Origin of the sequence: Bacteroides caecimuris, assembly GCF_001688725.2 — a bacterium.
GTDB lineage: Bacteria > Bacteroidota > Bacteroidia > Bacteroidales > Bacteroidaceae > Bacteroides > Bacteroides caecimuris.
In genome coordinates, this window is sequence record NZ_CP015401.2 from 4768114 (window position 1) to 4825784 (window position 57671).

The window sequence follows — 57671 nt, forward strand, 5'->3', positions numbered from 1 at the left end:
TTGCCGGAAGAAGATGCGGTGAAAGGTGATAAAGAAGAAATAACATTGATCCCTATGGGTGCAGCACGGTTGAGAATCTCTGCGTTCCCGAACACAAAAGAATAAATTAACAACTAGAAAACTTAGAATAAATGAAACGTATTGTTTTTTTAGACTACATCCGTGTGTTTGCATGCTTTCTCGTCATCCTTGTTCATGCCAGCGAGAATTTCTACGGTGCTCCCGGATCCACCGATATGGCAGGACCGCAGTCTTTTCTTGCAAATGAAACAGATAGGCTATGGGTATCAGTGTACGATGGTTTTTCACGTATGGCAGTACCCCTGTTCATGATAGTCTCCGCCTTCCTGCTTGCACCGATGAAGGAAGAGCAGTCTATGTGGCAATTCTATCGCCAGCGCTGTCTTCGCATCCTTCCGCCGTTTTTCATATTCATGATACTGTACAGCACTCTACCTATGTTGTGGGGACAGATAGACGGAGAAACATCTATGAAGGACTTGTCGCGGATATTCCTGAATTTCCCGACGCTAGCCGGGCACTTGTGGTTTATGTATCCTCTGATAAGCCTTTACTTGTTTATCCCTATGATATCCCCCTGGTTGAGAAAAGCCACAGCTAAAGAAGAACGTTTCTTTATAGGCCTGTTCGTGTTGTCAACCTGTATGCCTTATCTCAATCGTTGGTGCGGTGAAGTGTGGGGACAATGTTTCTGGAATGAATACCACATGTTGTGGTACTTCTCCGGTTATCTGGGCTATCTTGTTCTGGCACATTACATTCGTGTACACCTTACTTGGAACCGTTCCAAACGTTTCACTGTAGGAATCATTTTAATGGTGATCGGTGCTGTATGGACTATTTATTCATTCTATGTGCAGGCTATACCCGGCGTACTCCATTCCACACCTGTAATAGAAATAGGATGGGCTTTCTGTACCATCAACTGTGTGCTTCTCACAACGGGTACATTCCTTATGTTTACATGTATCGAACGTCCGCAAGCTCCCAAGTTGGTGACGGAAACATCGAAACTTAGCTATGGTATGTACCTTATGCACATATTCTGGCTCGGACTGTGGGTGACTGTGTTCAAAAACACGTTGGCACTTCCCACTGTTGCCGCTATACCCTGTATCGCAGTGGTTACGTTTATCTGTTGTTTGGTAACAACTAAAATCATTTCGTTTATACCGGGCAGCAAATGGATAGTAGGATAACTGTCCGGAAATAGTAAGAATCTGAATAGATAATCATGTTTTTTCTGATTTTCTATTCAGATTCTTATTATTTGTTTTCACACTACTGTTATCGCATTCCTTATTTTCTTTTTTTCAGAAGTCGGCTTCTTATTGTCCTTTTCTCTATTTTTTATCGTATCTTTGACGAAGCAGGGAAAACGCACGATCGTTAATTATCTAATAACCAGCATTTATCTTTTCTTCTCAAAACTTATTTGATGGCAAAACTCTTTTATATCTAATAAATAAAGTCTTCCTACTTTCTTTTCCTCCTATAGACGTGTCACAACTTCCCATTGTCATGTTACCTATTGGTTTCATCCTTTTTTTTATCTTCGTGGTTCTTCAATTGATATATTGATTATTTATATTGTATACCTTCTAGTATTTCATTATCTTCACGCCTAAATAATAAATAGTAATGGATAAGATTGCAAAAGATTTTTTAATAAATGACGAATTGGCGCGTCATATGGCCAGTATGTCTGAAGCTATTGATACAATCGACCCACGTGAAAAGAATAAAGTCACTTATTCGGGCAAATTGATAATGCTTGTCACTTTATCAGGTATTTTTTGTGATTGTCAGAGTTGGAATGATATAGCAGACTTCGCCCGTTATAAGAAAGATTTTCTTAGAAGATTCATACCGGACTTAGAAACTACCCCGTCACATGATACATTACGCCGATTTTTTTGTATCATAAAAACGGAAAAATTAGAGAGTTGTTACAGAGAATGGGCCCGTAATATGAGGGGGGATTCACCATCCATAGAAGATTGTGACTGGTCGAAAGTTCAAATTAATGAGGGAAATGACCTTTATACGAATAGACATATAGCTATTGACGGAAAAACGATCCGTGGTGCCATCAATGCTGATAAACTGGTACAAGAGTCAGCGGGTAAAATAACAAAGGAGCAGGCATCAGTAGCCAAACTTCATGTTGTCAGTGCCTTTCTTTCTGATATGAGTCTGTCATTAGGGCAGGAACGGGTCTCAATAAAAGAGAATGAAATAGTAGCAATACCCAAATTACTGGACGACATTGATATACGACAAGGAGATGTAGTTACCATCGATGCACTTGGTACCCAAAAGAAAATTGTAGAAAAAATAGTAGAGAAACAAGCCGATTATCTTTTAGAGGTGAAAGACAACCATTTAAAACTAAGGGAAAATATCGAAAACGATGCAGAGTACTTGCTAATTTCCGGAAGAAAAAATGATTTTATCAAAAGAGCTGAAGAAACCACAGAAGGTCATGGATTTATGGTGACAAGGACCTGCATATCCTGCTCTGAGCCCAGTAGATTAGGGTTCTGTTATCGCGATTGGAAGAATCTTAGGACTTATGGAATGATAAAGACCGAGAAAATAAATATAGCCACAGGAGAAATACAAAATGAGAAACATTGTTTCATCTCTTCATTAGTGAACAATCCAGAGCTTATTCTTAAATATAAGAGAAAGCATTGGGCGGTAGAAAATGGATTGCATTGGCAATTGGATGTTACATTTAATGAAGATGATGGAAGAAAAATGATGAATTCGGCACAAAACTTTTCCACTTTAACGAAAATGGCATTGACCATTTTGAAGAATTATCAGGATGAAGACAAGAAGACTTCGGTCAATAGGAAAAGGAAGAAGGCAGGATGGAGTGATGAGTACTTAACTAATTTGATAGATACCTTTATTAAAGCCTTTTAAATCGTGCGTTTTCCCTGTTTGACGAAGAGTTATTGTTGATTCACTTTCGTTGTTCAATCAAATGACAAGAGTGATTTAATTGGATAACGATTGTGGTTTAAATGAACCACGCCGGTGGTTTGATGATAACCTTAAAATTTTTGCATGAAATATATTCACTATCAAAACATTAACTGCTAATGGCTATACTTTACGATTGGTATGAGAATCCCGGTGAGTCCGACGATTCGGAAGAGAAAGGTTTGCATCCCCGCATTTTTTTGAATGGTAAGGTGGGAACGGATAAACTGTGCCGTATGATTCACGGGCGCAGTTCGCTTTCCGTAGGTGATGTAAAAAATGCGTTCGAGATGCTTGCCCAAATTTGTGGTGAAGAACTGCGCGAGGGCCGTGAGGTGCATATTGAGGGACTTGGCTATTTTGCTCCCATCTTGCGGAGTACGCAAAAAGTGACTCGCAGCACTAAGAACAAATCATCGAAAATGGAGTTGAAAACAATCGGTTTCCGTCCCGATGCCCGTTTGCGGGGAGAACTTAGAGGCGCTAAAGTCAGCCGGAGCAAATATGCACGCCATTCGGAATCCTTGTCGGCAGTGGAGATAGATAGGCGGCTGAAGGAATATTTCGCCAATCATGACGTAATGCTTCGTTACGATTTTCAGGAAGTATGTTGCATGACACGGACTACGGCTAACCGTCATCTCCGGCGATTGCTGGAAGAAGGCAAATTAAAAAATATCGGCAAGCGTATGCAGCCGATTTATGTGGCTGCGGCAGGCTATTACGGGGTGTCTTGCGATGTGCTCCGGCGGTAAGCGGAAACGATTTGAGTAAGCGTCGGTTTGAAGTGTGTCGGTGAAAGTGGTGAAAGCGTGATAGAAGGGCTTTTGCATGGTCGCTTTCACCCGCTTTCCTGCTCTGGGCGGAGGTTTCGGGAAGAAGGTGAAAGCGGTGAAGGCTGTAGTCTTATAGATGATTTACTTTCATTTTTCTGATTGAATAGTAAGGCTTTTGGGGCTATCTGCTAAATTGATAATATCTCTGCTTAGAGGGGGATTATTTAATAGCATCGAACTTCAGTGTCCCGTTGACGTAGATAATTTTCAAAGTACGGTTGCCCTTTATTCCCATATCAATGAAACTGACCTTGTATAAACCATTTCCCAATGCAACTACTGATGTTACTTTAGATATGTCGTTTGGTCCGTCTTGAAGAGTACCAGTTCGGAAGTTCCATATCGCATATCCTTCGCCGTCAAACTCGTACTTGTCTTTCAGTTGCTTTTGCAATTTGGCAGTACAATGTTTTTTTACTGCCGGAACATAATTCTTTGTTCCAAAAACGTAGTTTGCGTAGAAATCTTTGATGAACTGAATGGTTTTGGTATTGTCCTCGAGACAACAAGCTTGAATTTGTATGGATTGTAGGGCAAATCCTAGATGAATGATATATAAAAATAAAATCTTTTTCATATTCATATATTTATGTATTTTGAAAATCTTAATTTAGATTGCGACGCAATTGCAATAGCGTCTTAATATTGACGGACAAAGATACAAAAAGAAACGTAGACTGAAAAAATACTATCAGATTCTTTATATTTGTATTTCTTTTCTTATATTTGTGATTCAAGAGCATAAGATGTGGAAAATGATGAAACAGTCTATTTATTCTTTTAAACAATTACTGTCAGGAGGCTTGCTTTGTTGCGCGATTCTGTTGGCAGCCTATATGTTTCAGGCATTTTTCCCTGAAATGTATGTTGATGCGTTTTCATCTTCCATACATCTTTCAATGTGGCTGACACTCTTTGTGAGAGCATTATTGTGGACATTCCGTGAGAGGGAGGCACATGGTATACCTTCCGAAATAACGGACTGGCAGTGTATCGCTGCTTTTCTTTTAATTACAGCAGATCAGATATATATCGTTATGCCAAAAGAAATACATCAGGAGGTGGCACCGGCATTGTCTACCTATACAATTCCTACTTTAGTGGTGGTTGGCATATTGATAGCCGGTATAATTAAGTATTCGATTTTATTATATCAAAAATTGCAGAATGAACGACAACAATCTATTATTCAATCTCAAAAGTTGCAGCAATTGCTGACTTCTCCTTTATCTGTCCAGAGAAGTATTTCTTTAGTTCGTAAATTGATAGAGAATAAATCTATAGCTCAATTGTCTGTCCAAGACTATCTATCATTGGTAGAAGGGTGTAGAACGATAGATCCTGGCTTTTTTGGTTGGTTGAAGTCTCAAAACTTTCAGCTTCCTCCACGAGATATTGTATTATGCATATTGATTCGAATGTATAAAACCAAAGAAGAGATACTATCTGTTTTATGTATAAGCGACGGATCTTATCGCACTATGCGATCACGTGTCCGAAAGCGTTTAGGGATTGTAGATAAAGAATTGGAGGCTTTTTTACGGGATATTGATTAATTGTTTTTTATCTTTATGTATTTAATATTTCTATTAGTTTGACGAAAGACTTAATTGTTGCAAGCATTCCTGACATCGCTGCACAATAAAACCATACTCGTTTATTAGAATATGATTTTTCTGGCATACATTTGATTGCGCCTATTGTTAGTATGATCCATGAAAGAAAATCGAAGAAACGGATGAGAAACAGTTGAATAATGGGATCAATGTTATCTATAAAAAGATCTAGATAACACATGCTGATACAAACAGCACATGTACTGCAATAAAGTATAATATAGCGAATCATTGTCATGGATTATTTATACAATTCTCATAATCTTTATTTGCTATTCTTATATTTGCTTTATATATTGCTGTTTCTTTCAAGCAACATGGTGAGAGAGGCCCCGTACCTTTACAGTTTGTAGCTATAGCATTTTCATATTCCGTTTGTGCTTGTTTGTATGCTGCTTGTCTCAATTCTTCACATTTGCTATTACCATTTCCTTCTTTGCGTGTTTTTAAAATCTTTCTTTTCGTAAACTCATGACTTTTGGCATACAGACTGAATAATGACAACCGTTCCTCTTCACTCAATCTTAAGAATACCGTACGCTCACGCAAGCCTTTATTAGCCTCATCCATTTGTCGGAGTTCTTCTTCCAGATTCGCTTTTTTGATGAAATCTTCCACATACTCATCATTATTCAGATCTTCCATGAGTTTGTCATATTCTTCATCATTTAGTTTGGATGTATAAGCACTAAACTTGTCTGCTAATTGTTCGCTACATCTTTTAAATTCATAAAACTCATCTGAATTGGCAACGGAATCTATCAATATATTTCCTGTATTCCAAGTTTGAAAGAACAAGCTGCGTGTTTGGGCAATTGAGTTTATTTCTGTTGCTGTCTCATTTGCATAGTTGTATTTGTATTCATCGGTGCTACAACTATAAATAAGGAATGTGGTCAATAATATTCCAAACAGTGTAATTACATATATACTACTCCGTTTTTTGTTTTTGCTTTTCATAGCTTGTTTATAATTTGAATTAGAATAAGCAAAGAAAGGAATTTTATAGCAATTAGATGGAACATTCTGTGCAAAAAATGAAATAATCTGTTCAAATAGCTGTTTGATGGCTATGGCAATTCATATATCAATGTTACAATTTAGGTATAAAATGACTTTTTTTAGGCTCTAAAAGTGCGCCAAATGCCTGTCTGACAGGGGTAGGGGTGTAACACCCCCTTGAATTGCATTTGTTATGCTCGTATCTTTGTGAAAAATAATATTATGAAAACAATAACAAAGCTGATTCCTGTTATTTTCCTTTCTGTTATTATGGGAGGTTCTCTTTTTTATTCTTGTTCACAAGAGAAGAAAGAGGAGATTGCTGTTGTACTTCCGTTGGATGCAGCTTTGTCGCAGGCTGGAGAAAATCGTGTTGAACTTGAGAAGGCATTACATCGTTATCAATCCAATCCATCGGATAGCTTGAAATATAGGGCAGCTTGTTTCCTGATAGAGAATATGCCATTTTATACCTATTATAAAGGTAAGCTGCTGGAACAATACCTCACCTTCTTTACTCTCTTGCAGGAAGCACGGAGTAAAAAGATATATCCACAAGCAATGGTGGATTCTGTCAGAAGGATGTATGGACCGTTTTCTTTAGATTCTTTGCAGTATTGCAAAGACGTTTTGACAGTCGATTCTGCTTATTTATGTAGTAACATCGACTGGGCATTTAAAGTTTGGCAGGACCAGCCTTGGGGGAAGAATGTCTCTTTTGCCGATTTTTGCGAGTATATTCTTCCTTATCGTATTGGTGATGAAACATTAAGCTATTGGCGTGAGGATATTTATCGAAAGTATAATCCTTTGCTTGATTCGCTGCGTGCTTCCACGGTTCTTGATATAGAAGATCCGCTTGTTGCTGCCCGTTGTTTGTGTGATTCTCTTCGTAAACGTAGCCGCTTCTTTACAACTACGATTCCGCAAGGACTACCTCATGTAGGACCGGAAATTGCACAAAGCGTTTCGGGCAGTTGCCGTGAACTTTCCGATTATGTTGTTTATGTTTGTCGTGCGTTGGGAATCCCTTGTGCCATAGATTTTATGCCCCTTCATGGAGGTGGGAATGATGGGCACCAATGGGTGTCGTTCGCAGATAAATATGGTACGCTTTATTTTCAGGAGTATCCGGATAAGATAAAAGAAGTCCGTAAGGATAAGATGTGTGAAGCTTCGAAAATAAAGGTTTATCGGAATACGTTCAGTCTTAATCGTGTTATGCAGGCAGAAATGCAACGCTTGGATACGGCTGTTGTGCCTTTCTTCCGAGATCCGCATATCGTTGATGTGACAGCCGATTATGCAAAGACATACAAGAAGAGGCTGGAGATTCCCACATCTATGCTTTATTCGGGAAAGCCCCGTTCGCGTATCGCTTATCTTTGTGGTAGTAGCCGCATGGATTGGGAACCTGTGGCATGGGCGGAATTTGATGGTAAACATCTTGCTTTCAGCGATGTCCAGATAGAACCCGTCATGCGGATAGCAACTTACGAACGGGGAAGGCTTCGTTTTTGGACTGATCCTTTTGAAATGACTGTTTCCGGTGAATTTCATGTTTTTGCTCCGTCAGATAGTGTTCAGGATGTAACGCTGTTTGCTAAATATCCTTTGTGGCAAGATGAGAAGTATCAGAAACGTATGATAGGAGGTGTTTTTGAAGGAAGCAATGATCCGGATTTTCGTCAGACGGAGGTGCTTTTCCTGATAGAAAAGCAACCCGAACGGTTACGGACAATGGCGTATTCCCGTTCTTTGACGCCTTTTCGGTATGTCCGCTATATAGGACCGGAAAAGGGGCATTGCAATGTGGCGGAAATAGAGTTTTATGAAGCGGGTGGACTGTTGCCATTAAGCGGCAGAGTTATAGGTACTCCCGGTTGCTATCAACAGGATGGCTCGCACGAATATACGAATGCATTTGACGGTAATACTGAAACGTCTTTTGATTACACGGAACCCTATGGCGGCTGGACTGGGCTAGACTTAGGCACGCCAAAGGTGATAGATAAGATAATTTATACGCCTGCCAATCGGGATAATTATGTTCGTTCGTTGGATGAATATGAGTTATCTTATTGTACAAGGAGAGGGTGGAGGACGTTAGGACAGCAAACGGCGATGTTGGATTCGCTGGTTTACAAGAGGGTTCCTAAAGGGGCGTTGCTGTTGTTGCAGAATCATACACGAGGGAAGCAGGAACGGATTTTTGTGTATGAGGAGGGAAAGCAGGTGTGGAAGTAGTAAGTTGCTTTACATATTTGTTAATTTTAAAAGTATTTTGTTATGAGAAATGTAAGGAGTTTTTGGAGGATAGTCGTAAAAGTCTTTTGTTTGGTATTGTTGTTTATCTTTTATATTGGATGTGAAGCGGATATTGATATTCAAGAGAATGTTAATGATGCTACAAATGCTAATTTTAGCGTATATCTTGATTTAGATCCTGATATGTTGCGTAGTAGGAACGGAAATGAAGATAGTGCTATGGAAATCTTTTTTCAAGCTAACGCTCGTTTTTATACAAATGTGAAAGTAAAAGATGGTCGACTTCAGTATGTTGGCGATCGAAATATTAATATGTCGAAACGCTTATTTGATTATTTGCAATTAAATTTAAATGAGACAAATATTAGGATAGAGAAAGGTGAAATAGAAATCATAGATTCTAATAAAAATAATGGTTTTGAATTAGTATCAACGAAGATTCCTGTTAAACGTATAAAAATAAAAACGCGTGGTTTTGAAGGACTGGATGATGATTATACAAGAATTGATTTTCAAGACGATGAAGAAGAAATAGGGAATAACGTAATTGATGCTATGCGGCAATATTTTCTTAATGATGTTACCGACATAAGGGATTTGGTAGATTTTAATTCAACAACATGGGGGCAAGGTGGACCTATTCGTAGTGACTATTTTTCATATAATGGTAATGAGGTGCAATGGACAGTTGTGAATGGAACAGCTTCAACTAACTATCAACGAGAAATAAATTCTATTTGTACGGATATATGTATAGAAGAACCAAATTATAATAATTATGAAATACAGATACGTTACTGTGAAGGAGGAACGGCTCTTCGTCTGCGAACATCTGATTATGGAACTTATTTAGAGTTATTGAATGCTGTTGGAGTAAAAGGTTAATGTTTTTATGAAATATAGTTTGGCGATTTTATCTCTATTATACTTTTTTTCAGCTTGTGCTTCTCTCAAGCAGAAGGAAAATATTGACTCAGTGGAATCAGAAATGATTATTTTTCTTCAGGAAACGTTGAAAACTAATTACGGAAATAAAAATGCACTCTGCTTATTTGTGCAGGCTTTGGAACGCTATCATTTTAATTATTTATTGGATGTAGACAAGGATAGGTTAAAACGAATAAATGAAAAGCTTTACACGGGTGGCATCCTTTATTCCTATTTCCTTGACGAAGCTATCCTAAATGATTCTTGTATGTTGTTTGTTCCAGCTGGTGTTTCTCCGTCAGAATATCGTCGTTCTGATGTTTGTCGGCAGGCATTAAGGAAGTTGCAGGTTAAAGATTCCTGTTCTGTTGTTTTCATTGTCGATTCCGCAAAGTATGTGTACAGTAAAGCTCAAGTGGAGAATATTCTCTTGCCATTGAAGAAGCGAGAAGATGGTTTTACATATTGGCAAAGGGAATTGCAACAAGCGGTTCATCCCGCTTTGAAGGCAATTGCCAAGGTTGAAGATGAAACTGGAGGGAATCCTCCTTCGTCTGTGCTATTTGGGATGATCGCTAATAATACGGAGAATATTTGTGAAGGCTTTAAGGATGATCGGGAGGTGCAAATGTTTCTAACGCTTTATTTTTGGAAGTATTTGTGTCATTTTGCAAATATAGATTTCTATACAGGAATGGATAAAACAAGTGAAGTAATAAAATGTAAATAAGGAGAATATGAAAAAAAGTATCTTTTTATTCTTTCTGGGAATAATATTGTTTGTTTGCCAGACAAAAGCATCTACAATAAACGATGTGTCTGCTGTAGAGACAGAAATGATTAACTTTTTCCGTTCTACATTGCAACGTAACTACGGCAGTTCTGACGGAAAAGCAGTAAAGTTGATGATGGATGCTCTTCTGCATTATAAATTTCATTATATTATTGATGTGGACAAGGAGGCTTTGAAAGCTATTAATGACAAACTTTATCCAGATATGTTTGGGCGCTATTTTGTAGAGACTAATGAGCAGCCGATTGATTCACTTCATACGAATTGGGAACGGTATGATCCTTATCATATCATTTGTAGCTATAAGTTTAAAAAACAACTGAATGAAGAAACTTATTACCAGAAGGAACTGTCACAGGCTACATCTCCTTTATTTAAGGAAGTATGTAATGCGTATGAAGCAACCGGCAGTTTACCTTTTACTGTCGTTTGGGGAAAGATCCGTGACAACAAATATCAATGTTTAGATGCTTTTGAAACAGATAGGGATGTTCAGATGCTTTTCGCTTTCTTCTTTTGGCGTTATTTATGTTATTGCGTGAATATTGATTTTATGACAGGAAAGGATAAGACGAAGTTATATATAGATATGAGAAAATAAGAAGTATAAGTTTAATTTCATCAATAAATTGGTGATAAATCATTTTTATAATATGAACAGACTGAAAATTTATTTGGCAATAGTCTTGGCATTGATATTTATGTCAAGTTGTGGCTCTTCTGCTAAGGTAGCAAAGAATCGCGATGAAATGAAGAGTGATTCAAGAATATGGGATTATCTTGACGTCAGTGATAGAGAACGTGCATTAGTTGATTCTATTGTAGCATTGGATGAATATGCTGTATTCCTTGATTCATACAAAAAGTATCGGACAAAGAAGAATGCTATGCGTGAGGGCGAAGATGTGGAACAAACGAAAGAGTTTGCGGAATATTCGGTAGCGTGTTCTAAAATATTAAGAATCACGGATGAGTTGAAGTTAAGTGTGAATGCATCTGTTGCTGTGTTTAAGAAGATGCGTGAAGTTGCTAATAATAAATAGAATCAATAAAGAATATGATCCGGGAAGATAAAACGCCAGCTAAAAAGATGCTGTCGACCAAGAATAACATTTATATAGGACTGTGTATCTTATATCTAGTGTTGTTAATGATAAACAGGAAATATCCAATAGGAGATATAACACTGCATATCGTTTATCTTTCAACCTGGTCTTTCCTTTTATTGTGGGAAATTGTAGATGTACTAATAAATAGAAAGAAGAATATTAGCTTCATAGTTATAATTTCGATGGTGCTGGTTATGTACATTGCAAATATGTTGAGGTAAAAAATAATGTTGTAAATATATTTTTGAAAAATGTTTTTTGTTGATATAATAATTAAAAAGTTGAGAACAATGAGAGCTATTTTTAATTTAATTGTACTGTTGTTATTTGTTTCATGTAGTCAGGAATATGAAAAAGAACCTGAATTTAAAAGCTTGAAATTGGGTAATCAGCATACCCTGTTAAGTTGTGGAAAAGAACAAACAAACTGGGAAGATGATTTAAATTATTCGTTTAATGGTGCAGGAAAGGACTCTTTACAATGTAGTAGTTTGGAGATGATAGAGTATTCTTTGTTAAAAGATAGTACGATATTAGGGCATCAAGCTATCAAAGAAATAATTGCAGATAGTATGTTTATTCCGATTTACGGAGATTCTATAAATGTTAATAGGTTCAAATTATGGTCGTTTCTGGAACTTAATTCAATGTTCAATGTAAATGCAAAATCTTTGTATATGACGAAAAAGATGGATATTTTGAGAGAGTATCTTAATGAGCAGTTGAAGATAGTAAAAATTAAATGGAGGTATAATAAGAATGAATATTTTGAAACTAAGTGCTTGGTGACAGATGAACAGATGGTTTATGATGATATATTGTCGAATATTCGGTATATAACAATAGAAGTACCGGCCAATAATAAAACTTTCTCAAGAAAAATTGTTAAAACACGTGGTGGTGATCCAGGATATGACAAATATCCAATCTCGTATGATAAAATGTCCTCTACTTATGTTTGTTATGCATCCAATCATACTGTAGGAGCAATTGCATATTACTATGTTCAGGTTTCGGGAACTCGATATCCTGATGGAACAAAATCAATAGATTATGCTCAATATGAGGCACCTCATGATTCGAAACCTGGATTTTATGCGGTAGGTCAAATACAAGCGGAAGTTGAATATGGTAAAAATGGAACATTCTCTTATAATTATGCAGTTGGGGTTGGTACAAAAGAAATTACAATTTCAATGAATGGATCAAGTTTTACTATGTATGGAGAAGATTCTGGTGCTGTTGGTGGTGAGGGCTTTTCTGCAAATGCGTTAGACTAATTTAATATGTATATTATGCGAACCGTTTTATTTCTAGTTAGTATCGTTTTTAATATAGTTGGTATAGCAACTGCTAACGAAGCATTAAACCGTTGTGATACTCTTCCATCTGCGCAAATGGATTTGTTTACTTATGGAAGTCCGTCTATCGTAACAAGTGAGATGAATTTTAGAAATCTGTTTCGGAATTTTCCCATTTATGTAGATAATGCTAATGAAATAAAACTGCTATATTATCACTATATGGAAACGATTAAAAACAAGAAGCAAATAAAAAGCTATGTGAAGAGAAATTTTCCACCATATGTTCCCAATTGGGGAGTAGCTGGAAGTCAAGGAGGAAATTCTGATATTGGTGAATTCTCTACTTGGCGTTTCACAATTGAACAAGACCCTTTTCAAACAATAGATGAAGACATTGTCAGTAAGATGATGCGGGAGGTTAAAATAGGCTATGAAGTATGGGAGGTTGTGTTTAAATTGTGGGATACGACTTATCATTATTATATGTTTGTGAATGCTAAAACGCAGGCAATTGTGAAGTGGGGGAATATTTTTGGAGCCAATATACCACAAAGCCATATTGATTTCATAAACCAAAAATACAAACGAGATGCCAAAAAGCATATTGAGGTTGTTCCGATTTTTCATCATCAATAACGGAAAAACATGATAGAGTATGAATTTGAGTCCGAAACATGCGATGGAACGTGCGTATTGGGTGGCGTATAATAATTAAAATATTTACTAACAAGAATACTCCTTTTAGTTTCAATTAAAAATGAACCGAAAGAATCTATTAAAATATATCGCAACGGCATTATTGGGCAGTGTAGCTGCCTATGTGTCGATTAAATTACCTTTATTACATGCGGAAACAATCTTTTTTTTGACTGTTATTGCAATGCTAATCATATATATGTATGCGAATAAAAAAATACGGTATATGATACAGTTGTCTTTCCTGTGGGGAGTAATATATGCACTTGTAATAATGGTATTTCGAGGTGTATCTCGGAATCATGCCATTCTCATCGGTTTTCCTGCTATTGTGTTGTTTACTTGGGCATTGGCTTATGTCTATCGCAATAAGCTTTCTGCTAAGAATATATTGGCAGTCTCTTTGGTGACTCTTATTTTATTGGAAGGACCGGTACGGATTATAAACTATTCTTCCACACTGGTTTCCTTGCCGTCTTTTATTTTTAATATAACAGGTATACTTATTGGCAATATGTTGTTTATAAAGCGCAATAAGGTAGCAGGTTTTTCCTTTTTAATTGTATTTGGATGTGCGGTATGGATGTTTTGTGAAGGAGGTGCCACGTGGGCAAATAGAATATTTAATGGAACTTTTACAGGTAAAATCTGTACTCCGGACGATAATTATAAATTGTACGATGAGAAAGGAGATGTGCTGTTTTTATCTGAAATGGAGGGCAAAATTGTGTTATTGGATTTTTGGTGTAACGGCTGTGGAGCCTGTTGGCGGAAGTTTCCTGTGATACAGAGCTTATATGATACACATCGAATGAATGGTAACGTTGTTATTGCCGGAGTTTTTGTTGAGAGTAAGAACGGGGAGTATGAGAATAATATGAAGACATTCCATAGGAAATATACTTTCCCGGTATTCAAAGTTTCTAAAGAGGATTCTTTAGTGAAGAAACTGGCAATAAAATCTTTTCCAACAATTGCTGTGATGGATGCAAACGGAGTCTTTCGAGGTTTGGGAAGTACTGAAGTTGTGATGAATATATTTGATGATTTGGTGGAGAGTTTAAAATAGTGGAGAAACAATGAAATCTTGAGTAAGTAACTAAAAAACAATATAGCTTATGATCCGGGAAGATAAAACGCCAACTAAAAAGATGCTGTCGACCAAGAATAACATTTATATAGGACTGTGTATCTTATATCTAGTGTTGTTAATGATAAACAGGAAATATCCAATAGGAGATATAACACTGCATATCGTTTATCTTTCAACCTGGTCTTTCCTTTTATTGTGGGAAATTGTAGATGTACTAATAAATAGAAAGAAGAATATTAGCTTCATAGTTATAATTTCGATGGTGCTGGTTATGTACATTGCAAATATGTTGAGGTAGATAGAAACAAGATGATAAAAGATATAAATTTAATATATGCGAAAATGAAATATACACGGACATTATTAATTATTGTATTTGCTTCTGTTGCCCAGCTATTTTACGGGCAAGAAAGATACACAATCAGCGGTGAGTTTCCAGATCGTTCTTTGGATGGTGAGTATGTGTTTCTATATGAACATTCAGCTCTTGTTGAAGAACCTGAACGTATGAAGCAAGCATTCAAAGATACCATACTGGTAGTTGGTAATACATTCCATTACGAAGGAACGCTCAACCGGAAACCTTTTTTGGCTTCTCTCTCTTGCAGTAAAGGTAGACAGTTTCGTTATAATACCTCTTTCGTTATAGAACCGGGGGATATTCAACTTCGCATTGTTGATTGGGGAAGTGAGGGGAATGTTTCCGGTGCTCCTATTAATAATGATTATAATGCGTACATTATCGAATGTAAAAAGCAAGTAGACAAGATGCTCTATTTGATGAGAACCAAGCGGGAAGAGGAAGCGATGAAAAGTGATGCACGTCTAAATGCGTCGTTTCGAGATGCGTATATACGTTCCACAGAAGGTCGTTTGCTTTTTGGAGAAAAATATGCCCAATATCCCGATGTTATCCGATCTTGGTTGGCTATGTATATAGACCCTATTAATCAAACTGCGGGAGATGAGGCTATTTTATCGCGATTCTTGCATGTTGTCGATTTAATGCCTGAGGCAGAACGCGATATTCTTTTAGCTTGGCGGGAGTATAGAATCGAGTTGCAAGAATATATGGTAAAAGCCAAGGCCTTGAAAGACAGTCTGGATGCTAAAAGACCTCGCTTTATTGAGGTTGTTCCTAGTCATTCATCATCAACAACGGAAAAATTATGATAGGATATGAAATAGCTATTAATGATCAGTCACCTGTGGTTGTCACGTCACCTGATGTGGCATCTGTCATGGTGCATAGCAATTACTCTTTCGGTGATAGTGTGTATGTAGGAGGCTTGGATACTTCGAGAAGAATCGTTTGGGTAGATGAAAAACTGAAAGTGGGAGATAGGATTCGAATAAAGGTTGTTGAAGTGTCAGCGGTATCTCCTACTGTGAAGATGATCTATGATCGGGAAGAATTGAAGGCAAAATACGAACAGCTTAAAGCCGAGCTTGAGGCAAAGGGACTTATATAGAATATTGATATGAAAGGACTTTTAGTAAAAAACAAAGATAAAATTAGCAAGGCTGGCATTCCTCAAAATGGAGTTGGTCTTATTGCTAATATTACTTGGCATAGTGGTGCGTCTTGGAGCGTTGGTGGTTTGCGGGTGTCTGATGAGATGCATTTGGTATGGGACGGAGGACTATTGGAAGTCGGGGATGTGATAGAAGTGGAAGTGGCAGAATTTGATGAGGCTTCGGCGACTGTTTGGGAGGAAAAGCATTGCTGTCCGACACAAACGGCATCGGACGACACAGATAATCCGAAGGAATGGGAACATAAACTGGATCTCTACTACCGATTGAAAAAGGTATTGGAGGATGAGAACTTAATTTAATACTAGGATAAAAATGATAAGACTCCTTTATATTTTGTTTGCCGCAGCGTGTATAGGCAGTATATTTGTATATTCCCACCAATTTACAGACGCATATATTGTGCCTAAATGGTGCTGCGCTTTGTTTGTGCTGTTATGGATGCTGGTGTGTGCTGCATTTTTGGCATTGCAGCGTAAATCCATAGTGACGGATATGACGATATGGGGGAGTATCATTGTTTCCTGTTGTTGGGTGCAGGCTGTTTATGGAATATTGCAATACGTAGGTTTATTTCCTTCTCATGCAACCTTCCGTGTGACCGGTAGTTTTGATAATCCGGCAGGATTTGCCGCTTGCCTTTGTGCCGGATTGCCTTTTGTCGTTTTTCTGATCATACATAAAAATAAGTATATTCGATATGCCGGATGGTTGGCAGGGGGAGTGATGGTGTTGGCGATATTCTTATCTCATTCGCGATCCGGCATGGTAAGTGTTATTGCGGTATGTATCATGTATTTGTGTGGAAGATTCGTTCATGGGAGATTGTGGAGATATTTGCTATCGGCATCTATGATAGGATTGTTAATAATCGGCTCCTATTGGTTGAAAAAAGATTCGGCAGATGGTCGGTTGTTGATTTGGCGGTGTGGCTGGGAAATGGTGAAAGATGCTCCTTGGACGGGACATGGCATCGGAAGTTTCGAGGCTAAATATATGGACTATCAGGCGGATTATTTCAAAGAATATGGTTCGCAAAATCGCTATGCAATGTTAGCGGATAATGTAAAGCAGCCTTTTAATGAATATTTGGGAGTTCTGATTAATTTCGGTATTGTCGGATTGGCTTTGCTTTTAGGTATTGTGGGGGCGCTTGTGTATTGTTATAGGCAAAATCCTACACTGGAAAAGAAAATAGCTCTTTATGCTTTGCTATCAATAGGCGTATTCTCTTTCTTTTCCTATCCGTTTACGTATTCTTTCACGTGGATGGTGACATTTCTTGCCGTTCTCATGTTGGCTGCTGATTATTTGAATCGGATAAAGATAGGCACCACATGGACCAGGAATATACTGTATTCCGTAACGGTGGTGTCTTGCTTTTGGGGACAGATTAGGCTGGGCGAACGTACACAGTCGGAACGCAGTTGGCAGGAGGCTTCGGAGTTAGCTCTTTGTCATTCGTATGATGAGGCGCTTCCGTACTATGTGAGTCTGAAACACCGATTCGAAGATAATCCTTATTTCTTGTATAATTATGCTGCTGTTTTCACGGAAGCCAAAGAATACGAGAAGGCTTTGAAGGCAGCATTGGAGTGTCGCAAGTATTGGGCAGATTATGATCTTGAATTATTATTGGGTGATATTTATAAAGAAAAAAAGGATCATAAACAGGCTGAAGAATACTATATGAGTGCTTCGTATATGTGTCCTAGTCGTTTTCTTCCTCTTTATCAATTGTATGAACTGTATAAATACATAAGTAACACAGAGAAGGCTTCGGAATTGGCAAAGATACTTTTGGAAAAGCCTGCAAAAGTAAATTCGGCGTTGATAAGGAGAATACGATATATGGTGAAAAAAGATGGTTTAATTAATAGTGTACGAAGATGAAAAAGAATTATAAGATCATACTTCTTTTCTGCTTATTGCTAGGCGGAATGCTCTCTGATGCTTCTGCAAAGAGAAAAAACTCCTTCGTAAGAAAGGATGAAATATTTTCTTATTATTCGAAGTTTGTTTCCGAGGTTTGGGACATCTCGTGGAAGAAACCGAAAGGCTTTACGGATTTGATGAAGAGCGAGACGTGGGCGTTCGGCAAGAAAGACCCTTATTCTTTATTTTATCGGCTGACCGTTGAGTCAGTCGATAAGGATTGTCTCATCATGTATCCCGAACTGAAGATGGTGACGTCTTTCCCTGATATTGCATGGACTGAAAAATGTGGAAAACCGGAATTTCTGAGAAATTATGTTATGATGGAGGTCGGTGATTCTTTGATTGAAGAACGACTGACGGTGTTTTCCGGAACTGAGGCTTCGATGAATGCAGATACGGTGTTCGTGTTCCGCACTGCATTGAAGAACGTTTATAAAAGGTATTCATATTGTACAAGCATCTATGCCTACAAGGAAGGTCGACCGCCTATGATATTCCGTTGCTTTTTTACAGAAAAAGGAAGGGCAAAGGAAAAGCTGTATCTTTCAAAGTTCTACAAGTCGGTGAACTACGGAAACAATAAGGAATGGAAAATGGATGCTGATAAAATGCGTGAGGCTTCTTCCCGGATATTCTATTCGTTTACGAACGCAGAACGGAAGGGGCTTTTTAGTGAGTATCAGGTGGAGTGTGAGCGAGACTTTCATATAAAATTGAGTATGCCGGCAGGATTTGAGACTATTGATAAAATGGTCTCATTCAGAGTAAATGAAGGAAGAAACATTGGTGTATTTTATAGTTTGTTGTTGGAATCAAGAGATAAGGACTGCCTGATGCTATATCCGCTTTTTATTGAAAATCAATCTCATGGCATTGCTAAAAATATGACTTATGGTGAAGTAAAGGCTGCATTGAATTTAGCACCGGAAGAGAATGAATGTATGAGAATGAATTTGGTGAATGGCAAGTTTACGCTTGGTAAGAGTAAAGTACCCGACCGTTCAAAGGAAACGGTACAGTTCGACACTGCCCGCTATATGAGAGTGATCGCAGAGGAGAATATGGAGAATTATTGCAATGCCGATACAGTATATGTATATGAAGTTCCGTTATTGAAACCTTATAAAGGAGTTTATACGAAGTGTATCGGGATAAATATGGTGAAAGAGGGGCATCCGTATGGAATGGCAAAAATCCTTCTGATGGAAGGAGACAATGCGAAAGATAAATACATGAAACAGTTTTTCGAAAGTATACGTTACAGTGATAGTATGCTGGATTATAAGGCGAGAATGAAATCGAAAAATTATAAAAAGAAATAACCATGAGAAAGTATATCCTTTATTTGTTAGCTATCCTGTTGGCAGCCTGTTCGAAAAGTGTGCCTTATTCTGACGAAACTATTAAAAACGACTTGCGTGTACCTGCTTATCCGTTGCTGATGCTCCACCCGCATCTGCGTTTATGGTCGACAGCAGATCAGCTGACAGAGAAGAATATGACTTTCACAAACGGAAAGAATCTTCCTTTTGTCGGTTTCCTGCGGGTGGACGGAACGATGTATCGTTTTATGGGTAGTCGTGATCTGCCTATGCAAGCCATTGCACCAATGGCATACGATTATGAAAGCTGGGAAGGAAAGTACACCTCTCTTAGACCGGATGAAGGCTGGGAGCAACCGGATTTTAATGATCAATATTGGCAGGTAAATGAAGGTGCATTCGGTACACGCGACAGACGTGAAACGAGAACGCAGTGGCTTTCAACTGATATATGGGTGCGGAGGGAAATCGTGGATATTGATCCATATTTGCTTGAGAACAAGAAGATTTATTTGCGTTATTCGTGTGACGACCGGATACAGCTGTATCTTAACGGAATACAACTGGTGGATGCGGAGCGGATGGCGATAAACCAAATGATTGAATTGCCCGATGCAGTTTTAAATACAATGCGGAATGGGAAGGCACTTATTGCCGCTCATTGCAAAAATGAGCAGGGCAGTGCGCTGGTCGATTTCGGTTTGTTTGCTGAAGAACCGGGAATGTTGGTAGAAAGCATAGCTCCTGTTGCTTCCGAAAAAGAGTGGGTGGCGAAATATACTGTAGATGATCCGGGAGAAGGTTGGGATACGGTTGCGTTCGATGATACTTCCTGGATGCAGGGATATGGTGCGTTTGGCACGGAAGGCGGGCAAAATGTGAAGACGCCTTGGAATACCAAAAGGCTATGGATCAGGAGGGAAGTCTCATTCGATCCTTCCTTAGTGAAAAGCAGACAACTTTTTGTGCGTTATTCGTATAATGACGGTATGCAACTGCTTATTAATGGAAAGGAGCTTGTTCGTACAGGAACGAAGGCACGCAACGACGTGAAAGTGCAGATCCCGGATTCTATCTTAGAAACAATGAAAGATGGAAAAGCCTTGTTTGCAGCACGTTGCGTGAATTGGGGAGGTACTTCCTTTGCTGATTTCGGGTTGTATGGTGAGCTGAAAGAAGCCGGGCAGAAATCAGTGGATGTGCAGGCTACCCAAACACATTATATTTTTGATTGTGGAGATGTGGAATTGAAACTGACATTTACGGCTCCTTATTTATTGGATGATTTGGAACTGTTAAGTCGTCCGGTTAATTATATTTCTTATCAGGCTAAGGCCTTGGACGGTAAGGAGCATGATGTCGCTATTTATTTTGAAATGGATCCTCATAAAGCCTTTCGTGCCGGACAGTCTACGGAGATGTATGAAAAAGACGGTTGGGTGATGATGAAGACTGGTCGGGAGAATCAGAAGTTGTGGGTAGATAAGCTGAAGGATGCTCCGGCTTGGGGATATTTCTATTTAGGAGCGAAAGAGAATGTTACTTGTGCACAAGGGGATGCGGCAGAGATGAGGGCGCACTTTATGAAAGAAGGTGATTTGAAAGAAATGCGTCGGTCGAATGAAAAACGTTATGCGGCAATAGCACAGAAGCTGGAAATGAATAGTGAGTTTCCTCAACATCTGATTGCGGCTTTCGATGGATTGTATACAATGGCTTATTTCGGTGAGGATCTCCGGCCTTATTGGAATAAGGACGGAGATAAAACGATAGAAAGGTTATATGAGGACGCGGAAAAAGTATATAAAGAAACAATGGCAAGGTGCTATGCTTTTGACAGGCAATTGATGGAGAATGCTTGCCGTGTCGGTGGTAAAGAGTACGCAGAACTGTGTGCTTCGGCATATCGTCAGGCCGTTTCGTCTTTTCAGATGTCTAAGAATTCGAATGATGAGTTGCTCTATTTTACTACGTTGGTGGGTTCGCTGGATATCTATTATGCTGCTTCACCGCTATTTCTTTGTTACAATCCCGATCTGCTGAAAGCAATGTTGAATCCTTTCTTCTATTATAGTGAGAGTGGTAAATGGAATAAGCCTTTCCCGGCTCATGATTTGGGCGGTTATCCGTTTGTAAACGGACAAGCGAAAGGGGGAGATTTGCCGGTTGAACATGCCGGAAATATGCTGATTATGGTGGCTGCTATGGCTAAAGCGGAAAAAGATGCATCTTACGCAAAGGCTCATTGGGAGACTCTCTCCAAATGGGCAGGTTATTTGATGGAGAACGGGGTTGATACCGATAAACAGATGGATACTGACAGCTTTGCCGGCCGCTATTCTCATAATGCTAATTTGTCTGCCAAAGGAATTCTAGGTATTGCATCGTATGCTCTTCTGGCAAAAATGCTAGGTAAACAGGAAGATGCTGAAAAATATTTGGCAGCAGCAAAAAGAATGGCGGAAGAATGGGAGAAGCAGGCTTCTGACGGAGACCATTATCGTTTGGCTTTTGACCAGCCGGATAGCTGGGGGCAAAAGTATAACTTGATTTGGGATAAACTCCTTGACCTCCATGTTTTCCCAGATAGAGTAGTAGAATTGGAGACAGCCTTTTATAGGACTAAATTGAATACTTACGGTTGTCCGTTGCATAGTAAAACTGATTATGCGAAAGCTGATTGGACTGTATGGACGGCTGCATTGCAAAATGACCGACTTATGTTTCGTGAGTTTATTCTTCCGCTTTACAATTATATGAATGAAAACAAATGGCGTGTACCAATGGCGGACACTTATAATGTTGTGAATCAGAAAACAAGAGTCACATCATGGGGAAGACCGGTAACGGGGGCCTATTTCATAAAATTATTGGAAACGGTTATTGAATGATGTTGATTTAATGTGTATATTTGTATAGTAATACAAGAGGAAACATGAAAGCAATATAAATCCCATAAATAAAATCAGATAATTATGAAAAACATTTTCCTTTCCAAAGTAACGATGTGCATAATTGCACTGTTTACTTTAACTTTATCAGCTTCTGCACAAAATACAAATGCGACAGATGAGTACAAAGAAACGTTGAAGAAAATCATGAATTTTTCTGGTACTTCGACTACTACGGATGACTTTTTCCAGAGATTATCATCTATCATGAAATTAAAGGCATCGGAAAAGGATGAAGCTTATTGGGATGAGTTCTCTAAAAAATGGAAAGAGAAAGTAGAAAATAAGGTGTTTGAAATGTATATGCCTGTTTATGAGAAGCATTTAACATTGGAAGAATTAAAAGCTGTTGCTGCATTTTATGAATCTCCCGTAGGTAAAAAATATAAAGAGGCTTCATTGATGGTTATGCGTGAGACAATGCCGTTGTTAGTGACGCAACTCCAGACAGAGATGTTCAAAGAGGTAATGCCGGAGAAAAGTGAACGGGTAAAAAAAGGTGAACAGCGGTTGAAAGAATATGAGCAAAAGCAGAAGCGTGATAAAGAATTATATGCACAAGCCTATATGCTTCCAAGCGATAGTATAGTGATAGTTCCTGAAGAAGTGTATAGGAAAGCGTATAAGAATGGGAGGTCTACAACTCCTTCCTTATATTCGATTGAAAGAAGAGAGGACGACACCAAGGTGACATTCATACAACCTATTTATTGGGACTGGCAATGGTTGTATTATAGTCCGGGCTTTAAGATTGTTGATAAGAAAAGTGGCGATGAATATAATGTGAGAGGATATGATGGTGGAGCTCCGATGGGCAGGCTGTTGGCTGTCAAAGGATTTAATCATAAATATATTTATATCAGCCTTCTATTCCCGAAACTGAAGAAAGGTGTGAAAGAAATAGATATCCTTGAGCTGTCGAACGAAAAGGATAAAGAACAGTTACCTTCCAATGATGATGGAAAGTCTAAATCATATTTTAATGTAAAGGTGAAGGATTATCAGGTCGTCTCTGATAAGAAAAATAAGAAGATCTATTATTAGTTCAAATGATTATTAGAATTTGAAATGATTCTTTGCCATTTAACAATCGACCTTCTTCTTGCTGATAAGTTACTGTCTCTTTCCGTGAAGGATGTGAGGGAGGAAAACTCAACTTTATTGTGTCTTTAGCCATTTATTCTAAGGATAATATTGATTCAAAAAAAGGATAAATATTGGTCAAATGGGATGAAGGGCCGGATTTGGGGTGTTACAATATGAGAGGGAAACTAAAAAAAATCCTTGCCGCTACACCCCTGTAGCGCATATTCCATGTCATAGAGGTGTAACGCCCCCTTGTGCTATAGCGAAACAACCTGTAAATTTGCAGAAAAATAAAACGAGTCATTTATCTCTATTTTTCTGATAATTATGAAAATACTCACAAGGTTGATTTCTGTCTTTTTGTTTGTTGCAATTGGTAGTCTCTTTTTCTTTTCATGTGCTGAAAAAGAAAAATGCACTTCAATGGTTTCATTCCTTGAAACTGCTCTTCAGCAGGCAGGAGAGAACCGTGTGGAACTGGAAAAAGTCTTGTCTCATTATAGCGCTAATCCGGCAGATAGTTTGAAGTATAAAGCCGCTTGTTTTTTGATAGAGAACATGCCTTATTATACCTATTATAAGGGCAAGCAGTTGGACCGGTATCTCACTTACTATACTTTGCTGCAAGAAACACGTGGATTGGGGATTTCTCCTCAGGCAGTGGCCGACTCCGTCCGTCAGATGTATGGGCTTTTGTATGTAGATTCTTTGCAATCCTATAGAGATGTTGAAACTGTTGATTCTGCTTATTTATGTAATAATATTGAGTGGTCATTTAAGGTGTGGCAGGAACAACCATGGGGGAAACATGTTTCGTTTGCAGATTTTTGTGAATATCTTCTTCCTTATCGTATTGGTGACGAAACATTAGCAAGCTGGCGTGAATCTATTTATCAGAAATACAATCCTTTGCTCGATTCTTTACGTGCATCCGGAGTGCTTGATAAAGAAGACCCGATTGTGGCAGCCCGTTGTTTGCTCGATTCAATTCGTAAAGGAGAAGTGGTATTTACTACTGCCGCTCCTGCCAGCCTTCCTCATGTGGGACCGGAAGTTGCTCAACTGAAAGCGGGTAGTTGCCGGGAACTTTCAGACTTTGTTGTTTATGTTTGTCGTGCGTTGGGTATTCCATGCGCCATAGACTTTATGCCGATTCGCGGTGATGAGAACGATAGCCATCAATGGGTGGCGTTTAATGACAAATACGGTACGCTCTATTATCACGAATTTCCTAATGGTGTGAGTGAAGTGCGGAAACATATCATGTGTGGAATTCCCAAAATAAAGGTATATCGTAATACATTCAGCCTGAATCGTTCTATGCAGGAAGAAATGCAGAAATTGGATACTGCTATTGTTCCTCTTTTCAAAGATCCGCATATCGTGGATATTACTTTCCCTTATACCAAAGATTTCAAGAAAGAACTCCACATACCGAAAGACGTTCTATATAAAGGCAATCCGCGTTCAAGAATAGCTTATCTATGTGCCAGCAAACGGATGGATTGGGAGCCTGTTGCATGGACAGAGTTCGATGATAAAAACATTGTTTTTACGGATATACAAAAAGGCCCCGTCATGCGGGTTGCCACTTACGAGCGAGGACGACTTCGCTTTTGGACCGATCCTTTTGAAATCAATGTTTCCAATGAGTTTCATTTCTTCACTCCTTCGGATAGTGTACAGGATGTTACTTTGTTTGCAAAATATACTTTGCGGGCAGATGAGATGTTTTTGAATCGTATGATAGGCGGAACATTTGAAGGAAGCAATGATCCTGATTTTCGTGAAAAAGAAGTCTTGTACTTGATAAACGAGAAACCGAAAAGATTACAGACTGTTGTTCAATCGTATTCTTCAAAATCGTATCGCTATGTCAGATATATAGGTCCCAAAGATTCACACTGTAATATTGCGGAGGCGGCTTTTTATACTCCTAATGATACCGCTTCTTTAAAAGGTAAAGTTATAGGTACTCCCGGATGTTTTCAAAAAGATGGTTCGCATGAGTATACAAATGTATTTGATGGGGATGTTACAACTTCTTTTGATTATGTTGAGCCTTCCGGTGGTTGGTCAGGTCTTGATCTTGGAACTCCTAAGCAGATTGGAAGGATTGTTTATACGCCTCGGAGTTATGATAACTATATTCGTTCGGGAGATAAGTATGAGCTTTTTTATTGTACTAGGAATAAATGGAGTTCTCTTGGTAAACAACTTTCTGAAGCGGACTCGTTAACTTATAAGAATGTTCCTCGCAATGTACTGTTGTTATTGAAGAATTATTCGCGTGGAATGCAAGAAAGAATTTTTATTTATGAAAATGGAAAGCAAGTCTGGAAATAGAATTAAAATAATGTTTTTTTGAAGTTACTTTGATCTATTTTTAATCATGTATTAGCTAGCGTTATATGATTAATATAGAAAGATTTATGTAATAATTAATGTTTAATTAAAAACGAAGTTTATGGTTTTGGGAAAATTTAAAAGAAACCCTTTTTTAGTTTTGACACTGTTGTTAGGTGTTATTTTTCAGAGTTGCAACTCTGATTATGATGAGTATGTAGATGAAGCAGAACATTCAAAGAAAGAGAATACTACTGATTATGATGTAGTATTACAGTCTAGTGAATTTAAGAACTATGACTTTAAATACTCAAATTTGATGGTGATAATTGAAGAAGTTACATGCCGAATGTCTAAAGAAGAGGAAGTAGAGTTAATAGAATTGGCGAAATTATACATGTCTGATTCTGATAGGTATAGTGCTTTATTTAGATATAAAGTTGCTAACATTTTAGGAAGTGATTCAATAAGAGTTAAAGATGCTTTTGCTTCAGTATTAGAAGCTAAAAAGACTCTAATGAATAATAAGAAATTAAGTGATAAAATGAGCGGACGTGAAAAACTTATTTTTGCTGAATTGCAAATTAATAGAGACGCTGTATTAATAGAAGGGACTACTCCAATAGTAAAGACTCGTACAGAAAATATAAGTAAATTGGCACAATGTAAAGCTATTTGTATATCTGAGTATGAAAGTACAGATCATAAATTAGCTGAATTATATCTTTGTGGAAGTGCGGTAAATATTGCACTTTGTGCTATGTCATCAGGAGCAGCTATTCCTATTATAGTTATAGAACAGATAGGGCTGACAATGGCAATTGATGCTGAAAGAAGGGAGGCTATAAGAGTACGTGAGAATTGCTATAGAAGGTGTGACTTAGATTGGGGCTAATCAGATGATATTTTTATTATTTATGAGTACTTATGCTTCACTTATATGTACTTTATATTATATAATTTCTCACTGGAAAAGACTCTTCTCAGAGCAAAAGTATATATATATAGCTTTTTTTGTAGGGAACAGTATAATAATCAATGCAATATTATTAGGAGCATGTTGTCGGGTGATATTTAAATAAATCTATAATTTGGGGGGATTAAAGAAGCCATATTGATATTTTTTTAATTCCTCCTTTATCTTCTCTTCATATATATGAAAATGTATGTTATGTTGTTGTCTCTTTTGTCACTATATAGTTGTCATAATACTAATGATTGTAAAGCTTTTGTTGGCATATCAGATGTTATGGAATATGGATATGAGGTTTCTAAACCATCATTGTTGTGCCTTATTAACGATAGTAGGCAGTCGCAAACCGTATGCAAAAATGATTTTTTAACATCTGACTTTGTATATTATATCGTGGATGATTCCCCAAATACTATTTTGGGGAAAATGTTAAATCCTCCAGTATATCCAGTATATATTATCTTCGAAAAAGATAGTATTGTTTCAGTTGTTTGCCATGAAGAAATGAGAAAAAAAGTAGAAAATTCAACTGGGAAATTGTTGAAAAATGAGTTGTTGAACTTTGGAAATAATAATAGGAATTATATAAATTACTTGAATGCTTTATTGAGGTTGTCTATGTATCTGGAAAAACAAGATATGAATTACACAATGGAATTGAACTATTTAGATTCTTTGGTTAGGAAGCAGAATAAATTTTATGGAAAATATCTTTTAGCACAATTATATAAGGATTTAGATGTTAAAAATGCTGATGAGATGTATAGCGACTTATGGGTAAATTCGACAAAAAATGACATGGAAGAGTATCCAGAAGAATTTATAGATATAATGAAATGTAAAGATCATCTAGTGCTTGTGAATAAAGAGGATATATTGTTTGATTATACAGAATATGATTTTGGAATCATATCTCCTAATAAAGAAGTAACTTGTAATTTTAGTTTTACGAATAATAGCTCTAATAAGTTTATTATTCATAATGTAATAACAACATGTGGATGCACTGTACCTGTTTGGAATAGAAAACCGATAGCTCCTAATACCCGGGATTCTATCTCAGTAAAATTTAAAAGTAATTATACGGGAGTTAACCATAAAACTATCATTATAGAAGGGAATTGTAAACAGAAAATTGAACTAAAAATAAGAGCTTCAATTTGTAATTAGAAAATATATAATATACGTGTTTTATGTAAGGAAAGAACTGTGCCATGAAAAAAAATATCTTGATTTTATTTTTGTTTTTGCCTTTTGTTTGTTTTGCTCAAAAAGTAACTTATGGCGATAATAGCGTTCGCATAGAAGGCAAAACTTTCTTGTATTTTGATGCTGAGGGGAACCCTATTACAGACCAGGCTCATAGAGATTCTCTAGAAACTCATAGATATATAATTTCTATTAAAGGAACAGATGAAATACCAGAAATCCATCTAGTTTATAAACACCCTAAACTTGAAACATTGATAGGTAAAATTCTTCCTAAAATAGACCTAAATGATATTAACGGAAAGTCTATTGATTTTGATGAATCTGAGTATACAGTTATATGTTTTTGGAACAGGCATTGTCGTATTTGTATTCGGGAGCTTGTTGTTTTAGATATACTTGCTGAAGATTATTCGAATGTTCAGTTTGTCGGATTGACCCCTGATTCTCCTGAAGAAGTGCATAAGTTAATGAAAAGGCTTAAGCTAGAATGGGAAGATATAGAAATTGTTCCTAATTATAACGAAGAATTTACTGATATACTAAAAATCTATATGTATCCTTCCAATATTATAGTTGATAAAAATATGGTAGTAAAAGCGGTAAATGTTGGAGGGGATACTCGTAAATTATTAAGAACATTAGAACAATTATCTGGCGAGAAATAAATACATTGCTGGAACTAAGTGCCCAGCAGTGATAATTAATAATTAAATAAATATAGATTTATGAGAACAGAAAAAGAAAGTATTCCAGTTAAGACAAATGAAGTACGAAATGCATTATCCGTATTTTTTTTGATGAATCTTTTCCTATTCGTACCGGTAATCTGTGCGCAAAAGTCGCAGCCTATTTGGCAAAAACATTTGGAGTATATGAAAAATGATACTGCCAAAGATTGGATGGGTGATTTGAAACATTTGAAACTATTGAAGTACACTTACAAGGGGAAAATAAAGTCTGAAAAGGATAAGTATAGTGTGATAGAGGCTACATATTCTGACAAAGCGCCTGCCGTATCAATGTTGCCGAACCTAGTTATAAGCGACACAACGTATACGGAAACCGACATGACGATCCATCAGAAAATATATCCCCAATTTAAAATAGTTACGGTTCGTCAGATGGTAGATGCCGGGAAACTGACCGAAGATTCTATTGCGATGCTCAAACAACGACTCTACGAAAATATCGAAACTGGATTCGGATATGTGGCATTGGATTGGCTTTACAAAGGGCAGAAATTCAGCACACTGGGTATCATAACGAATGATGGTATTCCCGTTGATCCCATAACCTCACATTTACACACAGGTGTCAATACGATTGTAGAGGGACGAATCTCCCCAGATAAGAAATGACACTATTTTTGAAACTCAAATTGTTTAATTAGAAATAGTTTATCATGAAAAAGATTGTATGATAATAGAAATAAATATAGTAATCGAATGAGAGTTTATAAAACACTAATGAATAAAACATTCATTTGCCTGCTAATAGTCGTATTGGCAGCCTGTAAAAATACTCCTTACTCTGACGAAACAATTAAGAGTGACCTTCGTGCGCCTGCTTATCCGTTATTAACCTTACATCCGCACGTGAAACTTTGGTCTATGACGGATGAACTGAACAAACAGAATATGACCTTTGGCGGCAGCACACAGCTTCCTTTTGTCGCTTTCTTACGGGTAGACGGTGTTATGTTTCATTTCATGGGTAGCAAAGAACTGCCGATGCAAGCTATCGCTCCGATGGCGCTTGACCATGAAAAGTGGGAAGGAAAGTTCACTTCATTAGTACCTGATGAAGGATGGGAGCAACCGGATTTTGATGACAAGTACTGGCAATTGTCAGAAGGAGCATTTGGTACACCTGGCATGTGGGAAGCAAGAACACGATGGACTTCTTCTAATATTTGGGTACGAAGAGAGGTTGAAGTTGATCCGTATCTTCTGGAGCATAAAAAGATTTATTTGCGCTATTCTCATGATGATGTATTTCAATTGTACATCAATGGGAAGCAATTGGTGAATACCGGATATGACTGGGGAGCAAACTTTAAGGTGGAAGTCCCGGACTCAATTCTGCAAACAATGAAAAGTGGAAAAGCGTTGATTGCCGCTCATTGTGAGAATCGTATGGGAGGAGGATTGGTAGACTTCGGACTCTTTGCCGAGGAACCGACTATGCCAGTTGAAAAGATTGCGCCCATCTCTTATGAAAAAGAGTGGACGGGAAGATATACCATGGAGCAACCTCAGGAAAATTGGGAAGCTAAGGAGTTTGACGATACAACATGGACAGAAGGACAGGCGGCCTTCGGCACGGATGATCAGCGAAATGTGCATACTCCCTGGTTTTCACCTGATATATGGGTGAGACGCGAAATGATATTCGACCCGGCGTTGGTGAAAAACAAGCAACTGTATTTACGCTATTCACATGATGATGTGTTCCAATTGTATGTGAATGGCATGCAACTGGTCAGTACGGGATATGAGTGGAAAAGTGATCTCAGAGTAAATATCCCGGATTCTATTGCAGAAACTATGAAAGATGGAAAAACTGTGATTGCCGCTCATTGCGAGAATCGTATGGGAGGTGCATTAGTTGATTTCGGGCTATATGCAGAATTGAAGGAAGCTAAACAAACATCTGTTGATGTGCAAGCAACCCAGACACATTATACCTTCGAATGTGGAGATGTAGAACTGAAACTTACCTTTACCGCTCCTTATCTGTTGGATGATTTGAAGACACTTGCCCGCCCGGTCAATTATATCTCTTATCAAGCTAAAGCATTGGATGGCAAAGAGCATGATGTGGCTGTTTATTTTGAAATAGACCCGCACAAGGCATTTCGTGCCGGACAATCTACACAAATGTATGAAAAGGATGGTCTGGCTCTGATGAAGACCGGACAGGAAAATCAAAAATTATGGGTGGATAAAGAGAAAGGGGAACGGTCATGGGGATATTTCTATCTGGGAACAAAGGATGACGTGACCTGTGCACAGGGGGATGCAGCTGAAATGAGGGCATACTTTATGAAAGAGGGAGATCTGAAACAAATGAGAAAGTCTGCCGAGAAACGCTATGCTGCATTTGCACAGAAGCTGGATGTGGACAGCGATTTCCCGCAACATCTCACTGCCGCCTTTGACGGACTGTATACAATGGCTTATTTCGGCGAGGACCTAAGACCTTATTGGAATAAAGACGGGAAAACAAGCATAGAAGATTTGTATGCAGAAGCAGAGAAGGATTATAAAGAAGTGATGGCAAAATGTTATGCTTTTGACCGTCAATTGATGGCGGATGCTTACCTTGCCGGAGGAAAAGAATATGCTGAACTCTGTGCTTTGGCTTATCGTCAGTCCGTATCCGCTTTCCAAATGTCTGAAGATTCGGATGGAGAATTGCTTTATTTTACTCCGCAGGTAGGTCCGGTGGATGAATATTATCCGGCTTCACCGCTATATCTTCGCTACAATCCCGATTTGGTAAAAGCGATGCTTAATCCATTTTTCTACTACAGCGAAAGCGGGAAATGGGGAAAGCCATTTCCTCCGCATGATTTAGGAGGATATCCTATCGTAAACGGGCAGACGATAGGTGGTGATATGCCTGTAGAAGAAGCAGGAAACGGATTGATAATGACTGCTGCTATTGCTAAAATGGAAAAGAATGCTTCGTATGCAGAAAAGCATTGGAAGACATTGACCCAATGGGCTGAGTATTTATTGGAAAACGGAACGGATACCGGTGATCAGATTATTACAGATAATTTTGCAGGAGACTGTCCTCATCATGCTAATTTATCCGCCAAAGGTATTCTGGGTATTGCAGCATATGCACGTCTGGCAGAAATGCTGAATAAGAAAGAAGAAGCAAAGAAGTATATGAACGCTGCCAGTGAGATGGCTAAAGAATGGGAAATGGCTGCTTATGCGGGTGATCATTACCGACTGGCTTTTGACCAGCCGGATAGTTGGGGGATGAAGTATAATCTGGTGTGGGACAGGCTGCTTGGCTTGAATCTTTTCCCGGAGAGAGTCATTCAGAAAGAGACGGATTTCTATCTTGCTAAGATGAATGAGTTTGGATGTCCGTTGGATAGCAGGCATAGTTATACGAAAGCGGATTGGACAGTATGGACTGCTTCATTGAGTGATGACCGTATGCAATTCCGTAAACTTATGTTGCCGCTTTATAAGTTTATGAATGAGACTACAGATCGCACACCAATGGCTGATTTGATAAATACGGATAAGGCAACTATAGTCGGATTTGCCGGGCGTTCGGTAGTAGGGGCATATTTTATCAGGTTGTTGGAATAAGAATATGTAAAAATAAAGAAGAAAATGTTTCTGTAACGTATATAATAAGATTCTAACTATGATTTTACCAGCGTTTATTGAGATAGTTTATATTCTGATTCTATTGGTCGGAATATTAATGGTGATGAAAACTCCTCGAATGTCTACAGCATATAGATTCATTTGGTTTTTTATAGTCTTGTCACTTAATCTATTAGGATTGATTGTTTTCTTGATTTGGAATAGATTCTTTAAACTCAAACAATAAAAGGATAAGGCTTATTGGAATGATTCGAGAATTGGAAACTGCTTTTTATAGGACGTTTGATGTAAGTCGTAGACTTGCAATATTTAATGGAAATAGTAAGTCTTCAGAGGTAGATTTATCTCTGAAGACAAAAGGATGGTGTATTGTATTGTTTCTTTTGGGGGGTATATTTATAAATTATTTTATATTGCCTTATGTAAGAACTTGCCGTTATATTGATTTCGGAATATTAGGAGGTTTTACAACCTCTATATTATTGAGTTCTATTTTTTATATTGTTTTGATTAGTCTGTTCATAAAGAAGAGACTGATTTCAATTCCATGGATTTTGTTTGTTTGGGGAACAATAGTGCTATTCATACGGCAAACTATGATTATAATGCTATCTACAAAATAGTGTATGATATTTATTCTTCTGTCATTCTTCGTGATACCGTGCAGAGGCATAGCATTCGTAACATAGAAATGCTTGAAAGAGTGGTGAAGTTTGTTTTTGATAATATTGGGAATAAACTAAATGCGAAAAATATTGCCGACTATTTCAAAAGTCAGCAACGGAAAGTAGATATTAATACGATTTATAATTATCTCAATGCTTTAGATAGCGCTTTTGTCATTCAACGTATACCACGTTATGACATCAAGGGTAAAGAGATTCTGCAAACCAATGAAAAGTATTTTGTAAGTGAACTTTCGCTCATCTATTCTGTGATGGGATATCGGGACCGCTTAATAGGGGGAATGCTTGAAAATTTAGTTTGCATGGAGTTGAGACGCCGCGGATACGAAGTATATGTAGGTAAACAGGATGAAAAAGAAGTTGATTTTGTAGCCATTAGGCGTGAAGAGAAAATATATGTGCAGGTTACTTATCAACTGGCATCACAAGCAACCATCGATCGTGAATTTGCTCCTTTACTGGCAATTGATGATCATTATCCTAAATATGTGGTTAGTATGGATGATCTATGGCAAGATAATATTGAAGGGGTTAAGCATCGGCATATAGCCGATTTTCTACTTGATGAGTGGTAAAGACGGACTAAAGCTTTAGTCCGTCCAATAACTCTAAATAAAGTCCGATAGCTTCTTCTATTTCTTTTGACATGATATATTCCTCTGCCGTATGTGAACGTGAAGAGCGTCCCGGTCCAATTTTCACCGATGGGAAGGACATTAGTGCCTGGTCGGACAATGTTGGAGAACCAAAAGGAACGCAGCCTAACTTCGTTGCTTCTTGCACAAATGGGTGTTTCTCGTCAATTCGTGAAGAATTGAGACGGAATGAGCGAGCTTGTGCGTCACAGGAAATATGCTTTTTGATTTCAGCAAACAGTTCTTCATTCGTGTAAAGCTCGTTACTCCGGACATCGACGGTGAAAGTACATTTATCGGGAATCACATTGTGTTGTGTACCGGCATTGATGACAGTGACACTCATCTTTACGGGACCCAACAAAGGTGATTCTTTCTCGAAACGATAGTCACGGAACCAAGCTATGTCATCCAATACCTTATAAATTGCATTGTCTCCTTCGTTACGTGCTGCGTGTCCTGCTTTACCTGTTGCGGTCACATCCAATACCATTAATCCCTTTTCGGCAATGGCAGGTTGCATTTCTGTAGGTTCGCCTACGATAGCGAATGAAACAGGAGGAAGTCCCGGCAATATACTCTCAATTCCGTCCTTGCCTGAAACCTCTTCTTCGCACGAAGCAAGGTAAATCAGATTATACTTCTGCGAAGTACGACATAGTTGCAGGAACACCTGTAATAACGAAACAACGCTGGCACCGGCATCGTTGCTTCCTAATCCATACAACTTACCGTTTTCTTCGCGTGGAGTGAACGGATCTTTCCGCCAACCGTTAACAGGTTTCACTGTGTCTATGTGGGAGTTGAGTAAAATAGTCGGCTTCTTCAGATCAAACATCGGACTAAAGCACCACACATTATTTCCTTTACGTCCCGTCTGCATACCTGCCATTTCAATATAGTTTTGCAGGAAATCTGCAGCCTGGGTTTCTTCCCGGCTGATTGAAGGAATACTAATCAGTGATTTAAGCAGGCTTACAGCCTCTGTTGTCATATACGGAATATCATATTTCATAGTGCAAATCTTTTATCTATATCTTAATCTTTGCACAAAGATAGGCGTTTTGAACAATTGTTTCAAATAAAACCAATACCTTTGCACCATATTTACTAATACAAAGAGTATGACTTATCATCATTTATCTGTCTTAGTCCATCGTCAGGCTGAAAAATATGGCAACAAGGTAGCTCTGAGATATCGCGACTATGAGACGGCACAATGGATTCCGATTACCTGGAATCAATTCTCCGGAACGGTGAGACAGGCAGCCAACGCACTTGTGGCACTAGGAGTAGAGGAACAAGAAAATATCGGAATCTTTTCGCAGAATAAACCTGAATGGTTTTATGTAGACTTTGGCGCGTTTGCCAATCGGGCTGTTACTATTCCGTTCTATGCAACCAGCTCTCCGGCACAAGCGCAATATATTATCAATGATGCACAAATACGTTATCTTTTTGTAGGTGAGCAATTCCAGTATGATGCTGCTTTCAGTATCTTCGGTTTTTGTACTTCCCTGCAACAGCTGATTATCTTTGACCGTTCGGTGGTGAAGGATCCTCGTGATGTATCCTCTATCTATTTTGACGAGTTTATGGCGTTGGGAGAGGGGCTGCCTCATAATAATACGGTAGAAGAGCGTACCGAACGGGCTTCATACGATGACTTGGCAAACATTCTCTATACATCCGGCACAACGGGTGAACCGAAGGGCGTCATGCTTCATCATTCCTGCTATTTGGAACAGTTTCATACACACGATGACCGTTTGACAACGATGTCGGATAAGGATGTGTCTATGAACTTCCTCCCCTTGACACACGTGTTTGAGAAAGCATGGTGTTATCTCTGTATTCATAAAGGAGTGCAGATTTGTATCAATCTCCGTCCGGCGGATATTCAGACAACGATTAAGGAAATTCGCCCGACGCTGATGTGTAGTGTTCCCCGTTTTTGGGAGAAAGTGTATGCAGGCGTACAGGAGAAAATAAACGAAACAACAGGGTTGAAGAAAACACTGATGCTGGATGCTATCCGGGTAGGTAAAATCCATAATCTGGACTATCTGCGTTTGGGTAAGACTCCTCCGGTGATGAATCAACTGAAATATAAATTCTACGAAAAGACCATCTACTCTTTACTGAAAAAAACAATTGGTATTGAGAACGGTAACTTTTTCCCGACTGCCGGTGCTGCCGTACCTGATGAAATCAATGAATTCGTCCATTCGGTAGGAATCAATATGGTGGTAGGATATGGGTTGACAGAATCTACGGCTACTGTATCCTGTACGTTGCCCGTAGGCTATGATATCGGTTCGGTAGGTGTCGTATTACCCGGAATTGAAGTGAAGATAGGTGAGGATAATGAAATCCTGCTTCGCGGTAAGACTATAACAAAAGGATATTATAAGAAAGCGGAAGCTACAGCTGCCGCCATTGATTCCGATGGATGGTTTCACACGGGGGATGCGGGCTATTTCGAGAATGGTCAGCTTTTCCTGACGGAACGTATCAAGGATTTGTTCAAAACATCGAATGGCAAGTATATTGCTCCGCAGGCTTTGGAAACGAAACTGGTCATCGACCGGTATATCGACCAGATTGCTATTATTGCCGATCAGCGTAAGTTTGTCTCCGCTCTGATTGTTCCTGTATATGGATACGTAAAAGAGTATGCAAAGGAGAAAGGCATCGAATACAAAGATATGGCTGATTTGTTGCAGCATCCTAAGATTGTAGGTTTGTTCCGTGCGCGGATAGAGACCTTGCAACAGCAGTTTGCGCATTACGAGCAAATCAAACGTTTCACTTTGCTTCCTGAACCATTCAGCATGGAACGTGGGGAACTGACTAATACGTTGAAGTTGAAACGTTCGGTTGTTGCCCGCAATTATAATGAACTTATTGAAAAGATGTATCAGGAAAGCGAAGCAGGTGGGAAGTAAATGTTTACCCGGCAAGATACATCTCTCTATATATGGTTTGAGACTGTATTAATAAAGGTAAGGATTGATGAACAAAGTAATTGTATTTCTCTTGTTGTATATTGCATGTGCTGAGGTGATGGCAGTGGCTCAGAACGCAGCCGATTAGGCAAAAATATACTTCCGGCTCGGACACAGCCGCTTTGAACCGGAGGTGGCGGACATTAGTTTCGAGTGGTCTGTGGACGACCATCCCGGAGCACCCTCTCCCGAGGGAATCACCGTGCTGGTGTACGATGAGTCGGGGCGACCCACCGAAGTCTTTCTTTCTCCTTCCGGGGGCAGTGTGAACTTCGGAGAGGGCGGTGTTCATTCCATGTTGCTCTACAACAACGATACGGAGAGCGTTATTATTTCGGGTGAATCGCACGGACCGTTAACAGCTGACCATCTCAACTGTTAACAGTTGTCATCTCAGGTATTAACGGTTATCAATTCAAGTATTAATACCTGTCATCTCAAATATTAACCACTGGTATGACAAGTATTGGGAACTGTTGTATCAAGCATTGGAAACTATCGTTTCAAGCATTGGGAACTGTTGTGTCAGGTAATGGAAACCACCGTGCCAAGTAATGGGGATAATCCCTTCTTTAAGAGAATAAAACCGATATGTAGGAGAAAGGTGAAGATTGCATGCAATCATCAAAAGAAAAACCGGGGAAGGAACACTTGGTTCCTTCCCCGGTTTGTTAGGGAATTTATTTGTCTAAAAGACGTTTGATATTAGCTACCAAAATTGAAATCTCCTCCTGTAGATTCCGTCCACTCTTCGAGACCATTAGAAGCATCTACGCTAAATTCGATTTTTTCTACTCCGGCAGCACTTCCGTTTACAGTTATATTATAAGTATAAGATGTGCCAAGTGCCCATGCAGGTTGGATATTACCTCTAACATAGTCGGTTTTTATTATGTCTTCGCCTTGTTTCACTTCAATTTTGAAATTCAAATAAACATCGGCTGACGCGTATGTTACAGGAAGAACAAATCCGGTTCCTGTAGTCAGTTCTTTGGCAGCTACTGCTTCGCCACCTTCCGAACCGGCAGGTTTTGCAGCTTGGATAGTGTTGTCTGAGCCTTCTATAGAAAGCGGAACTTTAGTCCATTTGTTTGTATCTGCATCTTTGGATACCGCTACTCCATTGAATACGGTGTGATAGTCTGATGCGTCTTTGGGAGTGTAACCACCATAAACAAAGAATTTATTGAAATTCCTCATGGTTAGAGCACGTGTGCTGTTGCTGACATGAGAATTAAAACCGATTATTGCACCTGATGCTTCGTTTTCTTCAATCACATCCGTGTTGGTGCAGGCGGCAAATGCTAAAGCTACTGCCACATAAAAAGAAACTTCTTTTTAACATACTGTAAATAAAATGATTTAACTTTGACGTTTAAAAACGGCACAAAATCAATAATTAGATTCAAGAGGTTGTACTTCTTCTATAGTTAAATTAGTGTGTGTTTAACACTTTTTTTACTACGCTGCATGCGGATGTTCACTTAAGAAATGGATTCCATTCGCTTTCTCATTTTTAATCCGTATCTTTGTGCCCGTTGAGATAAGTGTCGGCGATAGGCGCCTGCTCGTCGGTTCGACATCATTTTATAACTAATAATAAACGTAAATCACAATGATTACTATTGAACAACTTAAAGACGTGAAAGAGCGCACTGATGCGCTGAGGAGGTATCTTTGACATCGACGGGAAGAAAATTCAAGTCGAAGAAGAACAACTGAGAACACAAGCTCCGGGATTTTGGGATGACCAAAAGAAGGCCGAAGCTCAAATGAAATTGGTGAAAGACCTGCAAAAGTGGATTGAAGGCTACAACGAACTCAAGACACTGGCAGATGAACTTGAACTGGCATTTGATTTCTATAAAGAAGAACTGGTGACCGAGGAAGATGTGGACACTGCTTACACCAAAGCCAGTGAAGCGGTAGAGGCACTCGAACTCAAAAATATGCTTCGTGACGAAGCCGACCAGATGGATTGTGTGTTGAAAATCAATTCAGGTGCCGGTGGTACGGAAAGCCAGGACTGGGCTTCCATGCTGATGCGTATGTATCTGCGTTATGCCGAGACGAACGGTTATAAGGCTACCATTGCCAACCTTCAGGAAGGTGACGAAGCCGGAATCAAAACCTGTACTATCAATATTGAAGGTGGTTTTGCATACGGTTATTTGAAGGGCGAGAACGGTGTGCACCGCTTGGTTCGTGTTTCTCCATACAATGCACAAGGTAAACGGATGACTTCCTTTGCTTCCGTGTTCGTTACTCCGCTGGTAGATGACAGTATTGAAGTGAACATTGAACCTGCACGTATCTCTTGGGATACCTTCCGAAGCGGTGGTGCCGGTGGACAGAATGTAAATAAGGTAGAATCCGGTGTCCGTTTGCGTTATCAATACAAAGATCCTTATACTGGCGAGGAAGAAGAAATCCTGATTGAAAACACCGAAACCCGTGACCAGCCGAAGAACCGTGAGAATGCAATGCGTCAACTACGTTCCATCTTGTATGATAAGGAATTGCAGCACCGTATGGCAGAACAGGCGAAGGTGGAAGCCGGTAAGAAGAAGATCGAGTGGGGTTCACAGATCCGTAGCTACGTATTTGACGACCGTCGCGTGAAGGATCACCGTACCAACTATCAGACTTCGGATGTGAACGGTGTGATGGATGGCAAAATAGATGGCTTTATCAAAGCCTATCTGATGGAGTTTTCTTCACAAGAATCATAAAAAATAAAATTAGCAAGAGTTATTTTTGGAAAGTTAAAAGATTTGTTCTTACTTTGTTAGCGTTGAACTTAAAAGCTAACTATTATGAGTAAGGGGAAGAAAAAAGTAGCGATTACCAAAAAGGAAGAAGAACAAGCTCAAAAGGTGGTCAAAATAGTGTTCGTCTCATTAATTATTTTGGCATTGGTTATGCTGATTGCATTTTCCTTTTTCGGCTGATAAGTTCACCACAAACTACACGGTCAACCCAGACTGTTTGGCTATTGATAGAATGAATATCAAATTCAATCTGTGTTAATCTGCGTAATCTGTGGTGAACTCTTTGTTTTGTAATGCGTTTTTTAATTTTTAATTTATCTTTGTGCCATGGCACAGGAAATAGAACGTAAATTTTTAGTTATCGGTGAATTCAAGTCTTCGGCTTTTGCGCAAAGTCGCATTGTGCAGGGGTATATCAGTAGTGCTCGCGGGCGTACTGTCCGGGTTCGTATTCGGGATGATAAAGGGTATCTGACGATAAAGGGAGCTTCCAATACTTCCGGTACCAGTCGTTATGAATGGGAAAAGGAGCTGCCCTTGTCAGAAGCAGAAGAATTGATGAGGCTTTGCGAACCGGGGATCATTGACAAGACCCGTTATTTGGTACGTAGTGGCAAACATGTATTTGAAGTCGATGAGTTTTATGGCGAGAATGAAGGACTTATTGTGGCAGAAGTAGAGCTGGCATCGGAAGATGAGGCTTTTGTAAAACCCGACTTTATCGGTGAGGAGGTCACGGGCGACATACGATACTACAACTCACAGCTAATGAAAAAACCGTATAAAACGTGGTGAGCCTTAACAAATAAACCGTATATTTGTTCTTATATAAAAAAAGAGAGCAGTGTATGGAACAGTTATATAGCTATGTGCCGCGTGAATTGGTTACTTTTGTTTTAGTAACTTTGTTTTCTTTATTAATCGGACTTTCGCAACGTCGAATCAGTCTGAAGCGTGAGGGTGAAACTACTCTTTTCGGAACCGACCGCACTTTTACTTTTATTGGTATACTGGGTTACTTGCTTTATATCTTAGACCCTACAGATATGCGTCTGTTTATGGGAGGTGGAGCGGTGCTCGGTTTATTGCTGGGCTTGAACTATTACGTCAAACAGTCTCAATTTCATGTCTTTGGTGTAACGACCATTATTATTGCACTGATTACTTATTGTCTGGCTCCTATTGTGTCTACCCAGCCTTCTTGGTTTTATGTGATGGTGATTGTGACGGTGCTTTTATTGACGGAGCTTAAACACACCTTTACGGAGTTTGCCCAGCGGATGAAGAACGATGAGATGATTACGCTGGCAAAGTTCTTGGCTATCAGTGGTATCATATTACCGATGCTTCCGCATAAGAACCTGATTCCGGATATTAATCTCACTCCTTATTCTATTTGGCTGGCGACGGTTGTCGTCTCCGGCATTTCCTATCTCTCTTATTTATTAAAGAGGTATGTATTCCATGAATCCGGAACGTTGGTTTCCGGTATTATTGGCGGATTATACAGCAGCACAGCTACGATCTCGGTACTTGCCCGTAAAAGCCGGAAAGCCTCTGAACAGGAAGCAACTGAATATGTTGCTGCCATGCTGCTGGCTGTCAGCATGATGTTTCTGCGCTTTATGATATTGATTTTGATCTTTAGCAGGGAGATATTTACGTCTATCTATCCTTATTTGTTGATTATGTCTGTGGTGGCTGCCGTTGTTGCGTGGTTTATCCATTCCCGTCATCGACGTTCCAAGGATGTGACCGATGAGCCGGAAGATGAGGACAGCAGTAACCCGCTCGAATTTAAAGTTGCTCTGATTTTTGCCACTCTCTTCGTAGTGTTTACAGTGCTGACACACTATACTTTGGTTTATGCGGGTACAGGCGGATTGAATCTCCTGTCTTTCGTATCCGGTTTCAGTGATATCACTCCTTTTATATTAAACTTGTTGCAAAATATAGGCGGTGTGGCGGCAGTGGTTATTACAGCTTGCAGTATGCAGGCTATCATCAGCAATATACTGGTCAATATGTGTTACGCTTTGTTCTTTGCAGGGAAGGGGAGTAAACTTCGTCCTTGGATTTTGGGAGGATTCGGTGTGGTGATTGCTTGTAATCTCGTTTTGTTGCTGTTCTTTTATATTTAAGAAAGGGGAGCAATTGATCGTTTTGCATTCGACCTGATTCAAAACAACTTGCTGCTTTGTAGCTCATATTCAATAATGTGAAATGGATAAGGAATTGATAAAAGGATGGATAGTTGAATATATGGATATAAAAAAGACCTGCACACGTCTATATCGGGCAATGTGCAGGTCTTTTTCTTTAGGGGCACTCCTTTTTAGTGGAGTCTTTTCGTATGTTCCGGAAAATCGATGTCGTCCATGCTGTTAACCAACAACTGATATTTGATATATCCTCCACTTTTAGAAGAGTATTTGGTATAAATAGCAGTGATATTACCTTCGCTGCCAGCCTTGGGCAGGGGCTGAAGCGCAAAGTTGGAATAGCCGCTGACACGTACAATATAGTTGCCGCTTGAAGTAGAAGTAGCATCCTCAAAGCCGAATAAGGAAGAACCATAGTATCGGTTGCCGTCGTAACTGTAGGCATAGGTCGGTGTCAATCCTTCTTTTACATAATCTTTGTTCTCATACACTGCGGTAGTGGAACCGCCTGGATAAGTTGTTTCCAGATATTGAGGATACTTGTCACCGTCGTATGTGCCTTCTTTGTAAGTCAATCCTTCGAAACGTACCAAACGTCCTAATGCATCATCATTCAATGCTGTTTTATAATTATCTTTATTGATAACTAATATGTCATCGTCTGGCAGACTGCCGAGTTCACCTTTGAAAACATGCTGATCTACAAATAAGGTATTCTCGAGATTACGGTTTGCATAACCTTTGGAGATGTCTTCTGCTGTCGGCATTCCGCCTACACTTAACATATAACGATAGCTACCGATAGCCAGCCCTTTGGTTTTAACAAAGAGAGTCTGTCCTACGTGAAAATAAACATAGTTGCTGACCATCAATTTCAGTTCAATGGCTGATTGGGATGATTCATCATAGATGTATACTGATTTATATACATTACCGGCCTTGTCGCTTGAGATGACTTTTCCGCTGATAACATAGTCTTCTGTGATTTCCAGAGTTTTCCCCAGACTGGCTGCACCGTTTCCATATTTGTTGTAGAAAAGTTGCTTAAAGTCCTTGATGGAGATTAGTTTGCTATTTGAGAAGTCTTCTTTTGTCCAGACTTTGGCTGGAGCAGGCTCTTCAAATTCGTTGTAGCAGCTACTGAAACCGAGCACTACTACCGCAAGCATAAATAATTTAAATATTTTGTTCATAACAGTTCTTTTTTACTTATGATGTCCTTAGAAACGGAAATAAATGTTCATGTAATAGGTTGTACCGAACATATAGAAATATTTCGAATCAAACGGTTGGTAAGTTTGATAGCTTTCATCTTTGTTCTTCAGCAGACGAACTTGTTCATAACCGCCGGTTTTGATATTCTGGTTGTTGAGCAGGTTCTTTACTTCCAAGCTGAAACCAAGCGTGTAGGCACGGTTAATGTACCAGTTTTTACCAACACTTGCATTTAATACGTAAGCAGAGTTGAATTTCTCCTGATTACGTAACGTTGCGATATCTTCTTCAGTCATTCCCGGTGTCAGTACGGCATCTGTGCGATAGAGCGGACTCATAGATAAGTACATATTATCGTAATAGTTCATATCTAATGACGCGAATATGTTTTTAGGTCCACGGTAAGACAAACCTACGTTCAGTGCAGTTTGCGGCGTGCTTTCTACACGGAAGTTCTTCCAGTATACTTTACCCTGGTTCTTGATTTCTCCACTATTATCCTGAATCTGTACATAATCCGGGTTATTGTCATAAGTGAATTGTCCCCAGCTGATGGCTGCATTCAGAGAAAGTCCTGCATAGATAGGTACAGAAGCAGCTGCTTCAAGTCCGAAGTGGCGTTTGTTGATACCGCTCATTGCAAAGTTGGAGAAGGTAGCTTCTACGTCATCATAATAAGAGAGAACTTTGGATTGATCCATAAACTTCGTATAGTATCCGGAGATACGTGCTTTAATATCTCTCCAACGCAAGTTATAAGAGGCGTCTACACCAAATACTTTCTCACTTGAAATGCCCGGAGTCGCAGAGTTGCGGGTACGGGGAGAAACAAATGAAGCTTGGAAGGCAGGAGCATCCTGCATGTAGATAATGTTAGCATCAATAGAATGAGCAGCAGAGAATTTATAGCTGAAGTTGGCTTTCAGTTTATAAGTCAGGTAATTCTGCTTCTTAGAGTCTCCTTGAGAATTGTCGAGGAACAACCCTTTTTTCCAAATACCATGACGCCACAGAGTAGTGTGTCCGAGTTCTCCACCCAGATTAGCTCCAAAGTTGCCGAAGTTTCTGCTATATTGTGCCCAGGCGCGTGCGTTGATAACATTTCCGTAGTAGTCGTAGCTGTATTTATCCCCCTTCTTGACTGCTTGTGCATGACCGTACTTCTCATAGTACTCCATGTTGTTCTGATAAAGGATCGGGTTCATGCCACCCATGTCACGTTCGGCAAACTTGTCTACGTCTACCCAGTAATCACCACCCAGCAAATCTTTCACTTCGCTATAGTATTCCGTGCGATTACGACGCAAGTTCAATCCACCGTTAATTTTAGAATTGTCACGGAAGATATGAGAGAATTGTGTGTAGAGATTCCAGTCTACCTGATCGGCATGGCGTTCTTCAATCATGTTGATGGCACGATGACCGGCTCCATAGGCGGGGTTCTCTTCCTGGCTTTGGTTGATATGATACAGATTGTCCCAGTTGATGTGGCGGATGTTATTCGTGTTTCCCATCCATGCTTCATACAGTTGTGCTCCGATGTAAGTATTGTTATAGAAACTGGGTAAATAACGGTAATAGTCAGGACGTGGGTCGGGACCACCATACCAAGTCAGTGCAGAGTAACCGTTCTGTCCGAAACGTACAGAGGTTGCAACGTTTAATTGCGAACGGTCATTGATGTCAAATGTATAATTCAACATCGTAATAGGTTCATGATAACTGCGTACACGTGCGTTGACACGCTTTCCATTCAGCCAACCCCAGTTTGGATTGTAGTAGTTGTTGCCTACTAAGTCATAGACTTCCTGAGTAGAAGCTTGCTGTGCACCACGTTCTGTGGGGGCACCCAAGATGCTTAATGCCAAGCGGTGTTGCGAATTGAATTGCTTTTCTACAGCAGCAAAATATCCGAAAGCATTGTAATACACACCGTTTACATAAGAGTTTCCTCCCTGACGGGTTGATACGGAGAAGGCATAAGACCAGCCGTTATCCTGTAATCCGGATGCATAGGTCAGCATACCACGGAAACGGTACATGGAGTTGCCGTTAACTACGCTGGCGCGAAGACCTTTGCGCATCTGTGAAGGACGCGTATTGATATTTGTCGTACCTGCGATACCGCCGATACCCATATCCCCCATGTTCAGTGCAGATGTGATCTCCTGATTACGGGTTGCATCATTCAAACCGCTCCACAAAGACCAGGGGGTATATCCTGTCATTGCATCATTCAGCTGAATGCCATTCATATATACGTCTGAGTATTGAGAATCATAACCACGTACATTGAAACGCATTTCACTGAATTTGTAGGAAGCGATATTATTGAATACGTCTTTTGATGCGGATAGAGACGAGGGGAGTGATTGCGCATCCTCCAGTGTTTCCGTGTCAAATTCGGCAAAGATGGCGTCGTCCATAGTCGGAGCAACGTTTTCGGGGATCAAAATGACGTTGTTGATATCTCTGATCAACTTATCTACACGGACAGCCAGAGTTAAAGGTTCGAACTCTGCAGCTTCGAAAGACAGCGTGTATTCTCCTTTTGCCAGGTTCTCGATAACGAAGTTGCCCGACGCATCAGTCTTGGTTGTTACATCTCCCGGGGTTAATGTCACTTTTACGCCGTCTATGGCCGCACGTGTCGTACGGGAAACGACTTTACCTTTGACTCCACCATTGTTTTGTGCAAAAACAGTGAAAGACATCAAAGATAGTACCATGAATAGGATTGTTTTGATTTTCATATAAACTTATTTTTTTATTTACCTATATAGATATATACGGGGAAGTGGTCACTGTAACCTCCCTGGAAGTTATTACCTACGTATGTGCGCAATGGATATCCTTTGTATTGTCCCTCTTTCTGCACCATGTAAAGTTGCTTGAAGATATTTCCATAGAATTTAGATCCGGGAGCTTGCTGCAATTTCAGCTTTCCTGTCGATCCTTTGGCTAAATTCTCGGATACTACAATATTATCAAATATATTCCATGCATCACCATAAGCTAATGTTCCGTATCCTGCTTTGAGCATATCGGCATAAGGTGCGAAGAAGTCGCCCTCCTTCAAATCTTTCAGTTTGAATTTAGCTCCTAATCCTTGTGCTATACTTTTGTCGGTCGGATCATCATTGAAGTCTCCCATCATAACCACTTTCATGTTAGGATTGGCTCTCATTACAGAGTCTGCAATGCTGCGCATCTGTTCGCCTACAGCGATACGTTTAAATTCCGAAGCTTCCTTTCCTCCAAGGCGTGAAGGCCAGTGCGCCACCATAAAGAAGAAAGGTTCGTTTTCAATCGTTCCCCAAAGCGTGAGTATATCCCGGGTTTTGAAGTCGGGGAGTGAAGGGATGACTGTTCTTACAGCCTTTTCTCCTTCTTTCTTAAACACATCGGGACGATACAGAAAGGCAACGTCTACGCCTCGGGCTTCAGGAGAGTCGAAGTGTGAAATCCGATAGTTTGCCGGAGCCAGTTTGCGGGTTGCGATGATGTCTTCCAACACACTGCGGTTTTCTATTTCTGATACACCGATGACGACCGGATAATCCTTGTTGATAGCCGCAATGTCAAAGAATACCCGTTCGGTATTTGCCAATTTCTTTTTGTACTTGACCGAGTTCCATTTTTTAGGACCTTCGGGAGTAAATTCGTCATCGTGAACTTCCGGATCATTGATCGTATCGAAGAAGTTCTCAAGATTGTAAAATACAACCTTATACGGTTTCTGTGCAAAGCTGAACGATATCAGCAGCGCAAAAAGCGCGGTTACTAATAACAGTTTTTTCATAAGCTAGCTTATTAGTTAATCCCCCATTGAGTGGGATTATTTTGTTGTTTTACACTGTTGGATACTTGCGGGAAGAAGGTGAATCCTGTCTTCTTTTCGATGTCTGCTACAGAAGTACAAATAGACTTAGGAGGCTCGATATTTCCGTATGATTTATGTTCTACCCAAAAACCTATGGATATCAGCTCGTCGGCCGAACAGTCTTTGATATTCTTTCCGGTTTTTCCACTCTTTGTACGCAGAAGCACTTTGAAGTAGTGGGTCGGAAGAGGAACTGTTTTGCCTGTACCATCTGTAGTCGTGGTTGCACCTGTCCCAAAATAAGCACCGGTAACTACATACAACGTGTCCGAACAGTGATTTGTACGGACTTTGCTTTCAAGTTTGGCCCACATGTCTTGGTTTAAGCGGTTAAGCTGTGGGGTCATATTGGACATATAGAAGGTTTGAGCATTCATTTCATCCGTAGCATCACGGTCAGCAGATGGAAGCTGATGTCCACGATCGTAAGGACCTCCATAAGACCTTAATGTACAATCTGCTTGATAATTTTGTGGGATGATTGGGTCAAAAGCCCAACGGTCTGTACGCTTGATTGATCCTGAGTATGCAGCATGTATCGGATAGGCTACCCATAAGGCTGCTTTCTTTGTTTTATCAAAACAAATAGAATAATTACGTATTGTTTTATTGTTTAAAAGAGCATAATGAGTTGCATACTGATAATTAGCATCTTCCTTGAAACTAGGAACTTCAGCCCACAGGTTAAAAGCAGGTAGGTTTTGCTGTGATTCAGATAATTGTACTAAATCAAAGACTTTCGCTTCTTGGTCTGCAAACTGGAGTGTAATCTTGGCTATCCGTTGCTCTTTGCCTGTATTCCTATTATAATATACGTATAGAACATTAAGCCCGTCTTTTACTTCTCCGGATTTGGAGAATAAGGTCTGATCATTGCTACTGAAGGAACACCATGTTGTACCTTCGGTGATTTCTGCATTCCATATTGTTCCGGGAGTACTTGTGATGATTATGGCAGACGATCCGGATGCTGATTTTACAGTGGAGGAAATTTTCCAGTAGGCATCACATGGCTGTGACAAGCCTCCATCGTTGGAGTCATCGTTGCTACATGCATACAAAGATACAAGAAGTACTATGTAAATGAATGATTTAAACGCTAATGTATAATACTTGTGAATTAGATTCATTTATAAATGTCTAAAATTGTTCTTATGCGAGAAAAATTCAACTCTTGATAGAGAATTATCTCTTTCAAGAGTTGAATTTTTTTTATTATAATATTAGTACAATTGGAACCCACACATTATTGCACGTGCATTACTATTTTTTGCTGCAGCTTCAAAGTTGTCATCTGTAGCAATTGTAATAGTTGATGACTCTGTTAAACCGGTTAAATTGAAAGTATAATAATCAGAATCAGCAAATGTAATAGTGTAGTCTGGGTTACCTGTTGCTCCATCCTTAGCGGCTGGTGCAATGTTGTTGTTGCCAGATATACTGCCTCCATTGTTTATTCGAATATATATAGTTGCTGTTTTACCTTTCCATGCTGTGGCATAGAAAGAGAACTTTTTATTGCCTGTTACTCCGAGTGCACCTGTTGTGAATGCTCCACTCTTTGAAGATGTTCCTAGTTTTAGACAATAAATATTCGTATTTACTAACTGACCATATGCATTGTAATTATTAGTACCATTACCGAATAAGAAAGGATCCATTGAAGTGAATGTTCCTTTAGTGTCTTCTCCCGAACTTTTTCCAGAAACAGTAAGAGGTACGTCTATGCTATTGCCATTTGTTAAGGCAATTTTCATAGTTTCATTAAATGTTTCACCTGTATTTGTTTTTGCAGTTACAGTTACAGTATTACCTACTACATTGGTAGTAAATGCATTACTTAAACCGCTTACTGAGATAGTATTACTTCCTTGATTTTTAACGGTCACGATGAATTCTTGACTACCTCCCGTAGCTGGAAATGTATGAGAGTTAGGGGTTATAGAAGTGATAGTAGGGCTGTTAGATGCAAATGCTTTTACGTCTTCAAGATTACGTGGTAATAATTGACTTGCACTCTGATAGATAGAAGCGATACCAGTGATAGCTCCTGAACCGGCAGAGAAAGGTTGATCATCAAATGGTGTTGCTTGTTTGTTTATATTAACAGTGAAGTTACTACCACCGACATTAAAAGTATGATTTTTTAATGCACCAACTGTTTTCCATACACCTCCTTCAGCTATAGATGCATTTTCTATAGTTACAGGCATACAAACAAAAGATGCTAGCTGATCTAATGATATTGGTGTAGCTTTTACTTCGTTATTTTCTGAGACGATTTCAATATTCTCAGTGGTAAAACCTTCAACTTGAGGTACATCAAAACGTTTATATATTTTGGCTACATCTTTTTGTAATGTTACTTTGATCTCCTGACCTAATGCATACTGAGTTACATCTATTTTGTTGTTATATAAAGAAAGTGCATTACCCGCTGTGGTAGCTCCTTTAGTCATCAGATAAAGAGTTCCATAAGAGTAGTTCTTGCCTGCAGGGTCACCACAAATAATACCTTGGATTACATAGTTTTCATCTACAGCTGTGGAAGTATTTGTCATTTTTGTTACTAAGTCTGCTATAGAAATAGGAGTTGCAGTGGACTCGGTAGCAACAAATGTTTTAGGCTCACCGTAAATAGTACTAGATGCAGTTGTTGCATAAGCACGGAATGCATATTGATTGTCTTTAGTCAGATTAGTAACAGCTACTGTCCAAGGATTTTCTTTTACCGATGCGGCTGCTTTAGTTGCTTTTGTCCAATCAATATCTGTTACAGTTCCAGTGCTGAATTCAATATACTGCACACCAACTTCGGTGGCTTCAGAAATCTCAATATTAGCAACTGAACCGCCTAATGTTGCAGTGGTAGCTGTGATGGCTTTTGCATCTGTAGTTGTTACTTTAGGTTCTCCTGCTGTTTCAAAATCAATTTCAGTACCACCAGCACCTGTAGCAAGTGTTATGTCATCAAGGCGGATAGAAGAAGCTGCTAAAGCAGTGTATTTAATGTATAATTCAGATACTGCCTTTTTGAGAGTGAAATTAGCAGTAGCTAAAACCCAATATGGCTTTTCTGAATCTCCATTGTTCTTAGTATATGTAAGAGGGACCCAGTTTGTACCGTCAGCACTTAAAGCCACAGTCAACTTAGATGTATCAAATGTATTATCATATTCCTCTCCAACTTTTATAGAGTAGCTGGCACCGAACGTCAGTTTCAGATTCGTTTGTGCTTCTGTAAGAGCTATTTTGTTGATTTGGAAATATGCAGGAAGACTTCCGAAGAATACAACATTAGGTCCGGATGCACCATCGTATGCACCCGAGTTAGGTAATCCGCTAGCACGAACTGATGCACTTGCTCCAGAATAAGTGACATTTGCAGAGCCGATTCCACTCTTATTCCATCCATCGTATGAATCTACAAATGGGTAGGGATTTGATACTGTCTTATCGCCAACCGTTTCGTTGTAAATTACTTCCGTAGGACCTACGCTTCCACTGCTAATCTTAACAGTCTCCGACATCAGCACACCCACTTTGTTTGAAATCTCAATAACAACGCTGGCTTCATCATTAACGTTTTCCGGAATGCTAACCTGAATAGTAGCAGAACCTTCACCTTCATATTTTGATAGAGTAACCCATGATTTGTCATCTTTTACTGTAGCTTTCCAACTACGGTTGGTTGAAATGTCAAAAGAGGCTTGGCTTCCGTTGGCTGGTTGACCGTCTGAGCCGAAAATCAAGGTTGTAGGCGAAACTTCGAGGTATGGAGCCTCGGTATCATCATTGTCGTCAACGCAACTTACGAAAGCTGTGCTAACCATTACAAGCATAAGCCCGTAGAATAACTTCAGAAAGTTCAAATTTCTCATTTTGTTGCTTTGTTAATTAATTAATAAAATTTTTGTGAATCATTTATCCTTTCATTTCCTTTTGATAATAATAGTTTAGCAAAGTTATTTTTTTCTATGAAACATGCAAAGTTTCTAACGTCTTTTTTCGTATTGCAACTATGTTAAATTTTAGCGACTTAAGAATAGGGATGAACTGATTTTCTGCATTGATGAATAGATTGGCTCTTTTTGTCTTTAATATCTAACATTGTGAAAGAATTTGGAGGCGTATGTTGCTTTTTTGAAAGATTTGCATTCTATACTTTATCGGGCTTGATTAGGTGAATTATTGCCGTGATTATGGGGCTTAAATGACATTTTTATCAAACGGAGGTCCATTTACTATTTGATAGACGGAGTGTGGTCCGTATAAAATTATTTTATTGTAATTAACTTATATGGGACTTATATATAATCTCTTTCTGTGGATAATCTAATTTCTTCCAGTGAATAAATTAATCCCTTTCCATTCATAAATTAATTCGTTCGCCTATAGGCAATGTTGCGTTTGTCTATAGGCAACCTTCCGTTTGTCTATAGGCATCTTCTCGTTCGCCTATAGCCGGATGAATTAATTTATGAATGCGCAGATGCTGTTTTTTGCAGATGAACCCTTTAGAGTCTGCTTGAAAAAAACTTGAATCTTTTCTATTTGACTGAATGAAGAGCAGAAAACAGTACATACTGTTTGAAGTCTATATTTTAATGCCTATATTTGTCTACATTTCAATTTTATAAGGATAGTCATTATGGATACTACTTTTAGAATATATCCGATAGGGATACAGAATTTTGAAGACTTACGCAATAATAACAACGTTTATGTAGATAAGACGGAGTTGATTTATCGTTTGGCTAATACCAATAAAGTTTATTTTTTGAGTCGTCCCCGTCGTTTTGGAAAAAGTTTGTTGGTGTCCACTCTTGATGCTTATTTTAGGGGGAAGAAGGAATTGTTTCAAGGTTTGGCAATGGAGCGTTTGGAGAAAGAATGGAATGTCTATCCGGTGTTGCACCTTGATTTCAGTATGACAAAGTACACAGCACTTTCCGACCTTTTGGGACAGTTGAATCTGAACCTATACGATTGGGAAAAACTCTATGGAAAGGAAGAAGTAGAAGGTACGCCGGCGGAACGTTTCCGGGGAGTGATTCGTCGTGCTTATGAACAGACGGGTAAACCGGTAGTAGTACTTATCGACGAATATGATGCTCCTTTATTAGACAGTAACCATTTGCCGGAACTGCAAAATGAACTTCGAGAAGAAATGCGGAAATTCTTCAGTCCCTTGAAAGCGCAAGGAGAATATCTTCGTTTCCTTTTCCTGACAGGTATTAGCAAATTCAGTCAAATGAGCATTTTCAGTGAACTGAATAATTTGCAGAATATCAGCATGAGAGATGATTATAGTGCTATCTGTGGTATAACCGAACAGGAGTTGCGTACACAATTGAAAACTGATATTGAAATGATGGCGCAAGCTAATAATGAAACGTATGAGGAGGCCTGTACACATTTGAAACAGCAATATGACGGATATCATTTTAGCGAGAACTGCGAAGATATTTACAATCCATTTAGTTTGTTCAATGCATTTGCACAGAAAAGATATGCCAATTTCTGGTTTTCTACCGGGACGCCTACTTTTTTAATTAATATATTGCAGCAGAGTAATTTTGACATTCGCGAATTGGATGGTGCAACAGCTACTGCAGAGCAGTTTGATGCACCGACGAATGTTATTACCGATCCTCTTCCTGTGCTTTATCAGAGCGGCTATCTTACCATCAAGGAATATGATCCGGAGTTCCAACTCTACACATTGGCTTATCCTAACAAAGAAGTGCGGAAAGGATTCATAGAATCTCTTATGCCCGCTTATGTGCATTTACCTGCTCGTGAGAATACATTTTATGTAGTCTCTTTTATCAAGGATTTGCGTGCCGGAAAACTGACCGAATGTCTGGAGAGAATCAGGTCTTTCTTTGCTTCTATTCCCAATGATTTGGAAAATAAGCAGGAAAAACATTATCAGACAATTTTCTATTTGTTGTTCCGTTTGATGGGGCAGTATGTAGATACAGAGGTGAAAAGTGCAATCGGACGGGCGGACGTAGTAGTAAAGATGCAAGATGCCATTTATGTCTTTGAATTTAAGGTAGATGGAACTCCGGAGGAAGCACTGGAGCAAATAAATAGTAAGGGGTATGCTATTCCTTATCAGTCTGATCATCGGAAAGTTGTAAAAATAGGAGTTAACTTCGATAGTGCGACAAGAAGTATCGGTGATTGGAAAATTGTAGAGATAGATTAAGGAGTCACTGATACCGTTGAACAGAAATGTTTAAAAATACTAGAAATATACTGTAGTAATGTTTTTTATCCATTCGTTTTATATTCTTAACTTCGAAAAAATCGTAAGCGCGGATAAATCAACTACTTTTGGCTCTCGAATTTACAACATTTTTGAATTTCTTGCGTCTAATAAACCATAAACTAATATATTTCTAGTCATGAAACATAGACTGTTACTACTAATTCTATTCGTATTCGTCGCCTCCGTGGCGGGGTGGGCACAAAAATCCACAGCTCCTTCTTATACAGTCAAAGGAGTACTTATTGATTCTTTAACACAAGAGGGAGAACCGTATGCTACCATCAAAATAGCAAAGAAAAATGCTCCGGATAAAGCAGTCAAGATGGCGGTGACTGGGGCGAATGGTAAATTTCAGGAGAAACTGAATGTCGCTGCGGGCAATTACATCATCACCATTTCTTCGATTGGTAAAGCACCGATAGTAAAGGAATTTACTCTAAAACCGTCTGTGAAGGAGGTTGATTTGGGCACAATGATTTCTTCAGAAGCCAATAACGTATTGAAAGGAGTGGAGGTAGTTGCACAAAAACCTTTGGTAAAGGTAGATGTGGATAAGATTGAATATAATATTGAAGATGATCCGGACTCAAAATCGAACAGCATATTGGAGATGCTTCGGAAAGTGCCTTTGGTAACGGTGGATGGAGAAGACAATGTACAGGTGAACGGCAGTAGCAGTTTCAAGATACATGTGAATGGAAAGCCCAATAATATGATGAGCAATAATCCGAAGGAAGTGCTGAAAAGTATGCCGGCAAACACAATCAAATATATTGAGGTGATCACTTCACCGGGAGCTAAATATGATGCGGAAGGTATCGGAGGTATTCTGAATATCGTCACAGTAGGTTCCGGATTTGAAGGATACACGGCTACTTTCAGAGGGAATGTTAACAACAATGGTGTGGGTGCCGGCACTTATGCAATGGTGAAACAGGGTAAGTTGACTGTTTCTGCCAACTACAACTATAATTATAATAATAGTCCGCGCAGCTATTCCGACAGTTACCGCGAAAATTATGAACCGGATAAGGAGAATGAAAAATATTTGGAATCGGAGAGTAGCTCCAAGTCGAAAGGAAATTTCCAGCATGGCAATTTGGAAGCTAGTTACGAGATTGATACGTTGAGGCTACTGACAGTGGCTTTTGGAATGTATGGCAGTAATAATAAAAGTAACAGTGGCGGACATACGATTATGCACGGAGCCGACCGTCAGGATTTTGCATACCGTTATAGAACCGACAATCGTGGAAAAGGATCATGGTATTCTATCAACGGAAATATAGACTATCAGCGTGCTTCCCGAAAGAATAAAGAACGGATGATTACGCTTTCTTATAAAATCAATTCCCAACCCCAAACGAATGATTCGTATAATACTTATCTGGACATCGAGCCTGATGAGAATAAACTGGATATTATCAAAGAATTGTCATTAAAGAATTTCCATTCGGACGGAAAGACAAATACGATGGAGCATACTTTCCAGGTGGACTATACTACTCCGATTGGGAAACTGCATACAATTGAAACCGGTGCCAAATATATTTTCCGGCGTAACTCCAGTGATAATCGGTTTTATGAAGCCGAGGGAGCAAGTGAAAACTATGCATATAATGAAAATCGTAGTAGCGAGTACCGTCATTTGAATCATATTCTCTCTGCTTATGCCGGATATACGCTGAAATACAAGGGATTTACTTTCAAACCGGGATTGCGTTATGAGCAAACTATACAAGAGGTGAAGTATCTGGTGGGGCCGGGCGAGAACTTCCATTCGAATTTTAGTGATCTGGTTCCTTCCGTTTCGTTGGGGATAAAACTAGGAAAGACGCAGAATTTGCGTGGTGGATACAATATGCGCATCTGGCGTCCGGGTATCTGGAATTTGAATCCTTATTTCGATAATCAGAATCCGATGTTTATCAATCAGGGAAATCCGAACTTGAAGAGTGAGAAGAGTCATTCGTTCGACTTGTCTTACAGCAGTTTTACATCTAAATTCAACGTCAATCTTTCTTTGCGTCATTCTTTCAATAATAATGGAATTGAAAGAATCAGTCGCTTGATTACTGATAAAGACGGAGAAATCTTTGAAGGGGGGCATAAAGCTCCCTACGGTGCGTTGTATAGCACATACGGTAATATCGGAAAGAGCAGGGAAACAGGATTGAATTTCTATTTGAACTGGAACGCTTCTCCTAAAACGAGAATTTACGTCAATGGACGTGGCAACTATAGCGATTTGCGGAGTCCTGCCCAAGAGTTGCATAATTATGGATGGAATGCTTCTGCGTTCTGCGGAGTTCAGCAAACTTTACCGGGGAAGATCCGCTTGAGCTTGAACGGAGGAGGAAGTACGCCCCGGATCAGTTTGCAGGGAAAAGGGTCAGGGTATAATTATTACAGTTTGGGATTGAGCCGTTCTTTCTTGAAAGAAGAACGTCTCTCTTTGAATGTTTTTTGCAATAATATTGTAGAAAAATACAGAACTTACAATAATCACACAGAAGGAGCTAACTTTATTTCGAAGAGTTCGAGCAAATACCCGAGCCGGTATTACGGTTTCAGTATCAGCTATCGGCTTGGAGAGTTGAAAGCCAGTGTGAAGAAAGCCGCACGAAGCATCGACAATGACGATGTGAAAGGTGGCGGCGGAGGAGGCGGAAACACCGGTGGTGGAGGTGGTCAGTAGATCACTTCCGCACACCGAGATTCCCTCTTATTCCTGTCTCACGTCTTGCTTGTTGGTGTTAAAGCCCAGTTTGGTCAGTCCGGCCTGTACGTCGGGATGGCTCATGAAGAGTTTCCACAATAATCCGCTCCGGTAGTTTTCGATCATGACAGCAATAGGACCTTGGTCGATGGCCAGATAACGTTGCGGATACCAATTGTCCGTTTCGCTGAAAGCATCGTAGAATCCGAAAGGACCGAACACTTTATCTCCCATACCATACAGATGGCGCATTACCTGCATGGAATATTCCGGTGTATAGACAATGGATGAAAGTGCGGCGGTAGGGGAGATCACTCCTTTGTCCTCCTGCTCATTGGGCGAATGAGCTGCATATCCATCGACGGAGTAGCTGGCGGTCAGTCCCCAACAATCCGGTCCGAAACCTTTGTAATGTTTAGGGTTGCGGATGCAGTAAGCACGGTTCACCAGTGTCAGGTTGCGCATTTCGTGGAAGTAGCTGGGGCAGTATTCATCTTTCAGTCCCACCGGATCAAGTCCGAGGAAAGAGTATTGAGCCCAGAAAAGCGGTCCGGCTTCGGTGCCCTGATAGCGGAGGTGCAACTCGATTCCTTCCACTTTATGCGGAGCAACGATGGCTCCGTTCTGTGCCCAACCGTCATGATAGACAGCCGCAGGTACTCCGTGTGTAGGAGAAGCGGCTGCAAGAATATACATAATCATACATTCGTTGTAGCCGTGTACAGGGAAATTCATTTCCCAGCCATACGTCGGACTCCAATGCCAGTAAAGAACGTTTTGCCCGCCTTGCCGATACCAGTTCCAGTCGACATCCCGCCAAATCTGGTCGATACGTTGGGCGAGTGCTTTCTCTTTCTCGTTTCCGTTGACGTAGTATTGGTGCACGGCCAGCAGCCCTTGGATGAGGAAAGCGGTCTCTACCAGATCGCCCCCATTATCTTTCTGACCGAATGGTTTCACCTTGCCCGTATCACCATACCACCAATGAGGGTAGGCTCCATGGAAACGGTCTGCTTTTTCGAGGAAAGAAACGATGCGTTCCATTCGTGCCAGTCCCTCCTCGCGGGTGACGTAACCGCGGTCGATTCCCGCAAGGATAGCCATGATGCCGAAGCCGCTGCCACCGGAAGTGACTACGTTGGCATCGTTTTCTGGATAAACGCCGTCTACATGATAACGTTCGGGAGCTAAGCCGCTATTCGGCTCGGCACCTTCCCAAAAATAAAGGAAAGTCCGTCGCTGGACGGTATCCATCAGGGCGTCGTCCGATAACGAGTCAGTGGCTGCGGAGAGGTTGTTGCTTTTGCTTTTCCCTTTACAGCTCTGGAAAGTCAGGGCAACGGCGGATAGAAATAGTAACATGAGCGGAAGTGCACTCATTTCTATTATTCTTTTATATTTATCGTTCATAATCAAGGTGATGAAAGTTTAGTTTAACGTGAACTTCGCGGTTTTCACATCACGGCTGTTCGTACCGATCATCACTTCAAAGTCGCCCGGTTCGGCAACTAGTTGCAAATCATAATTATAGTATCGAAGCATTTCCGGAGCAATCTTGAAACGGACAATCTTCATTTCTCCCGGTTCGAGGAATATCTTTTGGAAACCTTTCAGTTCTTTGACGGGACGGGTACTGCTGCCCACAACGTCGCGGATATAAAGCTGTACCACTTCCGAGCCGGGCCATGTTCCGGTATTGGTAATCTCCACTGCCGCGGTCAACGAACCGTTCATGTTCATGGAAGAATGACTCAAGTCGATGTCACTGTAAGAGAACGTCGTATAAGAAAGGCCGTAACCGAACGGATAAAGCGGATCATTATCCACATCGAGATAGTTGCTGCGGAATTTCTCGAACCATTTGCCATCTTTCAATGGGCGTCCGGTATTTTTGTGCGCATAATAAAGAGGTATCTGGCCGACATTCTTCG

Annotated in this window: 46 protein-coding genes and 1 pseudogene (2 of these 47 only partly in view); 35 read left to right on the forward strand and 12 right to left on the reverse strand. The window is 39.5% G+C overall.

What is annotated here, in order from left to right; all coding sequences use genetic code 11:
* The 4 genes from A4V03_RS20270 to A4V03_RS20285 all read left to right on the forward strand — a co-directional run.
* Positions 1-105: the end of a beta-L-arabinofuranosidase domain-containing protein gene (locus tag A4V03_RS20270; protein ID WP_065540163.1), read on the forward strand. The gene continues 1950 nt to the left of window position 1, outside the view; only the last 105 of its 2055 coding nucleotides appear in the window; its start codon lies beyond the left edge, outside the window; it ends in the stop codon at positions 103-105.
* Positions 106-131: 26 nt separating this feature from the next.
* On the forward strand, positions 132-1220 hold the full coding sequence (locus A4V03_RS20275; protein WP_065540164.1) for an acyltransferase: 1089 nt from the start codon (positions 132-134) through the stop codon (positions 1218-1220).
* 442 nt (positions 1221-1662) lie between these two features.
* Positions 1663-2955 (forward strand): ISAs1 family transposase, encoded by a 1293-nt coding sequence (locus A4V03_RS20280; protein WP_065537499.1) that lies wholly within the window; start codon positions 1663-1665, stop codon positions 2953-2955.
* A gap of 179 nt (positions 2956-3134) precedes the next feature.
* Positions 3135-3770 carry an HU family DNA-binding protein gene (locus tag A4V03_RS20285; RefSeq protein ID WP_065540165.1) on the forward strand — a complete coding sequence of 212 codons (636 nt, stop codon included), beginning with the start codon at positions 3135-3137 and terminating at the stop codon, positions 3768-3770.
* 241 nt (positions 3771-4011) lie between these two features.
* Here the strand turns inward: A4V03_RS20285 and A4V03_RS20290 are convergent, their stop codons facing one another.
* Positions 4012-4428 (reverse strand): hypothetical protein, encoded by a 417-nt coding sequence (locus A4V03_RS20290; protein ID WP_065540530.1) that lies wholly within the window; start codon positions 4426-4428, stop codon positions 4012-4014.
* A gap of 178 nt (positions 4429-4606) precedes the next feature.
* On the opposite strand from A4V03_RS20290, the gene A4V03_RS20295 reads away from it, so the two are divergent.
* Positions 4607-5407 carry a hypothetical protein gene (locus tag A4V03_RS20295; RefSeq protein WP_236588693.1) on the forward strand — a complete coding sequence of 267 codons (801 nt, stop codon included), beginning with the start codon at positions 4607-4609 and terminating at the stop codon, positions 5405-5407.
* Positions 5408-5701: 294 nt separating this feature from the next.
* Here the strand turns inward: A4V03_RS20295 and A4V03_RS20305 are convergent, their stop codons facing one another.
* The gene (locus A4V03_RS20305; protein WP_065540166.1) at positions 5702-6427 is read right to left on the reverse strand and encodes a hypothetical protein; all 726 of its coding nucleotides are present in this window, start codon (positions 6425-6427) and stop codon (positions 5702-5704) included.
* 264 nt (positions 6428-6691) lie between these two features.
* Between A4V03_RS20305 and A4V03_RS20310 the strand changes: the two genes are divergently transcribed.
* The 22 genes and pseudogenes from A4V03_RS20310 to A4V03_RS20430 form a co-directional block, all read left to right on the forward strand.
* Positions 6692-8716 carry a discoidin domain-containing protein gene (locus A4V03_RS20310; protein ID WP_065540167.1) on the forward strand — a complete coding sequence of 675 codons (2025 nt, stop codon included), beginning with the start codon at positions 6692-6694 and terminating at the stop codon, positions 8714-8716.
* A gap of 42 nt (positions 8717-8758) precedes the next feature.
* Entirely contained in the window at positions 8759-9622 is an 864-nt protein-coding gene (locus tag A4V03_RS20315) for a hypothetical protein (RefSeq protein ID WP_065540168.1), read from the forward strand.
* A 7-nt stretch (positions 9623-9629) separates the two neighbouring features.
* Positions 9630-10394 carry a hypothetical protein gene (locus A4V03_RS21415; RefSeq protein ID WP_236588692.1) on the forward strand — a complete coding sequence of 255 codons (765 nt, stop codon included), beginning with the start codon at positions 9630-9632 and terminating at the stop codon, positions 10392-10394.
* A gap of 7 nt (positions 10395-10401) precedes the next feature.
* Complete coding sequence (locus A4V03_RS20325) at positions 10402-11058, forward strand: hypothetical protein (RefSeq protein WP_141243570.1); 657 nt, start codon at positions 10402-10404, stop codon at positions 11056-11058.
* A gap of 52 nt (positions 11059-11110) precedes the next feature.
* Positions 11111-11500 carry a hypothetical protein gene (locus tag A4V03_RS20330; protein ID WP_065540169.1) on the forward strand — a complete coding sequence of 130 codons (390 nt, stop codon included), beginning with the start codon at positions 11111-11113 and terminating at the stop codon, positions 11498-11500.
* A gap of 356 nt (positions 11501-11856) precedes the next feature.
* A complete protein-coding gene (locus A4V03_RS20340) occupies positions 11857-12846 on the forward strand; it encodes a hypothetical protein (protein ID WP_141243571.1) in 990 nt (329 codons plus the stop codon).
* A 15-nt stretch (positions 12847-12861) separates the two neighbouring features.
* Entirely contained in the window at positions 12862-13506 is a 645-nt protein-coding gene (locus tag A4V03_RS20345) for a hypothetical protein (RefSeq protein ID WP_141243572.1), read from the forward strand.
* Positions 13507-13792: 286 nt separating this feature from the next.
* On the forward strand, positions 13793-14635 hold the full coding sequence (locus tag A4V03_RS20350; RefSeq protein ID WP_158213963.1) for a TlpA family protein disulfide reductase: 843 nt from the start codon (positions 13793-13795) through the stop codon (positions 14633-14635).
* Between the two features lie 366 nt (positions 14636-15001).
* Positions 15002-15832, forward strand: a complete 831-nt coding sequence (locus A4V03_RS20360; protein WP_065540535.1) for a DUF4369 domain-containing protein — start codon at positions 15002-15004, stop codon at positions 15830-15832.
* Between the two features lie 35 nt (positions 15833-15867).
* The gene (locus A4V03_RS20365; protein ID WP_236588690.1) at positions 15868-16131 is read left to right on the forward strand and encodes a hypothetical protein; all 264 of its coding nucleotides are present in this window, start codon (positions 15868-15870) and stop codon (positions 16129-16131) included.
* Between the two features lie 9 nt (positions 16132-16140).
* A complete protein-coding gene (locus A4V03_RS20370; protein WP_065540176.1) occupies positions 16141-16497 on the forward strand; it encodes a hypothetical protein in 357 nt (118 codons plus the stop codon).
* 13 nt (positions 16498-16510) lie between these two features.
* On the forward strand, positions 16511-18088 hold the full coding sequence (locus A4V03_RS20375; RefSeq protein WP_065540177.1) for an O-antigen ligase family protein: 1578 nt from the start codon (positions 16511-16513) through the stop codon (positions 18086-18088).
* Positions 18085-19455 carry a hypothetical protein gene (locus A4V03_RS20380; protein ID WP_065540178.1) on the forward strand — a complete coding sequence of 457 codons (1371 nt, stop codon included), beginning with the start codon at positions 18085-18087 and terminating at the stop codon, positions 19453-19455. The genes A4V03_RS20375 and A4V03_RS20380 overlap by 4 nt, the downstream gene beginning before the upstream one ends.
* Before the next feature lie 2 nt (positions 19456-19457).
* Entirely contained in the window at positions 19458-22346 is a 2889-nt protein-coding gene (locus tag A4V03_RS20385; protein WP_065540179.1) for a glutaminase family protein, read from the forward strand.
* Positions 22347-22430: 84 nt separating this feature from the next.
* Positions 22431-23450 (forward strand): DUF2059 domain-containing protein, encoded by a 1020-nt coding sequence (locus A4V03_RS20390; protein WP_065540180.1) that lies wholly within the window; start codon positions 22431-22433, stop codon positions 23448-23450.
* Between the two features lie 369 nt (positions 23451-23819).
* On the forward strand, positions 23820-25838 hold the full coding sequence (locus tag A4V03_RS20395) for a transglutaminase domain-containing protein (protein WP_065540181.1): 2019 nt from the start codon (positions 23820-23822) through the stop codon (positions 25836-25838).
* A 121-nt stretch (positions 25839-25959) separates the two neighbouring features.
* Entirely contained in the window at positions 25960-26733 is a 774-nt protein-coding gene (locus tag A4V03_RS20400) for a hypothetical protein (protein WP_065540182.1), read from the forward strand.
* A 354-nt stretch (positions 26734-27087) separates the two neighbouring features.
* On the forward strand, positions 27088-27981 hold the full coding sequence (locus A4V03_RS20405; RefSeq protein ID WP_065540183.1) for a DUF1573 domain-containing protein: 894 nt from the start codon (positions 27088-27090) through the stop codon (positions 27979-27981).
* 44 nt (positions 27982-28025) lie between these two features.
* Positions 28026-28688 (forward strand): TlpA family protein disulfide reductase, encoded by a 663-nt coding sequence (locus A4V03_RS20410; RefSeq protein ID WP_065540184.1) that lies wholly within the window; start codon positions 28026-28028, stop codon positions 28686-28688.
* 60 nt (positions 28689-28748) lie between these two features.
* A complete protein-coding gene (locus tag A4V03_RS20415) occupies positions 28749-29381 on the forward strand; it encodes a hypothetical protein (protein WP_065540185.1) in 633 nt (210 codons plus the stop codon).
* An 87-nt stretch (positions 29382-29468) separates the two neighbouring features.
* Positions 29469-32360, forward strand: coding sequence for a glutaminase family protein (locus tag A4V03_RS20420; RefSeq protein WP_065540186.1), 2892 nt, complete (start codon positions 29469-29471; stop codon positions 32358-32360).
* Between the two features lie 592 nt (positions 32361-32952).
* A pseudogene (locus A4V03_RS20430) lies at positions 32953-33642 on the forward strand (ATP-binding protein); the annotation flags it as partial.
* 7 nt (positions 33643-33649) lie between these two features.
* Here the strand turns inward: A4V03_RS20430 and A4V03_RS20435 are convergent.
* A complete protein-coding gene (locus tag A4V03_RS20435) occupies positions 33650-34717 on the reverse strand; it encodes a M20 family metallo-hydrolase (protein ID WP_065540187.1) in 1068 nt (355 codons plus the stop codon).
* 109 nt (positions 34718-34826) lie between these two features.
* Between A4V03_RS20435 and A4V03_RS20440 the strand changes: the two genes are divergently transcribed.
* Entirely contained in the window at positions 34827-36650 is a 1824-nt protein-coding gene (locus A4V03_RS20440) for an AMP-dependent synthetase/ligase (RefSeq protein WP_065540188.1), read from the forward strand.
* Between the two features lie 144 nt (positions 36651-36794).
* Here the strand turns inward: A4V03_RS20440 and A4V03_RS21100 are convergent, their stop codons facing one another.
* Entirely contained in the window at positions 36795-36944 is a 150-nt protein-coding gene (locus tag A4V03_RS21100) for a hypothetical protein (protein ID WP_167371334.1), read from the reverse strand.
* Here A4V03_RS21100 and A4V03_RS21740 point away from each other — a divergent pair.
* Positions 36907-37092, forward strand: coding sequence for a DUF5119 domain-containing protein (locus A4V03_RS21740; protein ID WP_371867074.1), 186 nt, complete (start codon positions 36907-36909; stop codon positions 37090-37092). The genes A4V03_RS21100 and A4V03_RS21740 overlap by 38 nt on opposite strands.
* A gap of 323 nt (positions 37093-37415) precedes the next feature.
* Here A4V03_RS21740 and A4V03_RS20450 read toward each other — a convergent pair whose 3' ends face one another.
* A complete protein-coding gene (locus tag A4V03_RS20450) occupies positions 37416-38030 on the reverse strand; it encodes a hypothetical protein (RefSeq protein WP_065540190.1) in 615 nt (204 codons plus the stop codon).
* Between the two features lie 295 nt (positions 38031-38325).
* On the opposite strand from A4V03_RS20450, the gene prfB reads away from it, so the two are divergent.
* The 4 genes from prfB to A4V03_RS20465 all read left to right on the forward strand — a co-directional run bounded on the left by prfB (position 38326) and on the right by A4V03_RS20465 (position 41622).
* Positions 38326-39442 (forward strand): peptide chain release factor 2 gene (gene prfB, locus A4V03_RS20455; protein ID WP_101602542.1). Its coding sequence is split into 2 segments (ribosomal slippage): positions 38326-38388 and positions 38390-39442, totalling 1116 coding nucleotides; the frame shifts between segments, so codons are not numbered across the junction.
* Between the two features lie 84 nt (positions 39443-39526).
* Positions 39527-39661, forward strand: a complete 135-nt coding sequence (locus A4V03_RS21485; RefSeq protein ID WP_257469867.1) for a hypothetical protein — start codon at positions 39527-39529, stop codon at positions 39659-39661.
* Positions 39662-39808: 147 nt separating this feature from the next.
* The gene (locus A4V03_RS20460) at positions 39809-40276 is read left to right on the forward strand and encodes a CYTH domain-containing protein (protein WP_065540192.1); all 468 of its coding nucleotides are present in this window, start codon (positions 39809-39811) and stop codon (positions 40274-40276) included.
* A gap of 53 nt (positions 40277-40329) precedes the next feature.
* Positions 40330-41622 (forward strand): MgtC/SapB family protein, encoded by a 1293-nt coding sequence (locus tag A4V03_RS20465; RefSeq protein ID WP_065540193.1) that lies wholly within the window; start codon positions 40330-40332, stop codon positions 41620-41622.
* 194 nt (positions 41623-41816) lie between these two features.
* Here the strand turns inward: A4V03_RS20465 and A4V03_RS20470 are convergent, their stop codons facing one another.
* The 5 genes from A4V03_RS20470 to A4V03_RS21420 all read right to left on the reverse strand — a co-directional run bounded on the left by A4V03_RS20470 (position 41817) and on the right by A4V03_RS21420 (position 50622).
* Complete coding sequence (locus A4V03_RS20470) at positions 41817-42836, reverse strand: DUF5689 domain-containing protein (protein ID WP_065540194.1); 1020 nt, start codon at positions 42834-42836, stop codon at positions 41817-41819.
* Between the two features lie 27 nt (positions 42837-42863).
* Entirely contained in the window at positions 42864-45611 is a 2748-nt protein-coding gene (locus A4V03_RS20475) for a TonB-dependent receptor (protein ID WP_065540195.1), read from the reverse strand.
* A 14-nt stretch (positions 45612-45625) separates the two neighbouring features.
* Positions 45626-46660: an endonuclease/exonuclease/phosphatase family protein gene (locus tag A4V03_RS20480; RefSeq protein WP_065540196.1), complete on the reverse strand. Its 1035-nt coding sequence runs from the start codon at positions 46658-46660 to the stop codon at positions 45626-45628.
* An 11-nt stretch (positions 46661-46671) separates the two neighbouring features.
* On the reverse strand, positions 46672-47871 hold the full coding sequence (locus tag A4V03_RS20485; RefSeq protein ID WP_065540197.1) for a DNA/RNA non-specific endonuclease: 1200 nt from the start codon (positions 47869-47871) through the stop codon (positions 46672-46674).
* Positions 47872-47964: 93 nt separating this feature from the next.
* Positions 47965-50622, reverse strand: coding sequence for a DUF5689 domain-containing protein (locus A4V03_RS21420; protein ID WP_236588688.1), 2658 nt, complete (start codon positions 50620-50622; stop codon positions 47965-47967).
* Positions 50623-51392: 770 nt separating this feature from the next.
* Here A4V03_RS21420 and A4V03_RS20495 point away from each other — a divergent pair.
* Positions 51393-52958: an ATP-binding protein gene (locus A4V03_RS20495; RefSeq protein WP_065540198.1), complete on the forward strand. Its 1566-nt coding sequence runs from the start codon at positions 51393-51395 to the stop codon at positions 52956-52958.
* A 199-nt stretch (positions 52959-53157) separates the two neighbouring features.
* Positions 53158-55719 carry an outer membrane beta-barrel family protein gene (locus A4V03_RS20505; protein WP_065540199.1) on the forward strand — a complete coding sequence of 854 codons (2562 nt, stop codon included), beginning with the start codon at positions 53158-53160 and terminating at the stop codon, positions 55717-55719.
* A 27-nt stretch (positions 55720-55746) separates the two neighbouring features.
* On the opposite strand, the gene A4V03_RS20510 is transcribed toward A4V03_RS20505, so the two are convergent.
* Together A4V03_RS20510 and bglX are read right to left on the reverse strand one after the other, a co-directional pair.
* Positions 55747-57120 (reverse strand): glucoamylase family protein, encoded by a 1374-nt coding sequence (locus A4V03_RS20510; protein ID WP_065540536.1) that lies wholly within the window; start codon positions 57118-57120, stop codon positions 55747-55749.
* Positions 57121-57168: 48 nt separating this feature from the next.
* A protein-coding gene (gene bglX, locus A4V03_RS20515) for a beta-glucosidase BglX (protein WP_065540537.1) crosses the window boundary here: on the reverse strand, positions 57169-57671 show its 3' portion. The gene runs 1807 nt beyond the window's last position; the window shows 503 of its 2310 coding nt (coding positions 1808-2310); the start codon falls outside the window, past its right edge; its stop codon occupies positions 57169-57171.

What these genes read in the sequence shown, in the direction of transcription:
- A4V03_RS20310 (WP_065540167.1), top strand. Translation starts at nt 6,692, where the DNA reads ATGAAAACAATAACAAAGCTGATTCCTGTTATTTTCCTTTCTGTTATT.
- A4V03_RS20295 (WP_236588693.1), top strand. Translation starts at nt 4,607, where the DNA reads ATGATGAAACAGTCTATTTATTCTTTTAAACAATTACTGTCAGGAGGC.
- A4V03_RS20485 (WP_065540197.1), bottom strand. Translation starts at nt 47,871, where the DNA reads ATGAATCTAATTCACAAGTATTATACATTAGCGTTTAAATCATTCATT.
- A4V03_RS20510 (WP_065540536.1), bottom strand. Translation starts at nt 57,120, where the DNA reads ATGAGTGCACTTCCGCTCATGTTACTATTTCTATCCGCCGTTGCCCTG.
- A4V03_RS20340 (WP_141243571.1), top strand. Translation starts at nt 11,857, where the DNA reads ATGAGAGCTATTTTTAATTTAATTGTACTGTTGTTATTTGTTTCATGT.
- A4V03_RS20395 (WP_065540181.1), top strand. Translation starts at nt 23,820, where the DNA reads ATGAAAATACTCACAAGGTTGATTTCTGTCTTTTTGTTTGTTGCAATT.
- A4V03_RS20495 (WP_065540198.1), top strand. Translation starts at nt 51,393, where the DNA reads ATGGATACTACTTTTAGAATATATCCGATAGGGATACAGAATTTTGAA.
- A4V03_RS20480 (WP_065540196.1), bottom strand. Translation starts at nt 46,660, where the DNA reads ATGAAAAAACTGTTATTAGTAACCGCGCTTTTTGCGCTGCTGATATCG.
- A4V03_RS20460 (WP_065540192.1), top strand. Translation starts at nt 39,809, where the DNA reads ATGGCACAGGAAATAGAACGTAAATTTTTAGTTATCGGTGAATTCAAG.
- A4V03_RS20505 (WP_065540199.1), top strand. Translation starts at nt 53,158, where the DNA reads ATGAAACATAGACTGTTACTACTAATTCTATTCGTATTCGTCGCCTCC.
- A4V03_RS20350 (WP_158213963.1), top strand. Translation starts at nt 13,793, where the DNA reads ATGATACAGTTGTCTTTCCTGTGGGGAGTAATATATGCACTTGTAATA.
- A4V03_RS20435 (WP_065540187.1), bottom strand. Translation starts at nt 34,717, where the DNA reads ATGAAATATGATATTCCGTATATGACAACAGAGGCTGTAAGCCTGCTT.
- A4V03_RS21415 (WP_236588692.1), top strand. Translation starts at nt 9,630, where the DNA reads ATGAAATATAGTTTGGCGATTTTATCTCTATTATACTTTTTTTCAGCT.
- A4V03_RS20290 (WP_065540530.1), bottom strand. Translation starts at nt 4,428, where the DNA reads ATGAAAAAGATTTTATTTTTATATATCATTCATCTAGGATTTGCCCTA.
- A4V03_RS20380 (WP_065540178.1), top strand. Translation starts at nt 18,085, where the DNA reads ATGAAAAAGAATTATAAGATCATACTTCTTTTCTGCTTATTGCTAGGC.
- A4V03_RS21485 (WP_257469867.1), top strand. Translation starts at nt 39,527, where the DNA reads ATGAGTAAGGGGAAGAAAAAAGTAGCGATTACCAAAAAGGAAGAAGAA.
- A4V03_RS20285 (WP_065540165.1), top strand. Translation starts at nt 3,135, where the DNA reads ATGGCTATACTTTACGATTGGTATGAGAATCCCGGTGAGTCCGACGAT.
- A4V03_RS20420 (WP_065540186.1), top strand. Translation starts at nt 29,469, where the DNA reads ATGAGAGTTTATAAAACACTAATGAATAAAACATTCATTTGCCTGCTA.
- A4V03_RS20330 (WP_065540169.1), top strand. Translation starts at nt 11,111, where the DNA reads ATGAACAGACTGAAAATTTATTTGGCAATAGTCTTGGCATTGATATTT.
- A4V03_RS20325 (WP_141243570.1), top strand. Translation starts at nt 10,402, where the DNA reads ATGAAAAAAAGTATCTTTTTATTCTTTCTGGGAATAATATTGTTTGTT.
- A4V03_RS20370 (WP_065540176.1), top strand. Translation starts at nt 16,141, where the DNA reads ATGAAAGGACTTTTAGTAAAAAACAAAGATAAAATTAGCAAGGCTGGC.
- A4V03_RS20415 (WP_065540185.1), top strand. Translation starts at nt 28,749, where the DNA reads ATGAGAACAGAAAAAGAAAGTATTCCAGTTAAGACAAATGAAGTACGA.
- A4V03_RS20375 (WP_065540177.1), top strand. Translation starts at nt 16,511, where the DNA reads ATGATAAGACTCCTTTATATTTTGTTTGCCGCAGCGTGTATAGGCAGT.
- A4V03_RS20275 (WP_065540164.1), top strand. Translation starts at nt 132, where the DNA reads ATGAAACGTATTGTTTTTTTAGACTACATCCGTGTGTTTGCATGCTTT.
- A4V03_RS20440 (WP_065540188.1), top strand. Translation starts at nt 34,827, where the DNA reads ATGACTTATCATCATTTATCTGTCTTAGTCCATCGTCAGGCTGAAAAA.
- A4V03_RS20360 (WP_065540535.1), top strand. Translation starts at nt 15,002, where the DNA reads ATGAAATATACACGGACATTATTAATTATTGTATTTGCTTCTGTTGCC.
- A4V03_RS20400 (WP_065540182.1), top strand. Translation starts at nt 25,960, where the DNA reads ATGGTTTTGGGAAAATTTAAAAGAAACCCTTTTTTAGTTTTGACACTG.
- A4V03_RS20305 (WP_065540166.1), bottom strand. Translation starts at nt 6,427, where the DNA reads ATGAAAAGCAAAAACAAAAAACGGAGTAGTATATATGTAATTACACTG.
- A4V03_RS20475 (WP_065540195.1), bottom strand. Translation starts at nt 45,611, where the DNA reads ATGAAAATCAAAACAATCCTATTCATGGTACTATCTTTGATGTCTTTC.
- A4V03_RS20410 (WP_065540184.1), top strand. Translation starts at nt 28,026, where the DNA reads ATGAAAAAAAATATCTTGATTTTATTTTTGTTTTTGCCTTTTGTTTGT.
- A4V03_RS20385 (WP_065540179.1), top strand. Translation starts at nt 19,458, where the DNA reads ATGAGAAAGTATATCCTTTATTTGTTAGCTATCCTGTTGGCAGCCTGT.
- A4V03_RS20390 (WP_065540180.1), top strand. Translation starts at nt 22,431, where the DNA reads ATGAAAAACATTTTCCTTTCCAAAGTAACGATGTGCATAATTGCACTG.
- A4V03_RS20470 (WP_065540194.1), bottom strand. Translation starts at nt 42,836, where the DNA reads ATGAACAAAATATTTAAATTATTTATGCTTGCGGTAGTAGTGCTCGGT.
- A4V03_RS21420 (WP_236588688.1), bottom strand. Translation starts at nt 50,622, where the DNA reads ATGAGAAATTTGAACTTTCTGAAGTTATTCTACGGGCTTATGCTTGTA.
- A4V03_RS20405 (WP_065540183.1), top strand. Translation starts at nt 27,088, where the DNA reads ATGGAATATGGATATGAGGTTTCTAAACCATCATTGTTGTGCCTTATT.
- A4V03_RS20345 (WP_141243572.1), top strand. Translation starts at nt 12,862, where the DNA reads ATGCGAACCGTTTTATTTCTAGTTAGTATCGTTTTTAATATAGTTGGT.
- A4V03_RS20465 (WP_065540193.1), top strand. Translation starts at nt 40,330, where the DNA reads ATGGAACAGTTATATAGCTATGTGCCGCGTGAATTGGTTACTTTTGTT.
- A4V03_RS20315 (WP_065540168.1), top strand. Translation starts at nt 8,759, where the DNA reads ATGAGAAATGTAAGGAGTTTTTGGAGGATAGTCGTAAAAGTCTTTTGT.
- A4V03_RS20280 (WP_065537499.1), top strand. Translation starts at nt 1,663, where the DNA reads ATGGATAAGATTGCAAAAGATTTTTTAATAAATGACGAATTGGCGCGT.